Origin of the sequence: Paenibacillus planticolens (assembly GCF_013141725.1) — a bacterium.
Lineage (GTDB): Bacteria > Bacillota > Bacilli > Paenibacillales > NBRC-103111 > Paenibacillus_E > Paenibacillus_E planticolens.
Map to the genome: position 1 here is coordinate 115344 of NZ_WHNZ01000086.1, position 57671 is coordinate 173014.

A 57671-nucleotide genomic window follows, 5' to 3' on the forward strand; every position below is an offset into this window, starting at 1 on the left:
CTGTTAAGGTCGTCATTGTCGGTGCCGGTCATAGGAGTCTAATATACGCGTCTTACGCGGAGAAGCACCCCGAACACATGAGAATTGTCGGGGTCGTAGATCCGGATGGCGAGCGCAGAGATTTAACCAAGATGAGATTTGATTTACAAGATGAATGTTGTTTTGCCGATATTACAGAACTTGTCGCTAAGCCCAAAATCGCGGATGCCGTGATTAACGGTACCATGGATCACTTGCACGTATCTTCTTCGATCCCGTTGTTAAGGGCTGGTTATGACATCATGCTGGAGAAACCGATTGGCGTCAGCGCGGATGAAGTTTTGGAGTTATATGAAGTAGCAGAGCGGCTTGGCAGAAAAGTTATAATATGTCACGTACTTCGCTATGCACCCTTTTACGAATCGATTCGTCGAACCATAGCCGATGGCGTAATCGGTGATATTGTCAGTCTGACGACAGCGGAGAATGTCACTTATCACCATATGGCCATGGCTTATGTCAGAGGGAAGTGGGGACGTGTAGATCAAGGTGGTTCCTCCATGCTCATGGCGAAAAGTTGCCACGACTTGGACATAATAGCCTGGATGAAAGGAGACGTCCGTCCGGTGAAAGTAAGCAGCTTCGGGAGTCTGCTGCAATTCCGGCCTGAGAAAGCGCCTGCAGGAGCGGGTACGCGTTGTCTGGTCGATTGTTCCATTGAGACATCTTGCTCTTATTCTGCTCGGAAGCATTACATTGAGCAGCGTCTGTGGGAGGGCTATGTCACCTATAATACCCACTTAGGCGTTACAATGAGCGATGAGGAATTGGCGGAATCCTTGCGTAAGGACAGTCCGTACGGCCGTTGTGTCTGGCACTGCGATAACGATGTGGTCGATCATCAGACGGTCATCATAGAGTTCGCGGATGGCAGTACAGGAACGCATGTAATGACCGGGGGCACTTCTAGGCGAGGTCGAACCATCCATATTGTGGGGACGAAAGGTGAAATTCAAGGAGAAATGGAGACAGGTGCTTATGTCATCCGACACCCGGATGCCCGCAAAGGCCATCTCTATTCCGAGCAACTGATCGATGTCGAGGTGTCCGAGGATATGCATGGTGGAGGAGACTTGCGTCTTGTCGCCGACTTCGTCAAAGTATTGAAGGGTGCGGTACCATCAATCTCCTCCACATCTCTGGAGAAGTCGCTTCACGGTCACTTGATCGGATTTGCAGCCGATCAGTCGCGACTGGAACAAAGAACCGTTGAGATCAAGCGAGTGTAAAGGAGCTAGAAGATGCACAAGCGACCCAATGTACTGCTCATTATTACGGATCAGTAGTGCTGGGACACGCGTATTCATCAACGCCTTCCTGCATACCGGTAAGAGCTTCATTAATGAACGGGAATGGATCCGTGGAAAACCGGTATTCTTGGGATTGACAAATCACGAAGTCTACTCAGCTGAGCTGAATCGCTGGTGAGGCAAGCTAGTTGCGGTGTTGGCCGAACGGAATGTAGGCTTAACGGACAACGGTGCACGCGTCTGTCAGACGGGCACACCACCGATTATATCGCCGAAGTATCAGGAACGAATAACCCGATTAAGTGCCGTTGCTGATTAAAAGTCCACACTGCAAGTAAAAAACAAACTTTCCGCTCATGATGATCTTCAAGAAAGGCTGCCGATTTTAATGAATCGGCAGCCTTTACAATAAAGATTACATCATAGCCACATGAACGAAGGGATGGGGATATCGGTGAATAAGAAGGAAAAGCCTAATATAGTACTTATTACTACGGATACGCAACGTTGCGACACGCTTCGATGCATGGGTTCGCCATTTGCCATTTCACCTCATCTAGATAGATTGGCAAGTGAGGGGGTGTTGTTTACCAATGCGCATACGGCTTCTCCGGTCTGCTCTCCAGCACGCAGCAGCCTTATGACAGGTCTTCATGCTCCGATTCACGGCTGTATTGAGAATGGAATCGATCGAAAAAGCGGTCATTTGACCTTTCCAGATTTATTGCAAGAACAAGGATATGTGAATATCATGGTTGGCAAAACGCATTTCGGCGAGCACCCGGCTTCCTTCGATATTGTACGTGAAATCAAAGGTGAAAAGTCTGCTGCCTCGGTTGATGACAGTTACGCTAAGTTCATCAATTCGTATGGACTGCCAAGATCGAGTGCAGGTCCACGGTCAATGCCAGATCATTTGCATATGGACGCTTTTTTGATTAATGCCACTATCGAGGAAATTGAAGCTTGCCGACAAGCGGAAAATGGTCCGTTCTTTGCGTTTTGTTCCCTGCTGAGTCCCCATTCGCCATTGGACCCTCCCGGACATTGGGCCACTCTGTTCGACTCCACGCCTCTGCCACCCATCGATTACAAACCAGGCGATGTGGAGAACCTTCCGCTACATACACGAAGATTGCTTGGATTCATCGGCAATGAAGCCGAGCTTGAAGCCAGTCTGAATACCCCGGAAGCTCTACAAGCGATGGAGCATAAACGAAGGCTTTATTATGGGATGACCGCATTCATTGATGCTCAAATCGGAAGATTGCTTGAATATTTAGATCAGACCGGCTTGAGAGAAAACACACTCATCCTATTCACTTCAGATCACGGCACCCAACTGTTCGATCATGGCTTTGATGATAAGCATAATTACTTGGATGCTACCTGGCGCATCCCTTTTATCATGAGTATGCCTGGAACGCTGCCATGCGGAAAAGTCTGCGATTTTGCTACGTGGACAGACATAGCCGCAACAATTCTGGCAGCAGGAGGCACGTACTCCCGTTATGTCCAAGGCTTCGATTTGTTTACGCCGCTGATACAAGGCTTGGATTCGCCCCGTCGATGTGCTGTCGGAACCCTGTATAAATCGGCAGCTGTTGCGACGCAACGCTGGAAGTTGGAGTATTACTTTGAAGAACAAACCGGTATGATGTATGACCGATTGAACGATCCCTCGGAGAGAAGCAATCTTTACAACGATCCACAGTATGACAGTGTCAAGCAGGAGTTGCTTGTTGCGCTTCTGACATGGAGGGCTGACTTGAGTGATTTACAGCTTATGGAGGAGTCTCAGCAAGTTGGAGGTCCGGTAGCGCAACGTATTAAACCGTATTCTCTGGCCAAGAGTGGATGGGAAGTTGAGAGGAGACTGGGAGCGAAAGCCGAGGCTATCGATCTCTTATTCGAAGTATAGGACTCATACAAATGGAGGTCGATCCTATGACGATTGGGCAAATAAAGTACTACAGCTTCCGTACTTACAACAAGGGAATGCATCCCGTTCATATTGTAACTCCCGATGACGGATACTACATTCACAATTTCTTCGATGTGAAACCATGGAGCCCATCCGGTCGATATTTAGCCGTACTTAAACTGCCGTTCCAGGATAAATTGCCGGGACCGGATGATGAAGCAACCGTCTGTATGATTGATTTGCAGGAGCAGTCCATTGTTGAACTTTGCAAGACAACCGGATGGGGAATTCAAGTGGGTGCGCATCTGTGTTGGGGAGGGAGCGATGATGAGCTTTTCTTCAACGATAAAGAGGCGAACTGCGTCTTTGCCTACAAACTGAATCCGCATACGGGAGAGAAAGTGCGACTAGCCGGATCTGTATACCAAGCGTCGAAGGATGGCCGTTACATCTACAGTCCCAATCTTTCGGTTATTAATTATGCCCAGATGGGCTATGGGGCGACATTAGCACCCGAGTACAGCTCGCCGCCCCCGATCGGCGCATCCGAAGAAGATGGACTGTGGCGAACAGATGTTGAAACCAACCGTAGGGAACTATTGTTCAGTTACAAACAAGCACTTGATCTTCTCCCGGACAAGAGGGATGTAGAGGGGGCGCGATTTACCTTTTTCCATGTGAAGATCAATCCGCAGCAGACACGGCTCATGCAAGTCGTTCGATGCCTGTTTGATGATGAAAGAAAAGAGTTACGCTTTATTGTCACGATGAACATGGATGGGACGGACGCCAAGCTGTCGTTACCATACGAGTTCTGGCTGGATGGATCTCATCATCCGGATTGGCATACCAACGGAAAAGAGATTCTGATGAACATTCAATTAAAAAGGTTGCGCTTCTGTCTGTTTGCGGAAGATGGGCAATCTTTTAGGCTGGCAGCTCCGTTTGCTACAGGTGGCGGTCATCCAAGTTTCTCGAAGGACGGCCGTTACATTCTGACGGACGCTTATACAATGGAAAAAGAGTTTGTGAATGAGCATTTTGAAGTGCCCGTACGATTAATCGATACAATAGCTGGAACAGACCACCGATTAGTTGATATATGGACGCTTGGAGGTACAGAAATACACGCCAATTTACGCTGCGATCCCCATCCTGTATGGAGCGAAGACAACAAATACATTTGCTTTAACGGCACGCCGGAAGGTAGAAGACAGGTCTTGATAGCCGAAGTGGGCAAGTTATGAATCAAAAGTAATAAACGAAATGGAGGCATGTCCTATGGATAATAAACCTCATATTGTACTGATTACGACAGACCAGATGCGAGGAGACTTGATGGGGTGTGCGGGGAACACACGTATCCAAACGCCTCATATCGATTATTTGGCACGAAGCGGCGTACGATTTGATCAAGCCTACTCGTTGACGCCGGTTTGCATCCCGGCAAGGGCAACGATCATGACAGGACTGGAGGGTCATCGGCTTGGATTAACGACATACAAGGAAGGTTATGCGCTTCCTACTAACCTAACATTACCTAAGCTGCTAAATGATGCCGGCTATGAAACGAGAGTGGTAGGCAAAATGCACGTTTACCCGGAGCGATGTCACTATGGATTCGACAGCATGTTGCTATGTGAGGAAGGCCGAATGCTGGGAGTGGGATCCGGAAAACAGAGAGGGTATGATGATTACGAGCAATGGGTTGCGGAGCAGGGTTATCCGGGACAAGCCTTTGGCCATGGCATTGCCAACAATGAATATACCATGTCGCCCTGGCACTTGCCGGACAGCTTGCATCCGACGGAATGGATTGCAGACAACAGTTGCAGAACGATCAAACGGCGGGACTGGACCCGCCCGTTATTTCTGTGGGCTTCTTTTACGGCGCCCCACCCTCCCCTTACCCCATTGATGCGTGATCTATACACGTATGAAAAGGACGATATGCCGCAGCCTGTTTGGGGAGACTGGGCGGACAGACATTCGCTTTATCACCAAAGAATGGCCGTCACTTATCAAGGAAAGTTGAAAACACCCAAACAAATTGACAGCGCCTATCGTGGATTCTATGCTTCTATTACACAAGTAGACCGAGCTATCAACCGAATCATCGGTACCCTTCGGGAGGAAGGGATACTCGAGAATACTTGGTTTCTCTTTACATCAGATCATGGCGACAATATGGGGGATCACGGCCTCTGGTTCAAAGCCAACTTCACACGCGGAGCTTGCCAGATCCCGCTTATTGTGACACCGCCCGCCAAAAGAGATACGGGGTCCGTTCTTGAAGCGGGATGGGTTCCAGGACAGGTGAACCATTCACCGGTAGGACTACAAGATATTTTGCCGACATGTCTTGCCATTGCAGGAATATCTGTACCTGAAGATTTAGATGGAACGAGTTTATTAGGAGCAGTTCGTCAACCCAAGATGGATCGTGTGAGAGAGACGGTACTCGGCGAGTTCGGTCCTATGGGTAAGCGTTCCTTGATGGTAACAGACGGCATTTGGAAGTATATCTGGTTCGAAGAAGAAGGTGAGGAATTGCTCTTTCACATCAAGGATGATCCACAGGAGTTACACGATAGATCCAGGGATCCGTTAGCCCCCTTAGAGGAGTGGAGAAATCGGCTGGCGTTCAAGTTGGGGAAGCGGTTATCCGATTCAGCCGTCAGTAATGGCATGCTACGGCCCCGACAGCTTTTGCCAGAGTTATCCGAATTTGAACGCGCGCTTCTCATTTCGCACTATAACCCTCGAGGCTTGCACTGATCGGCGTAAATGTAGCTAAATAATTAAATTGTGAGTACTTTCTACGAAATATCAGCATCTTTTTCACTTTTATAAGTCGAGTTTGTGTTTTATCAGTATACGAAAAAACCAAATTTATCCGATAATGAAAGCGCATCACCAAATATACGATTGGACAGAAAGGGGAATAGAATGTGGTAAATAAGAAAAAGCTGTATTCAGCAACCAGCATTATAATTGGAACGGCTATGCTCGCAGCAGGATGTGTGTCCGAGCCTCAGGGGGAGAAACCTTCGGCTCCCGATAAGAGTCAAGCTCAGTCAGTAGCAAGCTACCCGCTCAAAGCAGGTTCTACGCTCACTTCATGGCAAACGCTGAACAACAATCTGTCATCAGTTAACATTCAGAACTTGGTAGATACCAGCTTCGGTAAGGCACTTGAGAAACAGACTGGCGTCAAGGTAACCTATACGCATCCTCCGACTGGGCAAATAGCGGAAAAGTTCAACTTGATGGTCGCATCCAACGAGTTGCCAGATGTCGTCGAGTACACTTGGACGTCTTATCCGGGAGGACCAGAGAAGGCAATTAAAGATAAGGTTATTCTTCCTTTGAATGACATCATCGATCACTATGCGCCCAATTTGAAAAAAACTATTGAGGCTGACCCTGAGCTGTCCAGACAGTTGAAGACGGACAGCGGGCAATACTATGTTTTTCCTATGCTGCGGGGGGCACCTTCACAGCTGGTATTCCAGGGACCTGTAATACGCAAGGACTGGCTGGATGAATTAGGTTTGCCAGTTCCTACAACGATCGACGAATGGTATGTAACACTCAAAGCTTTCAAAGAAAAGAAAAACGCAGCTGCGCCGTTTACCGCGAGATACGCCGGCGGCAGATGGGACGTGGCCGATGCTTTTATTGGGGCATTCAAAACTTCCAACGATTTCTATCTCGACGATCAAGGGAAGGTCCATTACGGTCCCTATGATTCGCAGTTTAAAGATGCGCTGACGCTGCTTCGCAAATGGTATCAGGAAGGGCTTATCGATAAAGATTTCGCCATTCCGGATGCCGAAGGGAAAATCCTTGATAATAAAATAACTTCCGGTATCTCTGGGGCTACAGTTGGTTTATTGGGAGGAGGCATCGGACGCTGGCTCGATACGATGAAGCAAAAGGACCCCAAATATGAAGTGGTGGGAGCGCCTTATCCGGTACTGAATAAAGGAGAGAAGGCATTTATCGGGCAGCGAGACTTTAAATATAACCCCGGAGGTTCGGCAGCTATCTCCGCTTCGTCCAAGAATGTAGAAACAGCAGCTCGTTGGCTTGATTATGCATATAGCGAGGAAGGAAAGATGCTCTTCAATTACGGAATTGAGGGCGAAAGCTACAAGATGGAGAATGGTGTGCCGAAATTTACGGATTTGATATTGAAAAATGAAAAATTTAATGTTCAACAGATATTGTCCCAATACACCAAGCAAAGCGGTCCGTACCTTACTGATAAGAACAGAAATACAAACACTTACAAGCAGCAGGATAATGCCGCTCAAGTCTGGTCGGATACGGAAGCAGCAAAGCACAGCCTTCCGAAGTTCATTTCACCGACACCTGAGGAAAGTGCTCAGTTGGCCAAGATTGCAACAGACCTGAGCAGCTATAAGGAAGAAATGTTCGTGAAATTCATCATGGGCAAAGAATCACTGGATAACTTTGAGAAGTATCAGAAGCAACTGAATGCTATCGGGGTGGAGAAGGTCATCTCCATATACCAAGGCGCGTATGACCGCTATATAAAGAGATAAGTTTAGGGAAGTCAACCTGGGTAGCTAGATTCCTTTATATGGGGAATCTGGCTATTCTCAAATGCAGGTTTAGAGATTGTTGACAAGTAAAGCTAATTCATGGACAATTTCACGTAATGCTACCATATCCAGTGTGTCTGCCAAGAGACGACAGAGGAGGATAACCGTGCTGTTGAAGAAAATCACGAGAACGAATTCCATTTGGACGAAGTGGCTGATTTCATATCTATTCATTTTCCTTGTCCCGGTTCTTCTGGGGATTGTTTTTTATTGGCAAACATTGAATATTGTAGAGCGGGAAATTGATTTGTCGAATGAGAAGCTGATTTCACAAATGAAGGAATTGACAGATAGTCGCATGAGAGATTTGGAGCGGCTTGGACTGGAATTATCGCTGAATAGCGAAATTATTGCCTTTGCCAGTAAAGAATATAAGGATCAGGGCTCCGATGATTATCATTATGATGCTCGTCAACTTACCCTTATTTTGAACAATTTTAAGCTTTCCAACGAATATATTGATCAGATCTTCCTCTATTATGATAAAAGTCAAACCGTAATTACCAATGACAGTCGAATATCGGTGGGACAGTTCGAGAAGATGTGTCAGCCTTTCTCTGTAGATCAATCATGGACCAAAATACTGGATAGTAGATTCATTAAAGGATTTTTTCTGGTGAAGGATACGTCCGATCCTAACGATGAAGTCCAGATCATGCACATAAGAACCCCGTATATGCGAGGATTAGGCAGCGATGGTGCTTACATCATGTTTACAGTGAAAAGTGACAAGCTGTTGCCACATGCAGAGCGAATCCAATTACACAAAGACAGCTATTATGTCATTCAAGATATGGACGGCAAGGTCATTGCATCTACAAGCAAAACTGCGGCTTACATGGTGCCTCATATGGGGCCATTAACATCAACGAATGGGATGCAAGATAGTGAGGCAGAAGGACAGAGACTGACCATTCGATACACGACCTCCAATGTGACGTGGTGGAAATACATTTCGGTGACCCCTTCGAGCGTTTATTTGGAAAGTGTCTGGAGTGTGAAGCGACTTATCGGGATTTACATGGTGCTCTGTTTGGTTGTGGGTGCACTGGTCACTGCGTTCGTGCTGCGTCGGAATTACAATCCTATTCAAGTACTTATTCGCAATCTTGCAACGAAATCCGGCACAATCATGGACGAATCGATTGATGAGTACCAGTTCATCGCTAAGACACTGTACCAGAGCTTGGAATCAACGGAGAAATCGATGGTGCAACTGAAGCAGCAGGGGAACGCCTTGCGTAATCAGTTTCTTGCTTCGCTGGTTAAGGGGAAGCTGGAAGCAAGTATCCCTTTGCATGAGAGGCTGACTGCTTACGAAATTCAATTTGTAGAAGCTAAGTTCGCTGTTGTCGTTGTTCAAACGGAGAATTGGGGGAAGCTGGTTACCAACGAGCCTGCGAAAAGTTATGATCATGAGAAGCTGCTCCAATTTTTTATTACCAACGTAATGGTTGAACTGGCTAAGGAAAAAAATCAAGCTTACATGTTCGAGGTAGATGATTTTCTTGTCTGCATTATCAATGGAAATTTCCTTACGGCGAAGGAACTCACTAGAGTTGCTCAAATAGCCAAGAAGTTTATATATGATAGCTTGGAAGTTAAGTTAACCGTATCTTTAAGTGATATTCATGAAGATGTTTGGAAACTTCCGCAAGCTTATCAAGAAGCGCTGGAAGCGATGGAGTACAAGCTGGTGATGGGCAGCGGAGAGATGATCAGCTATACAGATATTCCGAGCGAGGAAGTTAGCCATCGTGGATACTATTACCCCTTGCACGTGGAGCAGCAGTTAATCAATTTTGTTAAAGCCGGTGATTTCCACCAAGCTCAAACAGTCATCGACGAAATTCTTAAGCAGCACTTAGCTGCTGGTTCGGTCACAGTTATTTTGTCTAGGTGTCTCATGTTCGACATTATTAGCACAATCTTGAAGACGATTGATGAACTTAATCACTTTCAAGGGATCAATGAGATGAACAAGCCACTGGAGAAGCTGATGAATTGCAAGACCATTCAGGAAATGAAGGAACATGTGATGGTCATTTTACAAGAAGTAACAAATCACATACAGGGCCAGCGAGATTTGAACACGTATCACTTTTGCGAAAAGGTCAAGGACTATGTTCATCAAAATTATCACAACCCAGATTTAAACATTTCTGCCATTGGGCAATGGTTTGAGATGACACCCTCCTATTTGTCCAAACGGTTCCGAGACGAGACCGGGGAGTCGCTGCTTGAATACATAAACTTGTATCGCATCAGCCAAGCGAAGGGGTTGTTGCTGGGTGAATCTCTTTCCATCGCAGATATTGCTTTAAAGGTCGGTTATACCGAGTTCACTACATTTAATCGGATATTTAAAAAGTATCAAGGAATTACGGCAGGGAAGTACAGAGAAACCGAGTCAGGATAAATTAATAAATCCCTTGAAAGGGGGATTCGGAAAAACATCGACAGTGATTGCTGAACCGCTAATGTAACGAGCCAAATCAGAAGCTAAAAATAATGCTAAGTGTGCTGCTTCCTTAGGATCGCCTATTCTTCATTCGGAGTTAGCAACTTAGCATATTGTTGAATAATTTATTCAGGCGCATTCCCCAAAATTGCAGTCCTGATGCTTTGTATTTAAGAATTGCTTCGATTCCGAACTTCATACCTAGGAATACACCCTTTAGGTCAATAGACGTTAACTTATCAATTTCAGCAAGTGAATCTTCTCTTTTGCTGGATCTGTCTTAAAGAAAGATGCCTCTCCACCTGTTGATTTAATTTCTTTAGCTACGCAATGCCCCTTGTCTGCATCAATATTAGATACAATGACTTCATTCCATTTTTTGCATAGCACATGGCAATTTCCTTACCAAGGCCATCTGAAGCGCCAGTAACAATTGCGACTTTGTTTTTTTATACATGGCTAGATTGGGATTGAAATCTTATAGATTTTCAGTTGAGTGGGCCTCGAATCGTCAGAAATTGAGCATTTCTTGAAGTTCGACTTGCTTATAAAGAAAAGAATATAACTCCAGTTGTGACTCTCCATTAGAATTTGCACATTGGGCTATTCGATATTAATTTGTAAAAAGTACTTCAAAACCTATTTGTAATTCAGCTTTTTACACGAAAACACCACTTCAAAACTTAATTTGTAAATCGTTTTTATAAGAAAAGCCAGCAAACCCTTGCGTTTGCTGGCTTCTTGCGCTTCAAAACTTATTTGTCACCCAACAGATTGGCCGGAGTGTGGATATTGCAATTAATCATGATCCAGCAGCTATTGCGATGCATAAAGCCAATCATCCTGATACGGCGCATTATTGCGACTCAGTATGGGACGTTTCGCCAAGGGATGTAGTGAGTGGGCAGCCAGTAGCGCTTTGCTGGCTCAGCCCGGATTGTAAACATTTTAGTAAGGCAAAAGGCGGTAAACCGAAAGAAAAGACGATTCGTGGTCTTGCTTGGGTTGCTGTGAGATGGGCAGCGACAGTCCGGCCGAGAGTTATCATGCTTGAGAATGTCGAGGAGTTTAAGACGTGGGGACCACTACTTAAAGACGGTATGCCAGATCCAGATAAGAAAGGACGGACCTTTCAAGCATTCGTAAATGCTTTGAAACGGCAAGGATACCAAGTTGAATGGAGAGAGCTTCGTGCTTGTGACTACGGGGCTCCGACGATTCGCAAAAGATTTTTTCTTGTAGCTCGGTGTGATGGTCATCCCATTGCATGGCCGGAACCGACGCACGGCGACCCGAAAATCGAAGCAGTCAAGTCCGGTCGATTAAAGCCATGGCGGACAGCGGCGGAGATCATTGACTGGTCGATTCCCTGCCCGAGCATATTCGAACGAACGAAGCCGCTGGCGGAAAATACCCTACGCCGGATCGCGAGAGGAATACACAAATTTGTCCTGAACAACCCACAGCCGTTCATTGCGAGACTTGGTCAGACGGGTTTCGGTGGTGATCGACTTCAATACACGATTGACCAGCCGTTAACAACGATCACAACTAAGGCAGAGCATTTACTCATTACACCGCACATCACGAAGTTCCGCAGTGGAGCAACCGGTCATCCAATGGATGAACCGCTTCACACAATCACTTCAGGAGCAGGTAGCGCCCGGCCAGCTGGTGCGGCGCACGCTCTCGGCATGGTCACTGCTTTCCTTACTCAGTATCACAGCGAGACAGCCAGCCATGATGCGCGCGGTCAGCAGCTTGATCGCCCGATTCTCACTCTTGATACTTCAAATCGATATGGATTATTGGCTGCGCATCTGGCCCGGCATTTCGGAGAGTCGGTTGGAAGTTCGGCGGATGATCCAGTTGGTACAGTGACCGCCGGTGGAGGCGGGAAGACTTCACTCGTGACCAGTCATCTAATCAAGATGAAGGGAACGAATATCGGGCAACCGGTTGATGAGCCATTACAGACGATTACTGCCGGTGGGTTGCATTTCGGAGAAGTCAGGGCTTTCCTCATGAAGTATTACGGTACCGGAGAAGGTCAGGAAATTAGCGAACCACTACACACTATTCCAACAAAGGATCGCTTTGGACTAGTAACGCTACATGGTCAGGACTATGCAATCGTAGATATTGGAATGCGGATGCTTGAGCCCCATGAATTATTCGCGGCCCAAGGATTCCCAGCAGAATACATCATTGACCGGGATGCGGACGGCAAGAAGTATCCAAAGTCTGCTCAAGTGGCACGCTGCGGAAACTCAGTACCGCCGCCATTTGCAAAGGCGCTCGTTGAAGCAAATCTACCAGAACTCTGTACTGTCCAGCGCCCGTATCAATCTCAATATCAATACGAAATGCAGTTGATGTGAGGGAGGGGGACAGCATGGATGACATCATAAAGCGTAAATTCTGGCAGCGGATGAAGGGGCTAAACTTCGAACATTTCTGCGATGCGATGAACGAACTTCACACCCGAGCCTATGAGCTCGCGCAGCAGCACATGACGGAAGCGATGTCCTGTCAGCCTCGCATCAGCGCAAACATGATTGCGGCAGTTAAGGAAAAAGCCGTACAAATCCGTGAGGAGTGGGATGACTGCCGGGAGATCCTTACTGTAGAAAGCACGCTTGAAAAGTTGCTTGAAGAAATCATTGAAAGAAAATACGGGCCGGGGATGGTGAAGGAAGAATGAATTGGCGGCAAGCCACTCTTTCCCAGCTTTATGAAATCGGATACCACGATACCGGCTGCCATGTAATCCACAAGCAGGCTGCACTTGATGAAATAAAGCGACGCAAGCAATCACAGTCACATAAAGGCATCACTCAAACCAAGATAAGGAGGAAGCGAGCATGACGACAGCAATGTTTAAGACACCGACACTGTGCAAATACCCGGATTGCAGAGCAGTAGCGAGAAATACTTGGGCATTTGTACCTCTTTGCCCCGGTCATCATCAGACAATCCGCTTTGAAACCATGAATTATTATGCGAACAGATTTGGATATAGCCATCGGCAGCATTACCACCAAATAGAGCCTTTAGTTAAGGAGGCGTGGCAATCGTATGCCGAATATGTGAAGCGGCAGCGCGGGAAAGGCGGTGAGGAGAGTTGAGAATGATTGATCTGACGGGACAGAAATTTCATAGATGGACCGTCATTGAGAGGGCTGATTGCAAAAGCGGACAATCTTTGTGGTTGTGCGAATGTGAGTGCGGACAAAGGTCTAATGTTGGTGCAGGTAATTTGAAAAGAGGTATCAGTAAATCATGCGGTTGCTTGAAGCACGAGGTTACAGTTGAAAGAAATTACAGGCACGGACATTCAATACTCGCTCGCCGCTGTTGGGGCACTCCATTTAATGGCACTGCACCCTTACCCCAATATTCAAACCAAACTTGCCATGACCAGGCAAGTTTTATTTTTTATTTAAGAACCTTATAGGAGGAAAAATAGACCATTTTATCGAAACAAAGAACCTTATACAAGAAAATGCAGTAACCCTTGAAATAATTGGGGCATATCATGACCTCTTTGTATAATGTGGGTTTTACTGCACTATCGTTAAATCCTGATATGCTACATTGGGCACTTAGGAGCTCTAAAGAAAACTTGGATAGATAGTGCTTAACTGCAACAATCTTTGGAGGATTTATGAACAATCAAATTTCCATTGAAGTTGAAAAGCACAAATCGGAAATTAATAAATGGTATCAATTTAATGAAAGTACCACCCTACGGGGAGATCGTTAAGGGAGGCCGCGATGAACGAGACCGCATTTGACGAACCATTATTTGCAAGCTTGAAGCCGGGCTTAACCTCGTTCTGTTACCGAATGCTAGGCTCCATGGACGATGCGGACGATGCCGTTCAGGAAACGAGTATTCGGGTCTGGCAGAGCTGGAGCACGTTCAGACAGGATTCCTCGTTCAAAACTTGGGTCTATCGGATTGCCTCCAACCTGTGCTTGGACAAACTGAGACAATCCAAACGCCGCGCGCTTCCCGTTGACCTGTTCGACCCGGCCGTCACCATCGTCGAGCCGCGCGACACGCTGCCGGACTCTGCCTGGATCTGGCCATCTCCCGACTTTGGGGGCAATCCGGAGGATCGGCTCGTCCGCAGAGAAACCCTTCAACTGTGCTTCATCGCTCTCCTGCAGACCTTGCCTCCGCGGCAGCGCGCGGTACTCATTTTGAAGGATGTATTTGAATGGTCCTCCAAGCAGATCGCGGAAACGTTGGCGATGTCGCCGGCAGCGGTGAACAGCGCCTTGCAAAGAGCCCGAGAGACGATGGACCGGGCGCAGCTTCGCTCGGATGAGCTCAGCAGCATGGACGTTCAACCGGAGCAGCAGCTGCTGTCCCGGTATGTGGAGGCCTTCGAGCAATTCGATATTGCTGCGCTCGTCGCGTTGTTCCACGAGGAAGGCTGCATGTCGATGCCGCCCTTCGAGATGTGGATCCGCGGCAAGGAAGATTTGTCCGCCTTCTATTCGCTTACTCGCTGGCATTGCGAAGGTTCGCGATTTGTGCCCATTACGGTGAATGGCGGTTATCCGGCGTTGGCCCAGTATATGCCGGGCAAAGAGGGATCTGGCCTGGTACCCTGGGGCATCCACGTCATCGAAACCAAAGAAAATCAAATCCTGCACGTTCAAAACTTCATTCATACGCCATTATTTTCGCGATTTGGGCTGCCTGAGCGAATTGACCAATGAATTTCGTCATTGGCTTACGTCAATATCATTGAGAATAACCAAACGACGAATATTATGAGAGAGGTGTCTACTTAAAATTGAAACGTTCGACGCGGAAAGCTCCAATCCCGTCGAGTTCCAGCAAGCAGGCTGGCAAGCGATCATGGACAATTTCAAAGCCTATGCCGAACAAAACTAATCATCGCGAAGAAGACGCCGGGGAGGATCCCCCGGCGTCTTTCTTTTTGCACCCTAGTACGAGCGTGCTCTCCGTTAGCCTTAACCTTGTGCCGCATCCATGTTCATGTAGTTAATGGCCCACAGATGGCCGTCCAAGTCCACGAAGCCCCAATGATACATGAACCCATGATCTTCAGGTTCAGCGTGCAATTTCCCGCCCAAGGAGACCGCGGTATTCACGATTTCATCGACCTTTTTCCGGCTCTCGAAGGCCAATGCGATCGTCATCTGCGCATACTTGCTCGTATCGACGGACTCCTTCTCCGTGAGCGTATTAAAGAATGCTTGATTAATCAGCATGACCTGCAGGCTGTCGCCGATTACGATGGCTACCGAATTCTCGTTATCGGGGAATTGCGGATTGAGCTCGAATCCGAGTCCGGTGAAGAACGCTTTCGATTGTTCTACGTTTTTTACAGGCAGGTTGAAGCTCGTAAATGCGGACGTTAATGCCATTTTCAAAACACCTCTTCGTCAAATTAGTTTGTGTTCATTTATGCCTTCGTTTATATAGACGACAGCCGATCCGGGAATTCATCGGTCTCATGGATTCGGCAGAGTAAATTTTGAAAAATAACTTGGTATTGAATTCGGATACCCGCCATTCCCGTAAGGTTGCTTATTCTTATTGTGCAGGGATAAAGATTGAACTTCTCTAAAAAGGAATTCGTCTGAATATATGACAATTAAAGGTGGGTATCGAGTGACGGAACGAAAAGAGGCTGCCCCCAATCGTATGTGACGATTTGGGGATAGCCTCGTTTTGATTGATTATTTCGTAAATTGAAGCACTGCGAGCATTCTGCTTAAAATAACCGTGCTTTGAGCTCTCGTAGCCGCCGCTGCCGGATCGAATTTGCCTGAATCGGCGCCTTCGATAATCTTCATACCGGCAATCTCGGCAATAGGCGCCTGAGCCCATTGATCAAACAGGTGCTCATCCGTAAATTTCACTTTATTTCCTGCAGCGCTGCTATGATCGTAGCCAGCAAAATTCATTGCGCGTTGGATCATAACAGCCATTTCTTGCCGGGTAATAAGCGCATTCGGATGGAAGGAATGATCTTCGTATCCGGCAACGATGCCCGCTCCTGCGACAGCGTAAACCTGATCTTCAAACCAATCGCCTTGATGCACATCGATGAAAAGGTTCTTAGATGTTCCGCCCGGCTTCAGTCCGAGTGTCCGGGCAATCAATGCTGCAAATTCCGCCCGGGTTATCGCTTGCTCAGGAAGAAACTGATTCTGGGATACGCCTTGGACGATCATTTTATTTGCCATGCGTTCAATGTCGTTCTTTGCCCAATGATTGTTTAAATCAGCGAACGTTACTTTATTTTCCATCAGCATGTAGGTGCTGTTCGTTCTGCTATATATCGTCGCCTCTGTCCCCGATACAGTGAATGGAACCGGCTGGTATACCGTATTGCCTTGTTTGTCCGTCTCTACGCGAACCGCAGCTAAATTGCGGGCATTTAACGGGCTTTCCGCTTTGATTGTACGTGCCACATAAGTTGTAAAATTAGAAATTTCTATGCTCTTGCCTTCTGAAGAAGCTGCTCTCAAAGTAAACTCAACCGCGCCGAGAACGGTTTTCCCAGATGATTTTGCTTTTTCTACAGCAGCGTTGTCTTTACTTACGATGACTTCTACATTGACTTTTTCCTTGGCAACCCCTAACTTGGCAGCCAGATCTTGAAGATTAATCTCTTTTAGCGGCAGCTCATAACTTCCAAGCTGCGTGCCCAGATTCAGCGAAACGGCACTCTTTTGCGTGATTAATTTTTGCATCGCGCTGTTTGTAAAAATAATCATGATCTGATCGGCATTCACGCTCGAATCCACCGATAGCTTGATTTTGTCGTTTGTGCTGCTTTTCAGTATGTTGTCGATCGTTTTATCGTCGATATAGGTTTCAGCTGTCTGTTTTTCGTCAATGTGGTTAACAGTTGTACTTGAATCGCTTGGATCTGCTGAATCGGATGGCCCTGATGTATCTGGAGCTTTCTCACGATTCACCGTGATGGTGTAGGTTTTGGACGCTCCGCTCTGCGGAGTCACCTCGATTTTAATCTTGTTTGCTCCGACAGCCAGATTCAATGGTCCGTATGTTGCTCCGCTTACGCTCGTCGTACCGTTTACTCGGATCACAGCTCCCGCATCCGCTGCAGATGGCGTAACGCTGATGCTGCTCACATTGTTAGCCACGTTGACTGTATATCCGGTTGTATCCGCTGTAAATACCGGGGCTAACGATCCTGCGCTGACAGCCAGATTGCTTAAATCTGTGCTGGTTGGCAATACCACGTTCTCACGGTTCACCGTGATCGTGTAGGTTTTGGCCGCTCCGCTCTGCGGAGTCACCTCGATTTCAATCTTGTTTGCTCCGACAGCCAGATTCAATGGTCCGTATGTTGCTCCGCTTACGCTCGTCGTACCGTTTACTCGGATCACAGCTACCGCATCCGACGCAGATGGCGTAACGCTGATGCTGCTCACATTGTTAGCCACGTTGACTGTATATCCGGTTGTGTCCGCTTTAAATACCGGGGCTAACGATCCTGCGCTGACAGCCAGATTGCTTAAATCTGCGCTGGTTGGCAATACCACGTTCTCACGGTTCACCGTGATCGTGTAGGTTTTGGCCGCTCCGCCCTGCGGTGTCACCTCGATTTCAATTCTGTTCGCTCCGACAGTCAGATTGACTGGCCCGCATGTAGCACCGCTTACGCTCAGCGTACCGTTTACCCGGATCACGACTCCTGCATCCGCTGCGGTTGGCGTGATGCTAATATTGCTTACGCTGTTAGCTACATTAAAGTTGTATTCCCCTGCACCTTCCGTGCTCAACTTTGTGTCTTGTATGCAGCTTGCTACACCCGATCCCGTATCCGAACAGTCGAAATGAACGGTAACAGTAACCGCCGGCACAGTCTTATTAATTTGTACTGTAGCCGTATGTGCCACTTCGATGTTGCCTGCTTTGTCCACACTCCAATAGGTAAGCGTATGTGTGCCTTCGGCTGAAATCGTCACCGTTGTGCCAGTTTGTTGAGCCCCGCCATCCACTGTATAGTAGGTAGCGTGGACACCGGAACCGCTATCGGATGCTGTCAGCGTTACAGTTACGTCATTGTTTACCCAATTTGCAGGAGCATTATCCGTCGTAACCGGTGGTGTGTTATCTACTGTTGGAGCGTGATATACGTTTAAAGAATTAAACTGAACAACGGTGTAAGGAATATAATTTACATTGCCATTCATGGCAGTTTGATCGTAGTTGCCGGCTTTAAAGTAGTAAAGATGATTAGGCGGTATAACTTGGCTAGGGCTAGCTGTTTGCCCATTAAATATCAAGTTGCCGTTTAGATAAATGGACAGGACACCGTCATTAAGGGTCATTCTGTATGTGAAATACTGATTTAACGGAATTTTGATTGGGAGATACTGGTATCCCAACGAGTTTATGCCACTTGGTTCATAAAGTATGCGTATATTGCTATTGGGATAAGCAGGGTCATATCCATATTCAAATTCGCACAAGGTTGTTACATTTTGATCAAATACTTGTCCAATGGTAGTCCAACCTACACCGTTTAAAGTGCCAAGTTTTGTAACGGCAACGGTTCCAGTCATAGCGTTAGCCCCTACAGGCAACCAAGCAGCATCAGTTCCCGCTATAGGATCATATTCCCTTAGCTCACTGCGAGGATGGGCTGAGCCGGATGTGGTGCCCCCCACGGCGGTGTCCATAAACACTTGGCTTCCGTCAGCCCCAACGTAGAAATACGGATCAGCATAGCCTGCTTGTAAGGTTTGGGATGTTTGGCCTGCCCCGCCAGGGAGCGGCTCCTGTAAAGTCCAATAGCGGTAATCAATGCCCGCGACAGGGGGTTTGCCCGATATTGTAAGCATGAATGTTTGAGGATTCCCCTGATCAAAGTTAAAGATAAAAGAGTGGGTTCCCATACTAAGTGTGTCTAAGAAACTTTGATTAAAGGTAACGGTATTGCCTGAAACTGCATAAGCCGATGAAGGCAAGATCGTTGTACCCTCACTAATACTTGTAAAATGGTTGCCATTGAGATTCATTGTTGTTGATATTGTAGAAGGCAACATAGGAATATAAGCAGTACCTTGCGGCAAAAGGGAAGAATCGGCCGCCGCTGCTACAGTTAGAACATAAGGAAGGAAGGATGACCCTTGACTAGAAGAAAAATTAAACCTTAAATTATAGCTCCCATTAAGACTGCTTAGGTAGGTATTTGAAAATGTAACAACATTGTCAGCATCAACGGTATAATCCGTTCCTTCCACAAGCGTGTAGGAACCATTGGCAATGCCTGTAAAACTTGTAGCAGCGTCCAGATTAACTTGGGTGGATATTGTATTTTGCAACGTTTTATAGAAGCTTCCTGATGAAGATGAAAGAGTAACGGGAGGTGCTATTTTCAAGAGTCCGATACCCAATTGACCGGTAGCAGAAGGCTTTAAAGTATAGTTAATCAAAATATAGCGCGCTGTTATTGGAGCAGTAAAAGTTAAGTCTGATGTGTAGTATCCAGTATTAGGATCTAAGCTCCAACTGTAGGTTCCATTAGCAACAGTGCCTGTTGCAATATTGGTAGGTACAATTGCAGCGCTAGACCATCCGTTAGCTGTTGGTGAAAAATTAATCGCGTTATTGTTAGGAGTGGTAGAAAGTTTATTCCAAAGGGAACTATCATTTGAATAACTTAGTTCATACTGGGAACTGCGGTTTATGGTATTTACATCGGTGGCAGTAGTATGAAAGTTAAAACCTTCTATATTGCTTGGAGAACCAAGGTCGATGGCTACCCATAAATTTGAACCGCTTGCCGAGTAGACTGTATTAGCCCCTAGTGTCCAAGTGACCGAATTACCGATATTTACTGCTGTTCTAGTGCTTTGCTGCGAGCTTGCCTTAATGTTGCCGTTTAATGTCAAAGTAGAGGGCAGTAAGTTGGTTGCGGCTGCGTAAGCTACAGATGACGGCATGGTCGGAAACATAGAAAAAACAAGTGCAATGACAAGTATAAGACCAAAAAAAGATTTTGAATTTCGTTTTAACATGAAAGAATCACCCCATTAAAATTTCTCTGTAATCGCTTCAATTAGATTGAGCTAGCTCTTTCATAACTAACGAGCTACAGCCACTTTGAAAATTGAAAGCTTCATCCTTGCCATAAAATGTAATCGTTTACAAAATGCCGTACACGAACAATCGTTTCTTCAAATAAAGCCCCCCTTTTGCTTGCGAAAATCCAACATATATTTTATATGTAATGTCTTTGTACCATATTTAAACTGACAGGTTTGGTGCAATTTTTATTTGTACTTGTCAAATTTTTAGGACAAAGGAATGTTGGGAGCACTGCCGTACGAACCTAAAAAAATTACAAATAAATCTAAAAAACCGGCAGTTATCAAAAAACGGCAGATTCATTACAATGAAATTTCCAAATTAACGAAGAAAAAATAACAGCGGGAGGGGGAGGGATTAAACTATCTGGCAGGTTACTCAGTTAATTTAGTATGTTACCACGAGCGCATTCATCCCTTCGAGTGAGCTCTATTTGCATTTATTCAGAGGGGGTTATATAGAACCTTTTGAAAGTTTTTGTAAGAACATGCCAAATTCGTTTACCAAAGCTTATTATGCAGCTTATGCAGCCATAATAAAAGTTAATAGAATTATAGTAGCAATCGATTTTGGGAATATAAAGATGGTTAAATTCAGAAAGGATAAAAAAAATTGAAAAAAAGACTAATGAAGAAAAGTATCATTTGGGTGCTAATTATCATTTTAATTATGGCAGCGATAATCATAGGTATTCTAGCTGTAAACAAGAAGAACAATGAAAAAACATTATTATACCCTATACAAGTCGATGGAAAATGGGGCTATATAAATAAAATGGGGAAGATGGTCGTAGAACCAACTTATGCATGGGCCGATGATTTTCATGATGGCGTCGCCATCGTTCTATTAAATAATAATTCAGATGGCAGCAAAGATACGAAGGATCAAGATAGTGTAAAATATGGCGCCATCGATATGACAGGAAAAATGGTAGTAAAGCCGGATTTTTCATACATAACCAAGTATAACGAAGGTGTAGCCGGAGCGATTCAAGTAGATGCGATGACGTATGATCTTACATACTTCATCCTGGATAGAAAGGGTAAGATTTTATACACCTTACCTTCTGAGATGCAGATCGTTTCTATGCTGTTCAATGGAATGGGTTTGCAGACACAAAGTGAAGGTCTGGTATTAGTACAAGATGATAAAACTGAAATGTATGGGTATATAGATCGAAATGGGAAAATTATCATTCCAATTCAATATCATGAAGCTAGTAGTTTTTCAGATGGCTTAGCTTTAGTAAAGAATGATAAGCACTACCAGTATATTGACAAAACAGGAAAAGTACTGATTGACGCTAGTCAATATATTTCCGGTAAAAGCTTTTCGGAAGGATTAGCAGCCGTAGCAGTGCAGAACAAGGATCGGTCCACTGTTGAGTACGGATATATTGATACAAAGGGCAATATGAAAATAGAGCCTAAATATGCAAGGGCATATAGTTTTTCAGAAGGGCTTGCAAAGGTATGCGTGGGAGACAGCATCAACGAATATTCAATAGGATATATAGATGAAAACGGAGCATATAAAATTGGCCCTACTTTAAATGATAGCTATGATGAAACACTGATTTCAGAAGGATTAGTTCCAATTGCTAATGGGGCTGGCGGGTATATGAATAAGGACGGGAAAGTTAGTATTGCTCCGGTTGTTACGAAAGATAATGACAATTATTTAAAACACAATATGGCCGAAGAATTTAGAAATGGAATTGCAAAAGTAAGCTTGTCCGATGGAAGGATTGGGTATATCGATAGAACCGGGAGATATATCTGGACCCCTCGTAAATAATTGGACAGTGAAACTACCGATTTCTGCAGAACTAGAAACAGAAACAGTAAAGGAGGGCATATATGGCGGTTTGTCGATGGCGTTTCTTTCTTTCAATTTCTATGGCGTTGCTAGTGCTTTTGTCATTTGAAAATCGAGCGGATGCTCATGCCTACAGCGCGACTTATTCGACATTGGAGTTTTATAAATCCAAGACGGAGCTTACTTATGCACTCGATGACGTATCGGTCATAGAGCTTGTGGGGGGCGACACAAATCATGACGGAACGCTCGATGCAGGGGAATTCGCAAAAGTGGATCAGAAGCTGCTGGAGATTCTGAAAAGCAACCTCGTTTTGAAAATTAACGGAGAAAGCGCGGCGTGGCCCCAAATTGAGAGTCTCACTATGCACAGCAAGAGGGCGATTCTGAAGGCCTCCTTCCCAGCGGTAGCGGCATCCCAGTCGATCCAGCTGACCGATCAATTGTATTTAAACGACACAGCGAGCAATTACGTAAACCTGATGACGATTTATTACGGAGCCCAGAAAAGCACAGCGGCACTCTCGGGCAAAAACCGGACCTGGACGCTGCAAATGACGGAAAATGATGTTGCCGGATTGCAGCCGGGCGATGCGTTGCCTCAGCAGCAACAGCCTGAGGAGGCAGCTTCGTCAAGCACGACGGACGGTTGGCTGTCTTTTTTCGTGCTGGGGATGAATCATATTTTATCCGGATACGACCACCTTTTGTTCTTATTCTCCCTGCTCATCGCAAGACAAACGTTCAAGCAGTATGCGGGGACGATCACAGCGTTCACGATCGCGCATAGTATTACCTTGGCCTTGACAGTCACAGGTGTGATCCATATCTCCTCCCGTATAGTGGAGCCGGCCATTGCGCTGAGCATTTGTTATGTCGCTTTGGACAATTTGATTCGTAAGAAAGTCAGCTACCGGTGGGTATTGACCTTCATCTTCGGGCTGATCCATGGGATGGGTTTTGCGGACATCTTGACGGTAATGAACATTCCGAAGAGCGAATTGGCAGTGGATCTGATCAGTTTTAATGTCGGCATTGAAACCGTTCAGGTGATCATCGTTGCCATGGTGCTGCCCGCGTTAGCTCTTCTTTATCGCTGGAAGCACTCGAGACGCGTGGTTGTTGCCTGCTCCGCCGTGGCCCTGATGCTAGGCGGACTGTGGCTTGTCGAACGGTTATTTACGGATTTATGAATGTATTGGATCGTTTTCAATCTATTCTACCAAACCTTTGTTTCATTACAGACGATCCCTTCAGAGTGAAAATGATTGCGGCTCACTCCTTGGACAATGTAGAGATTTTCACGGAAACGAGAGGACAAGTCGGTCTAATAGGGTCATTTAATAATGTCCCCATCATTGTTTTATCTGCTGGTATTGGTAAAACATCAACAATGGCTTACTTAACCGAGCTTTGCTTGAAAAATCAAATAAAGCGTGTTGTTTACTTTGGGGATTGCATTACCAACGATCCAAGCTTACCGATTGGTTCGATAATGTTAATAAAGAAAGCCTATGAAAATGGAAAAAGCTATGATGCCTCAGAAAAAATGCTTCAATATACAGAAGCTATTCTGAGAGAAACGAATATAAAAGTGCACAACTGTGCAACTACTACTGACGATCATTATTTAATTGATAAAAAATATAGGATAAGCCAAGAATCTAAGGTTTTAGATTTTACGACAGCTCCAATTTATAAGTTGAACGAAAGCTATAATGTTCTAGAGGTTTTATCAGTACTTACTGTTTGTGAAAATATTAGCACAAATGACACAATCGGGGAGGCAGTGAGACAAAGCGGAGGTCATTCCGCCATCCTGCTGGCTCTTCAGATACTTTCATTTGATGCGAAGATTTTGCAATAAATAATTATACAAGGAGCGAGGACATGAAAGCATTAAAAAAAGCGCTGTGGCGTATAGGCATGTCATGTTTATTATTAGTGAACATGCTATTGCCTGCATTACCGGCAACACCTGCATTCGCAGCAACGGTAAATGATACCGTCAATGCGCCGATAGCAACAACAGGAAAAAGTGAAATCACGAGCTGGAATTTAGGCGCTTTACCGACAAGTCCCGATGGGGGCACTGCCAATGGGGATATCTTCGCCACAAGCGGTTATTACAAAGATGCCACAACTTTGTTACAACTGTATCAAGGAGCTGCGAAAATACCATTATCAGGTTTTACTTATTCTACCTCCTCGCTAAAAAGCTTGGGTTTTGCTAGTGCGAATACGAATTATTGGATGGTTAAAACATCAACAAAAGGATTTAACAACCTAGTTCTTAATTTTATGATGTATTCCGCAGCAACAGGTCCAAGAGATTTTGATACGCAATGGAGCCCGGATGGTAGTACATGGAATCGTTTCGGGAACCAGAATACTACGGGTTTTTCAGTAAAGAATCAGACCTCGAATTCAGTAAATTACGGAATGGCATTACCGACATCTGCTGAAAATCTAGATTCAATCTACATCAGAGTCGTCCAAAGTTCTAATATCCAAAATAACGGTTCGAATACTTCCAGCAGTTCTGGTGTTAATATCAACAACATTCAACTCTACGGAACCAAGGATCCAGCGTTTACTACGCCTGCGGTAACCGCAACACCAGATACAACGGGTGCAATATTGGATATTACACCTATCACTTTATCGAATACAGATTCGAACGCGCAAATTTTCTACACGACAGACGGTACGAACCCGGCTACAACAGTGGGCGATTCTACCAAATTATACACAGCGCCGATCACAGCTCTTTCCGAAGGCGGTTTTACAGGAACAAATCCGTTTGTCGTTAAAGCTGTAGCAAAATCTCCTACGCTTCTGAGGTCAGATATCGTTACATTATCCTTCAATCAGCAAACCATTACTTCGAATGCGGATGCCAAAACGCTTGCTGCTGGGCAATATGCCTGGGTCAAAGGCATCGGCACGTACTTGAATGGGAATACGACCTTGTACATTCAGGACGGGATGAATGCCGGCAGTGGTCTTGTTATCTATAAATCCGGCGCAGACTTCTCCTCCTACGTAGGGAAAGAAATCTATGTCTATGGTAAGACATCGCCGTATAACGGTTTGATGGAGATTGTTCCGGATGTTGTGGCAACGAATGTCGTCGTACGTAACAATAATCCAACTCTTCCAACTCCGATCAAAATTATGTTCGATCAGCTTGAGGGCAGAACCTATGAGGGAATGTTGGTTTCTTTTGATACGGTAAAGCTCGACAATGTCGCTGGAACAAATACTGGAAGTTATTATAATCACACGGTAAGCCAAGCAGGCGTATCGACAACCTTGCGCAGCAAGGGGATTGCAAGCGCAGTCGGCACTAACGGAACTTATGTAAACATTACAAAGGCTATTGCGAGTTATAACACCGCTGCCGGTTACAACGGAGTACATCTGTATTCCGCAAACACTGCCGAACTCGTCGCTGTTACAGCTCCGACCGTTGAGTTCATGACACCTAGTGTACCTACCGGAACGGCAATCCCGCTTAATTCCAAGGTGACGCTTGCCACAGCAACAACAGGCGCGAAAATAATTTATAGTTTAAATGGAGGCGCTCCTGTAATTATTACAACAAATTCAGTTGATATTACAGTTGATGCCTTCCAAAACGGAAAAGCAACGATTACAGCAACAGCGTCAGACGGCACCTATACAACGGCGACGCAAACTTTTACATATACACAAAGCCAGGTCGCAAAAGTAATCGCAAGCCCAGGGAGTTCTGCAATTAATCCTGCAACACCCATCGCATTATCATCAGCTACGGCGGATTCAACAATCATTTATTCGGTATACAGAAATTCCTTTTCTTCCACAGACGGTACTTTGGTGGGTACAGCTAATCAAATCTATACAGCTCCTATCACATTGGATGCCTCTTACTTCCCGGTAAGAATAGCTGCAAAGGCAACACTTCAAAACTATGTGGACAGTGCTCCTGAAAATTTCGCCTATACGGCCAAGAAAGCTATCGGTGGGGAAAAGAACTATTACGGATCACTTCACGCGCATACGATAAACTCGGACGGTCAAGGAACCTTGGCAGAGGCGTACACTTATGCAAGAGATCAGGGCAAATTTGATTTCTTTATCGTAACAGACCACTCAAACTCTTACGATTCCGCAACTTACGACGTCACCAAGGATCAAAATATTAATAATTACAACAAAACCAACGCCCCTTGGCTTGCCGGCAAACAGGCGGCGATGGACGCAGCTACTGATAAATACGTGACCGACTACGGTTATGAGATGACATGGTCCGGCGGCCCAGGACACATGAATACGTTTAACACAACAGGTTTTGTAAGCCGCAACAACGCGACTTTAAATAACAAAACAAATGATGCCGGTCTTCAAACCTATTATCAAATGCTTAAGGGTACGCCGGGCTCCATTTCACAGTTAAATCATCCCGGAGCTACATTCGGTAACTTTGCAAATTTTGGTTATTATGATAATGCGATTGACGATAAAGTTACTCTTGTTGAAGCAGGCAACGGCGAAGGCGCCGTCGGTTCCGGCGGATACTTCCGGTCTGTCGATCAGTTTATTTTGGCTTTAGATAAAGGTTGGCACGTGGCCCCGACAAATAACGCCGATAATCATAAAAAGGGCTGGGGAACATCGAATACCGCTGCGACGGTCGTCTATACGAACGATTTTACATTGAGCGGAATTTATACGGCGCTGCACGACCGTTCGGTATGGTCGACAGAAAACAGGGATTTGGATGTCACCTATCATCTGTCCGACGGTACGAACACCTACAGCATGGGCGCTATTTTGAATGCTCCCCCTGCGACCGCAAACATTACGGTAACAGCAACCAATAAAAACCCAGGCACAGCGACTAGTAATATTGCATCGGTTCAGCTGCTAAGCTACGGAGGAAAAATTGTAGATCAGAAGACCTACCCTAGCGGAACCAGCAATGTGAATTACACCTATTCGATGACGGCGCCTTCTGCCGGCTACTACTTCGCGATCGTCACGGACAACCAGGGCTTTGTAGCCGTCACCGCACCGATTTGGCTTGGTTCATCACCGAAGGTCGGAATCACCTCGGTAAGCAACAGCACGGTCATGCCTGTTACAAGTGAGGCGTTGAATTTAACAACAAATTTCTTCAATAATGAAAGTACACCCGTCACACTTAAGTCTATTTCTTATACCGTAGACGGAGATTCTGCGGCCAACAAAACGTATACGCTCGGCACAAGCATCGCGTCCTCCGGTGTCGCTGCGCATGTATTCAGCTATACACCGACGACTACCGGAACCAAAACAGTCACGATCAGCGCCGTGATTACGGTGAACGGTGAAGATAAAACTTATACGACGACCAGCACGATGAAGGTTGTAGATATCAACTCCGTATCGTATGTCGGGCTTGACGCTTCACACGGCAATGAGTACGTAAGCGGAGGAAGCTATCCGAATTCAATGGCCAATATGATGACTCTCGCGGGCGCAAACAGTGTGAGAGTTGTACAGTTGAATACGTCGGCGGAATTAATTGCCGCTACCAGCAATCCTAAATACAAAATGATCATTTTAAATGCTCCGTCAAGAAAAAGCGTTCCCGCATGGCCGATTCCGACAAATTACACGGCGGCGGAAATTGCGGCGTTGAAAGTATTTTCGGAAAACGGAAACACACTTGTCTTCGGAAATATCGCGGACTTCGGGGAAGCCACAAACGCTGATCCGTCTTCACCGAAGAAAGATATGTCTGAGCTGCAGAACGATGTCCTGGAAGCCATCGGCTCCACGCTGCGCGAAAGCGACGATGAGGTGATGGACGATGACAAAAATGGCGGACAACCATATCGATTGTATCCGACAGAGTTCAATATGGCTAATCCGTTACTGCAAGGCGTCATCGACGGACAGGTCTACAGCCAATACTCAGGCTCAACCATTTACGCTGTAGACCCGGCGACAGGAGAGAGAACCTCAACGCTGCCGACAACGGTCAGCCCGCTTGTTTTTGGCTTCCCAAGCACTTATTCGGCTGAAACCGATAATGACAACTTTGGATACGGGACGACCAAAGCTACTTTTCCCTACGTTACAGTCGGAACGAATAAAACCGATAAGGGAATAAGTAATTCACAAGGGCTTTATATACCGAAGTATGTAAATCCAAACAGCAAGGTTGCAACTAAGCCGGAAGAAAAACTGCTGGCGGCATCTGAAACTGTCACGCATACGAACGGTAAAACTTCTCTTGTCGTCGTTGCCGGCGGAGCATTTATGAGTAACTTTGAAATACAAGTAACTTTAGACAATGCAGGGACATTGCCTTATGCCAATTACAATTTAATGGATAACCTTTATAAAATGGTTAATCCAATGACGATTACAAGCATTGCCAACGCCAAGAATCTCCCGGATGGGACAGATGTCATCATTGAAGCAACAGCGACGAGTGAGGTAAATACCCAAAGCACAAATCCTGATACAAACAAAGGCTTTTTCGACTCTATTTATGCGCAGGACGCAACGGGCGGTATCAATCTATTCCCGGTTGCCTCAGGCATACAGGAAGGACAAAAAGCAAGGTTTGAAGGTAAGATCACGCATTATCAAGGCGAAGTAGAGTTGACGGTCAGCAAAATGACTGTTTTGGATCCAAGTATCCATAAATTCGCGCCTACTACACTTACGACAGCTGTTTCAGTGTCATCCGCGAATACCGGACTTTTGGTGAAAACACAGGGCGTCGTGTCAGATGTTTATAAAGACAATGACGGAACAATTAACCAATTTACGATTAATGATGGGTCCGGCCCGGCAATTGTATTTATTAACGGATACATTACAAAGGGAACGACGCTTCCGTTCGTTACAGACGGAGCAAGTGTTTCCGTAGTCGGTTTGGCTTCTTTCGGCGAGGTTTCCAGCGATTCGGATATGCACCCGAGAATCAGAGTCAGAGACCGTTCCGAGATCTTGAACGTTTCGTCAACTGTGGATAAATCCGCATTAAACACAGAAATTACCAATGCGCAGACGCTACTCGGAAGCAGAACGGTAGGTACCGCTAATGGCAATGTATCGCAAGCGGGTCACGATGCGCTCCAAAATGCAATTACAGCAGCCATAGCCGTACAATCGGATGCGAATGCATCGCAAGCTGAAGTAGATGCGCAAGTGCGTGCATTGGCGACAGCAACTCTAACATTTAACGATTCAATTGTTTCAGAAGTACAATTAACGATTAATGGTCTGTCGACGATGAACGTAGGCGAGAGCTCTGTTGCTGAAGCAACATACGGTACTACGAAGTTGGATGCGACATCGGGAGTTATCTTTACGAGCAGCATTACGGCGGTTGCGGAAATCAACAGCACAAGCGGGCAAATCACCGCGATCAGCAAAGGTCAGACTGTGATTACAGCAACATATGGCGTACTTGCCAAAGCATACATTCTAACAGTCAATGCTGTGGCCAGCACGAATGCTAACCTTGCAACGCTGAAGCTGGATAATACGACCATCAGCCTCACGTCGAACCAAACCGAGTATTCGGCTTACGTGAGCAATAGCGTAATCAGCGCTACAGTAAGTGCAGCAGCAGAAGATACCAATGCTGTTGTGAAAATCAATGGTGAAGCGGTAAGCAAGAAATTAGTTAATCTGTCTACGGGCTTGAACACCATCACTATAACCGTGACAGCTCAAGACGGAACGACAAAGAAGGAATACAAGCTTCAAATCACTAGAGCAGATGCCCCGACTAGCAACCCATCTGGCGGGGGTTCCGCTCCTAGCGGCACTCTGATCTCCTCTTCTAACGGAGGAACGGTGAAGGATAACGGTGTGACGATCGTGATTCCAGCCGGAGCGGCAAAAACGGATTTCCGGGTAACGGTTGAGAAAGTAACGAATACTGATGAAATGCTGAAAGGCGCTTCTGGCAAGCTAGTCAGCGATGTGTTTGAGATCAAGAAAGATTTTACAGATAATTTCACTGCTAATCTAACGATTAGCTTGCCGTTTGACCCGGCCAAGGTAGATCTGGCCAAGTCTGACGCAGCAGTCTATTGGTACGATGAGACAGCGAAGAAGTGGAATGCACTCAGCAACCCAAGCGTCGATAAAGACAAGGCGATGGTTAGCGGCATAGTCAACCACTTCACGAAATTCGCCGTATTCGCAACAGATAAGAAACCGACGGATCCAACGAATACCGGTTCTACAGGTAAAGCCACTCTGTCCGATATCGCCGGTCACTGGGCGGAAGCGAATATTCGCGAGCTCATTCAAGCCGGAGCGATCGAGGGCTATCCTAACGGCACCTTCGGACCGGATCGTACGATTACCCGTGCGGAATTTGCATCGATTCTCGTCAAAGCATTCAAGCTTCAAGAGAAGAGCGGCAAAGGTTTTGCCGACACGAACAATCACTGGGCTTGCAAAGCAATTGAAACAGCGGCAGCCTATGATATCATCTCCGGTTACAGCGACAGCTCTTTTGGACCGGATGATAAAATCACTCGCGAGCAAATGGCGGCGATGATCGCACGTGCAGCTAAGCTGCCTGCAGCAGCGGCAGGCAATACATTCACGGATCACACAGCGATCTCCGAATGGGCACAAAGCGCCGTTGCTTCTGCATCGGCTAGCCATGTGATCGACGGCTATAGCGACGGTTCATTTAAGCCGCAAGCGAACGCTACGCGTGCTGAAGCCGTTACTGTGATTATGAAATCGATCAAGAAGTAATAGGCAAGGTGAATAAATTCTTGGGTCGCGAGCCTGATGTTCCTTTATGGAGCGACAGGACGCGGTCCGGGACTTTTTTTATTCCAGTCCTATTGGCTCGCCGATCGGTTTTCACTAAAATTTGTTAATAAAATCTTAATTTGAAGTATATGACGAAATTCGGTAAAGTATATATTGGCTCCTTTTTCCATGGCAAAAAAAACCTGACAAAAGATGCCGCCAATAGCCGTTCTATCATTGCGCCTCGCCAAAAAGCCCATGATAGCGGCTTTCTATTTTTTATTGAGGAAATTCCCCTATATTCCCCTCTTAACTGCGTTAACACAAGAGGTTAATAGTGGTAAACTGGATAATTATACACAGAACTTTTTATTTAGCCCTTGATTAGAAATCAGATATAATGAGGAATAGATATAAACAGCCAAATCCGAGGTGCCGATCCATGATTCTAAGTACCAAACTCCATATCCCGCAAACGCGACGCGATGACCTTGTTGAGCGAGCGGCGATCACCGAGCTATTAAATAAAGGATTAAAGAGCAAACTTACATCCGTAACGGCTCCCGGGGGGTACGGCAAAACAACAGCTTTGAGTCAGTGGCTGCAGCAGTCCGACATACCTGCCGTATGGATTTCCTTGGGACCTCAAGATAATGATCTGATTGAGTTTTGGAGCTATACAATCGCTGCAGTCAATAGTAAGAACCCCAAATTTGCGGAAACGATCACCCCGTATTTGCCATCCCTAAAGTCTGGTGCGTTTGAGTCATTCATCTCAGTCATGATATGCGAGCTTGAGAGCTTCTCGGATGAATTGGTCATGGTTTGGGACGATTATCACACGATCGATCTTGCCCTCATTCACGCTTCTGTGGCTTATTTTCTTGGCTTTTTGCCCGCTCACATCCACCTCTATATAACGAGCCGGGCTGAAATGCCCTTTCCTACGGCAAGGCTGCAGACGACTGGCCAAATGGTGAAAATCACGATTCAGGAGCTGCGATTTCAACTTTCGGAGGGAATTCGTTACTTTCAGGATTGCATGGGATTGTCACTGTCGGGAGAAAAGATAGCAGTGCTGGTAGACCGCACGGAGGGATGGATCAGCGGACTGTATCTTGCGGCCATTTCGCTGCAAAGAAGTGGCAATTATTCGGAATTTATCCGTGCCTTTAGCGGGGAACACCGTAACATATCCGATTATCTGTTTCAGGAGGTTTTTAGTCTCCAGCCGAACGAGATTCAGTCCTTTCTATTGGAAACTTCGATTGTAGACAGGATAAACGGCCCGTTGTGCGAGGCGATTACGGGACAAGTGAATTGTCAGGAGCTGCTGGAAATGCTGGAACAGCATAATTTGTTCATTGTCTCTTTGGATGATCAGCGGAAATGGTATCGCTATCATCATTTGTTTTCCGAGTTTTTACGGAGGCTTTTCCGGCAGAGGTGTGCGGGACAATCGAAGGAATTGCATGTCAAGGCAGCTCATTGGTTAGAGGAGCACGGATTTTTGGAGGAAGCGGTAGAGCAACTGTTTGTGGACGGGCATCATCACGAAGCAAGCACTTTGATCGAAAAGCATCTGCAAAATCTTCATGCGAAGAGAGGGGTGCTTTATCGATGGCTGCGCGGTCTACCGGAGGACTGTTTTACTGGCAAGCCGGGAATTCAGTTTCTTTATGTCAAAGTGATGGTGGAAACCAATGAACTGGAGTTGGCACAAGCAAGGCTTCGCCTAATGGAGGACAAGCTATCCCATCCCGAATGGACACCTTACGCAGGAACCGTTCATTTTTTATCCGCGGCTGTTTCGTTCTACCGAAGAGACTTCCGACAAGCGAATGAATATTTCGAGGTGTTTGATCGGCATACGCCGGGGGGCAGCTACATCCAGATGATTGAAGCGAACTCGTATTCGATGTATTTCGACACATTATTGAGCTTTTTTCATAATTTGCATGATGCGGAGAGATTCTTTTATAAATGGATCAAAGTATGGGAAGAGAGAGACAATTACCCCTACGTCGGTTTTTTCTACAATACGTACAGTTTGTTGTTATATGAATGGAACCGCTTGGAAGAGGCTGAAGTTTATGCGGAGAGGGTACTGAGGTCAGCGTGCATGCAGCCCTATGCCCTTATTCTGTTAAGTGCTTCTATCAATGCAGCGCGGATCTGCCAGGCCAAAGGTGATTCGGCCAAAGCGTTTGAATGGTTGGAGGGGGTTAAACCTAAGATCGATTCCGTAGACAAAAGAATGTTTATGAGGAGAATAGAGGCGGAGAAGGCAAATTTATCACTTGCGAACGGTTCTTTCGATGAGGGTTGGCTGGAAACATGCGGCATTAAGCATACCGATACGATCCCGCCCGGTCCGATCAAAGAATACCTTATTTTGGCAAGTGTGCTTATGGAACGTCGGGAAATCGATGAAGCTTTGCAACTGCTAGAACAATTGTACCGGCTTGCCGATAAGGCTGATCGGACCTGGGATAAGGTTAAGGTGACCATCCTGCAAAGCATGGCGTTGTATCGAAAAGGTGATATGACGATCGCTGTCATGAAGCTGGAGGCGGCACTCCAATTGGCGGAACCGGGGAAATACATCCGCAGTTTCGTGGATGAAGGGGTCAAGATGGCTGAGCTGTTACGTGAATATATCCGGCAAAAGCAGATCAACCCTAGCCGCAAGTCTGCGAGCATACTCTACGCCAGGAAATTGCTTCTGCTGATGTCGGATCATGGGAATGAAACTGCAAGCTCGGGAGCACTTATCACAAAGCAGGAATTAAAAATATTACGGATGATTGATATGGGTCTATCGAATAAACAGATCGCCGAACAACTTCAAATCACAGCCGAAACGGTCAAGAGCCATCTGAAAAGCATATACAGAAAACTTCATGTGAACAACAGAGAACAGGCACTGAAGCAAGGAAAAGAATTCCGATGGTTGTAGCGAGCTATTTATCGCAATTGATCAAAATTATGATTATACAATACATATTGGTATGAGGTATATCCCCCATTTTTTTACCCTCCATCCCCCTTAGATGGGGGATTTTTTTATTAGGACGAAAGTCATAGAATTGGGGAGAAAGTGTCAATAATCGACAAGAATTGCGAGGAGATGCGGTTTCAGACGAATCACTCGTGCCTGCAAACGGTCTATTGATCTAGTCAAATAAAAATGAGAGGTGCCGAGGAAGATGAATAACGTAACTGCCAAGAAGAGAGTAGCAGCAATGCTGATGAGTTTCATACTGCTTGTTCTTCCGGTGATGCAGATTGTTCTGGGAGGAGGTGCTGCCTATGCTACACCTGAAACCAAGGTGTGGACGGACATCACGAAAGCAGGGGGATTTTGGAATCCATATGGTGTGGCCTTGGGTGGTGATGGCACGTTGTATGTAACGGATAGGGATAGTAATAAAATTAAAAAAATGCCTAGTGGAGGAAACGCTTGGCAGGATATCACCAATTCAGAAGGATTCGACAATCCTAACGGTATCGCGGTAGGCAGTGATGGTACGGTGTATGTCTCGGATGGCAGGAATAAAAAAATTAAGACGCTTTCTAGCGGTGGCAGCGCCTGGCAGGACATCCCCAATGAACAACTATACGAATTCAACATTCCGACGGGTATAGCAGTGGGCAATGACGGCACAGTTTATGTTGCGGACCCTGGCTATAACCAAATTAAAAAACGGACGAGCGGAGGCAGCGCCTGGGAGGGCGTCATCTATTCAGGGAGTCCGGTAGGCATAGCATTAGGCAGTGACGGCACGTTGTATGTGACGGATCGCTATTATCATCAAATTAGAAAACTGACGAGCGGAAGCAGCACCTGGGAGGACATCACCCATTCAGGAGGGTTCAACAATCCTGATGGTATCGCAGTAGGCAGTGACGGCACGTTGTATGTGTCGGACGGTACGACTGGGCAAATTAAAAAACTGCCGAGTGGGGGGAGCGTCTGGGAGGACATCACAGGCTCAGGGGCATTTAACACCCCGGGTGGTCTAGCAGCGGGCAGTGACGGCACATTGTATGTGGTGGATTCGCATAATTACAAAATTAAAAAATGGTCCTCCGGCTACCTGGTAACCTTTGACAGCAGGGGAGGGACAAACATTAACGCTCAGCCCGTAGCCAAAGACGGTTATGCAACAGAACCGGCTGCGAGCAAGGTATACAGCACGTTGGAAGGGTGGTACAGTGACATCGCGCTGACGCAACCCTTTAACTTTGCAACAACAGCAATTACGGCGAACATAACGCTATATGCGAAATGGGATACAAGAGTTTGGGTAGACATCACCAAATCAGGAGGATTTAACAACCCTAGTGGCGTGGCGGTAGGCAGTGACGGCACGGTGTATGTGACGGATAAAACTAATCACAAAATTAAAAAATTATCGAGCACCGGCAGCACCTCGGCCTGGGAGGACATTACCAATTTGCAGACGTTTTACGCCCCAAGCGGCATAGCCGTGGGCAGTGACGGATCGTTGTATGTCGCGGATGCTGGCATTGGTCAAATTAAAAAACTGCCCAGCGGAGAGAGCGCCTGGGAGGACATCACCCATTCAGGAGGATTCAACTTTCCTGGGGGGATAGCCGTAGGTAGTGATGGCACGCTGTATGTGGCGGATACGGTGAATAACAAAATTAAAAAACTCCCGAGTGGGGGGAGTACCTGGGAAGACATCACCTATTCAGGGAACTTTTTCTACCCATCGGGTGTAGCTGTAGGCAATGACGGCACGTTGTATGTGGCGGATACGTATCATAGCCAAATCAAAAAACTGTCCAGCGGAGCAAGTGCCTGGGAGGATATTACCAAATCAGGAACCTTTTCCTATCCGACGGGTATCGCCGCAGGAAGTAACGGCACCGTATACGTGGTAGACTCTGAAGATAACCGCCAAGTTAAAAAGTTATCGAGCGGAGGCATTTTCTGGAAGGATGTTACCAATTCAGGAGGATTCTACTATCCTACTTCCATAGCAGCAGGCAGTGACGGTACGTTGTATGTACCGGATACTAGTAATTTCATCAGAAAACAATCACATGCGTATATAGTAAACTTCGTTACCAACGATGCGTTGTGGACAACAGGGGAGCAAATTGTGATCGATCATGACCATGCAACAGAGCCAACTATGCCGACGAGAACAGGCTACTCGTTCGAGGGATGGTACAGCTCAAGTCAATTTAGCGGAGCTCCCTTTGATTTTACGACAACTGCCATTACTTCGGATCATGTGTTGTATGCGAAGTGGGTCATGACAGCAGCGGCGGTAGCCATCGATGCGCCGGTGCTAGGCGCAACTCCGCAGGATGCAGCAGCGGTAGAGGCAGCAACCGCCAATGTTGATTACACCGTTACCCGTGTAACCTGGAACGAAGCTCTAACAGCGGGTGGCACATTTAAGGGAGGCCAAAGCTATACGGCAACGGTTGAACTAACATCCAAGAATGCGAAGTTATTCCAGGCAGGGGCGTTCACTCCGACAGTAGAGGACGCATCCGAGGTGGGAACTACAACGACAACGGGTTCAAGCGTGGGCAACACCGTGACCTTTAAGGTAACTTTTCCAACAACTGAATTACCGATAGGAACAGCAGCAATAGCTGGCGTAACACCGCCAGTCACGGGAGCAACGCCGGTATCCGCCATAGCAGCAACAAGTGAATATACAGCAACGATAGCATGGTCGCCGTCTGACGCAATATTCGCTCCGAATACCAGCTACACAGCAAGTATAACAATCACACCTAATGATGGGTACACCTTAACAGGAGCTGGTGAAAACTTCTTTACAGTAGCCGGAGCAACCTCTGTAACCACGGATGCCGAATCGGGCGTCGTAACTGCCGTTTTTCCGGCAACTGCACCATTAAACGATAACGCGCTGCTCGCTAACTTAACCGTTGATCAAGGCGCATTGACATTTTCATCGTTGCAGGGTACGTATTCGGTGGATGTTCCGTACGCGATTACAAGTCTCAATGTGGCAGCAACCAAAGCGGAAGTGAGTCAAACTCTTGCAGTTACGGGTGCTGTGTACACGACGGCAACGGGTAATGTTTATAATTACCATGCATCGAATCTGACGGTAGGGGCCAATACGATTCGTATTGTGGTAACCGCCGAGAATCAAACACAAAATACGTATAACTTAACGGTTAACCGTTTAAGTAACAACGCCGACCTAAGCGGCTTGACATTGTCGGGCGTTGCGCTAACTCCAGCGTTCGTCTCCGGGACCACAGCATATACAGCTAATGTGGCCAATGGTGTTTCCAGCACGACCGTAACGCCAACCGTAACGGAGAGCCATGCAAGGGTAACTGTGAACGGAACTGCGGTTACGAGTGGCGGGGCAAGTGGTGTGATTTCTTTGAATGTTGGAAATAACCCTATCACCTTGGTAGTGACAGCGCAGGACGGTACACTGAAAATCTACACAGTTACGATAACGCGTGCAGAGGGACTATCCAACAACGCAGACCTAAGCGGATTGACACTGTCGGGCGTTGCGCTAACTCCAGCGTTCGTCTCCGACACTACGACGTACACAGCCAATGTGGTGAATGGTGTTTCCAGCACGACCGTAACGCCAACCGTGTTGGAGAGCCATGCAAGGGTGGTTGTGAACGGAACTACGGTTACAAGTGGCGTGGCAAGTGGAGCCATTCCTTTGAATGTTGGCAATAACACGATTACTCTGGTCGTGACAGCGCAGGATGAAACAGCGAAAACTTACACGGTTACGATAATGCGTGCAGATGCACCGTCCACTGGTGGCAGTGGCGGCGGGTCAACAGCACCAACGTCCCCAGGTACACCCACGGATGGTAACCTAACGCTTCCAGCGGGCGGTATGGGCGAAGTTAGTTTGAATAAAGAGGTCACAGTCTCGATTCCGGCAAGCGCTACGGATCGAGAACTAAAAGTAACGATTACCAAAGTATTAGAAACGCAAGCTCTTCTAACCAATCAAAAGGCTCTAGCTAGCCCGGTCTTTGAAATTTTGAAGAACTTCTCAGAGAACTTTAGTAAACCAATCACACTGACGTTTGTTTTTGATAAGTCAAAATTAAGCGGCGGCCAAACCGTATCCGTCTTTTATTTTGACGAAGTGAAAAAGGAATGGGTGAAGGTCCCCGGCGGTAAGATTAACGAAGGCAAGATTTCCGTAGAGGTCAATCATTTTACGAAGTATGCGGTATTCACTGAAGATAAAGCTGTAACCGTGCCAACACCAGGAACGCAACCAACCATTAACTTTAGCGACATCGCTGGGCACTGGGCTGAGGTGAGCATCAAGAAAGCGATCAGCATGGGTATCGTTGGCGGCTACCCAGACGGTACGTTCAAGCCTAACAAAACCGTAACGCGCGCGGAATTTGCGGTGATGCTGATGAATGCACTCAAACCGCAAGGAGAAGGAGCGGTGCTGGTGTTCACGGATAAGGCGGAGATTGGTGCGTGGGCGCAGAAAGCTGTCGCGCAAGCGGTACAAGCAGGCATTATTCATGGATATGAGGACGGCAGCTTCCGTCCAGATCATGTTATTACACGCGCCGAGATGGCAGCAATGATTGCATCGGCTCTAGGTAAATCTAGCCAAGCGGATGTCGCAACAGCCTTCTCAGACGACAAGGACATTCCAGCGTGGGCGAAAGCGAGCGTGGCGTTCGTAAAACAAGCGGGCATTGTGCAAGGCAAAAACGATAACCAATTTGCACCTAAAGACCATGCAATCAGAGCAGAGGCTGTAACGGTGCTGCTCAATATGCTGGAGCAGAAGAGCAATTAATGTGAATTTTGTACGGAAAAACGCAGCCCCAAACTCGATTGGGCTGCGTTTTTATTTTCCCGGTAGTGTCATACCTTCAGATTATAACGCTATTCACTTTTGATAGCATCCAATTCCCTTGTCCATAAGCAGTTTAATGAATAGCCCGCCCTGAACGGATCTGTTTTGGAAGCTTTCTATTTTTGCGGTGGTCGTTGAATAAAAATCTGTCATTGGAACACGGCTTTCCGACTCGTTATAAGCCATCCACAGGCGATCCACGAGGGTCGTGAAATCTTCCTTGTTGTCACAAAGCGCAGCGCTCCACACCAGCCAATCCGATTTGGTGTAGGTGTTGCGATTATCCAGCATGAGGCCGTAAGGGCCGGAATGCTTCTCGATATAGGCCTTCGTCTCTGCCTTGAAAGAATCTTTTGGGAATAAATTCAGACCGAAAATTTGATCCCATACAGCATTGTATTTCATACTAAAAGAACCGGGACGGTCAAATGCCAGACGGAAAGTACCATCCTCATTTGCGGCCATAATCAGCCATTTCTCAACCATGGAACCGGCAATTTTCATCATTTCCTCTGCTTTGTCCTCATTTCCGGCTAAGCGGTTCAGAATAGAGAAACTGGCGATCCCCATAATCGCTTTAATCGACAAATTGCAGTTATGGGCCAGATGTCCCGCGAAATCGTCCGTGCATAACTGGTTATCCGGATCTACGCCGTTATCGATGAGGTAATTGCACCATTTCTCGAGATGGCTCCAATTCTCCTGAGCGAACGAAACGTCATTCTCCGCAAGCGCGACTGCCGCACAACAAATCAGCATATTTCCGCATTCTTCTACTGGCATCTGCCAAGTCGGGCATGTCCCGCTGCTATAAACCTGTCCGTTAAGGAGAGGATAGGTCCCAACATCGTGGGGAGCAAAATCGTAATGCCAAACATCCATGGAGGCATATTTGAAAATCGGTCTTAGCATCCCTTTTACAAGCTCCGGGTTATAAATCAAAAATTGAGGGATGGAAGGGTAGGTCACGTCGACAGTGGCGGCGCAGCCGTTACTGAAATTCTCCTTGGAAATAAATAACACATCTCCATTGGTATCCACACAAACTTTATGCGCAGCAACAGCTTGCCGGTAGGCAAGGGATAACAGTTCCGCATATTTTTCATTGCCAGATTCTTTGGCATCCTGATACAGCTTGGATGAAAAAAGTTCGCATTTCTTGGAGAGATGATCATACTCGCTCAGCGCTTGCTGGATCGCTTCCTCGATGGTTTGGCCGTCTTTTTTCCAATAAGCATTCAGCGGCTCGTGAAAATATTCAATCGCCTTGATATCGTCATAAGCGACGGCAAATAGTCCATCTGCATTTTGTTCCGTATCTAATGTGATCGAGAGCGCCATCGTATGGTTTAAGGTGCCATATTTATTCGCCCCGGCTGAAGCCGCTAGCATGGCCTGATTGTGATTTGAAGCGAGGTAAATGTATCCCCAATTGATCCTAAGATCATCACCAGCTGCGCTTAACACTCTCTGGATCTTACTTCCAATCCTGCCGCAGGCAAAGCCCGGCTGGCTAAGATCGGCATATTCGGTCGGAAACTCGTATTTCAAATTTTGGCATAACTCGTCATCCACCGTAATGGTAATCGTCACATGATGATTTTCCCCGTCATTGGTCCAGGCTTTTGAATGAATATAAGATACGGGTCTGGACATCAGTTTCAAATCATCCATCAGAAGAGGAGTAGTGAATGTAACTTCTAAATGAATTTCATCACATACGAAACGGTAGATGGTTGAGAGTGCAGTTATGTCCAGACTCTTTTGTTCCATTTTCAGGCTGTTTGGCGTATCGCCCATAAAAAGATACTCTTTGCCATCTACCGAAGCAGTTCCGGTCATCCGATGAGGTTGACCCGTCCAATGCTTGGTGTCCGAATCATTCAGACGATTGGCCATCGACCAAACTGAAAAATAAGGATCTACAGTAATTAGTGGAGCGGCTGGAGCTCGCAAATTCATTTCAATTCCTCCTGTTTTCGCCATGGATAGAGTATTATGCAAAACAAATGTACTACTTGTGGTTTAATTTATCATTTTATTAGGGTTATAATAATAGGAAATATAATCACAAATGTGAGGATTATAATCATGCGTGAAGAAGTACATAATTTCTGGCATATGCGTGATGCCAAGTTTCCACTGAATGTTGTCATGTCGGGAATCTCTTATTGCGACAAAAATTACCGGATTGAGCGGCATGGACAGAACCTGTTTTCGTTCGAATACATCATCGATGGCAGCGGCGTTCTGGAGATTAACTCCCAAACCGTGTACCCTCAAAAAAATGACGTCTATATTTTGACTCGAGACAGCGATCACGTTTATTATGCCAGTGAAGATCATCCGTGGACGAAAATCTGGGTTGTTTTTTACGGGGAATTTGCCGAGTATTTGTTTAAGCAATATTTACCTGCAGATACGTATATCGTAAAGGACTGCAATATTCTTTCTTATATGAATGAAATCGTCAACATCTCGTCCGCCAGAAATAAGAGTTATTCCGAAATGATCGACGAAGTATCGGTTATGCTGCTGAAGATCGTTTTACATTTGAAAAACCATTTGGAGCATAAAGTGCTCTCCGCTGCGGCACAGATCAAATTATGCTTGGACGTAAACATTGAAAATAGGCTGAATATGGACGATGTTTGCATACAGCTCGGATATTCGAAAAATTATATCATTAAGCTGTTTCGGGAAACGTACGGGATCACTCCTTATGCTTATTTCCGCAAACACAAAATCGAACTTGCCAAGCACTATTTGCTAAATACTCATCTCACCATCAACGAAATTTCCGCCAAGCTGAACTTTGCGGACCAACATTATTTTTCTTCGACTTTTAGCGACATTGTCGGCATATCGCCGTCCAGTTACCGGAAAAGAAATCAAAGCGATAGAGTCGTTCTCGCCTTGCATGACCCCATATCATAAGCAGAAGCACGCCATCGTGGGTGCTTTTTTTATTACTTTGATAAGGTTTTCCCAAGTTTTAAATATAAATTTATTACAAAAATAATTTATAAAATTACATTTTAATAAAAATTCATGAGCGTATAATTCCTTACATGAGATCTCTTTATAAGATTTTTGCTCAAATTATTTCGTAGGAGGTTATTTTGTTAAAAATAGCAGGAGAGGGACGATACAAATGAAAGCGGTTTTAGAAAACTATAGAGAGAATATCAAAATAAAGAAAAAGAATAGCATTCTACATAGCTTAAAAAGAGATTCACTCTTATATCTACTCTTACTGTTGCCAATGGCGTATATCCTCATATTTCGATATGCACCCATCTATGGCGTGTTGATGGCCTTTCAGGACTATAACATTTTTGAGGGAATTAGCGGCAGTGAGTGGGTTGGGCTTGATGTCTTCAAATTCATTTTCGCACAAAATAGTTTTTACCGTGCGCTGACCAATACGCTTGTGTTGAACCTTCTGGATTTGGTAGCGGGTTTCCCTGCACCCATCATCCTGGCCATCTTGTTGAGTGAAATCCGGTATGTCCGATTTAAAAAGGTGACCCAAACCATTCTATATTTACCGCACTTCTTATCCTGGGTCATTATTGGCGGTATGGTCTATCTGCTATTTTCATCAGGTGGGATGGCGAATACGGTCTTATCCAGCATCGGGATTGGTAAAATTGAGTTTCTTTCTCAAAAGACAAATTGGTTGATCATGTATGTAGCTATTGGGATATGGCAAAGCGTTGGATGGGGTACCATTATCTATTTGGCTTCCATCATTGGGATTAATAAGGAGTTATATGAGGCGGCAGATATCGATGGATGCAGCAGGGTTCGTAAAATATGGCACATTACTTTGCCTGGGATTAAGCCTACGATTATTATTTTGCTAATTTTACAAATAGGCAGGATGCTCTCGATCGGGTTTGATCGGCCATTTGTGATGGGGAATTCACTGGTAAGTGAATACTCCGATGTCATCAGTACCTATGTGTATCGGATTGGAATTGGATCTGGCGATTTTTCGCAGGCAACAGCCGTTGGACTGTTTCAATCGGTTGTAGGGTTAATCTTTTTAGTGGCAGCCAATTACATTGCCAAAAGAATTGGCGAGCAGGGAATTTGGTAAGGAGTGTGAGTTTGTTGAGTAGAAAAAGAATCAATTTCACGGATATAAGTATTATTTTATTCATAACTGTTGTATCAATTACCTGTCTAGTTCCCTTTTTGTATATGATCGCGCTTTCTTTGAGCTCGAATGATGCAATTATCTCTCAGAAGGTTGCACTTTGGCCGGTAGACTTCACATTTGAAACATACAAAACGATTCTAAGCGATGTTGAAATGATTTATACACTTGGGTACACGATTGTGCTGACCATTGTCTATACACTAGTTTGTATGTTTTTAACGATATGTGCAGCGTATCCGCTTACAAAGAAAAGGTTAAAGGGAAGAAGCTTTTTTTTAACAATTCTGGTATTCACCATGTATTTTAGTGGAGGTTTAATACCTAGCTATATGCTTGTGAAAAATCTGGATTTGATGAATACGGTGTGGAGCTTAATTTTGCCAGGCGCTATGAGTGTTTTCAATTTAATCATTCTAAAAACCTTTTTTGCATCACTTCCGGAAAGCTTGGAGGAATCTGCCTCGATTGACGGTTGTAGTGAACTTGGGATCCTAGTACGAATTGTTCTACCGTTATCTTTGCCTTCTATAGCAACGTTAAGTCTCTTTTACGCGGTGGACAGATGGAACGGTTTTCAGGATGCGCTTTTTTATATCACAAATAAGAATTTGTATCCAATGCAATTAAAGCTGTACCAAATCATCACGGCGAACCAACAGCTAGATACCCAGCAAGGTGAAGGCAGTGTTGGGGCTTATATTGTTCCTGAGTCATTGAAAGCTGCAAGTGTTATGTTTGCAACCGTTCCAATCTTAGTTGTTTACCCGAAACTTCAAAAATATTTTGTGGATGGCGTCATGACGGGGGCAATTAAGGGATAAATGGGGCAGATTGAAGGGTGGTGGTTATTGAACCAATTAGGTAGGATTGATAGGAATGCTTTCGATTTTTTTGGTACTGCGAATATGTCAGATTTTTTGTCGAAAATGATAAAGGAGAGGTCATAAAAATGAAAATTAAAAAAATGTTGGCTGTACTACCGGTTTCGACACTATTGATAAGTGCTTTGGCAGGATGTGGAAGCGAAGGTAATAAAGTAAGCCAATCGGCATCACCAGCAGCTTCAACTGCAGCTGCAACACCTTCAAGTCCTCCGGTTACGCTAACGGTTGAAGTATTTGACAGAGGCATACAGGGACAGCCAGATCTGAACAATAATACGTGGACTAGGTATATCAATGATAATTTTGGTAAACAGAACAATGCGATTGTGAAATTTGTTGCGGTACCTAGATCTCAAGAAGTTGATAAGCTCAATATATTGATGGCAGCAGGTGAAGCACCCGATGTCTCATTTACTTATGACAGCCCAACCGTATCCAGATACGCTAAAGTGAATGGTATTGTTCAATTGAATGATTTATTGGCTAAGCATGGCAAAGAATTAACGAATTATTTGGGTAAGACCGTTCTTTCTTATGGACTGTTTGATGGAAAACAGATGGCAATTCCTGCCAAAAGAACTTCACTAGCATGGAATGGTATGTTTATTAGAAAGGATTGGCTCGATAAATTAGGGATGCCTGTTCCTACGACGAGGGATGAATTATATAATACTTTAATTGCATTCCGAGATAAAAATCCGGGAGGCGTGAGTGGCGTTATCCCTTGGGGATTAGCTGCAACTGGTTTGAATTATAACTATGGAAATTTAGGCGAATCTTTCTGGGGGAAACAGTCGGAGGAAGAATTTGTTACAGCTCCGTTCAGCTGGTTAAGACCTGGAAACAAGGATGCGCTGAAGTTTCTGAACAAGCTCTACAATGAAAAATTAATTAGCCCTGATTTCGCTTTAGACAAAACAGCCAAGCAAGCGGATGCTGATCTAACAAACGGAAAAATCGGATTCTTCAGTGCAAACTGGGATTATCCGTTAAGGCAAAATATCAGTCAGTCATTAAAAGCAAATGTGCCTACCGCAAACTTTGTACCCATTGACGTTTTCCAAAATTACGAAGGTAAATATAAGAAAATCGCATATAACGAAAATGGTGTCAATGTCATTATTCCGAAGTCCAGTAAAAATGCAGAGCTGGCTATTAAATATTTAAACTGGATGTCCGACCCGAAAAATTTATTCTTCCTTCAATATGGCCAAGAAGGAGTTAACCACAAGATGGTGAATGGGATTCCGCAGGTTATTAATCAAACAGGTGACAATATGCAGCCGAGTTATCTAAATCTTGACTATACACTGGTTGTAAATGGTGTGGAGCTTGGCGACCCTCAGAAAAATATTAAGGCTTTAGCTGCATCGGCACCTGGATATGAAGATGTTGCAGAAAAATCATACAAAATCAATACGACGGATACGTACACCAGTTTCTTCTTTGATACGCCGAATGAGTCCAATATTAAGTTTGGCAAAACACTTGGGGATATGAACAAGCTTATGACGGATAAACTGATTGTCTGTAAGCCTTCAGAATTTGATGCTTTGTATGATAAGTTGGTTGCAGAATACCTGGCAGCAGGCGGGCAGGCTGTTACGGATGAAAATGTGAAAATCTACAAGGCAATGCAAGCAAATAAGAAGTAATTAAGCTTTAAACCTAGGCCCTAGCCTAGGTTTTTTGCAAAATTTAGAGTACTATTATTTTGCAAAGATCAACAATCATGGAGGTACTTATGTATCGTGTAATTATTGTAGATGATGAACCTTGGGCGATAAAAGGAATACGGAATGCCTTTAACTGGCAGCAATACGGGTTCGAAATCATAGGTCAATTTACAAGTGCCCATAAGGCAATTGAGTTCATAGCCGAGGAATCTCCTGATCTCGTCTTTACAGATATTAGAATGCCTGAAATTTCCGGCCTTGACCTTATGAAAATGACGAAAGAAATGGGATTGGATACTGACTTCGTCGTTGTAAGCGGTTTCGCCGAGTTTGCTTATGCGCAAGAGGCCTTACGATATGGTGCGCTGGATTATTGTCTCAAGCCCCTAGATATGGAGTTGACAGATCCCTTAATTGAAAAGCTGGCCTTACATTTCTCCAAGAAGCGAAGCATTCGAAATAACCTTATTTTAGAGGCGCTTACCGCACCTGATAAAAGTGATTTAAAAAGTTTGACACCATTTTTTGATCGTACATCGGACGATTGTTTGCGTGTCGTTATCGTGTATTCCGATCGTGAGAAAAAGGATGGTCATGCCATTAAGTTTGGCGAGATAGAGCATACCTTAGAAGTTGAATTTGGCTCAAGAAAGACGCTGTACATTCTCAAAAGTGATAAGAGATCAGAGTTGGATGTTCAACTGGATGCTTCAATTTTCACAGATTCGAATATAAAATCAATAGGGATTAGCTCCATTTCTACGAATTACGATCAAATGGCCAAGCTAATCAAGGAATCCGATCTTGCAGCTTCACAAACATTTTTGAATGAAGAAAAAGGGATATTTGAATATGAGCCAAAGCTTAGTTTGGTTAATCCGTTTATTGATGGCATTACTTCTAGTATGAAAGAGAAAAAGTTTGAAGACATGGATGACATCATTCAGAAAATGATGCATTTCTTCTCCTTTCATCATTTAGGTATGGGAGAAGTCGTTTATTTATGGAATCAAGTGGTCAGCAGCTTGGTTGGCATCTATTACGAAGAGTTGAGGGACATGGAGCTTGATTTCCTCAATTACTCTGAACTGAAAGAGCGATTTGAAAACTTTGAGTCCTTATGCAGCTTTTTAAATGACATTTTCATATACTTAAAGCAACTAAACGACCAGTCCATCCATGAAAGCGATAAGAACGCTTATTTTACCCAGATGGTGAAATATATCGACAATCATTATCAGGACGAGTTATATCTGAAGGATTTATCTGTCAAATTTCTGATCAACCAAGTGTACTGCTGCCAACTGTTCAAAAAAGTTTTGGGCAAAACGTTTTCGGGATATGTAACCGATTTGAGAATCAAAAAAGCTTGTGAGCTATTGAAAAGCACCGAGTTGTCCATTGAAGAAATTGCAACCAAAGTAGGCTATTTTGATTATTATTATTTCAATAAAGTATTTAAGAAACATTGTGGGATAACGCCTACGAAATTCAGGAAGAGTTGACTGGAGTGGGGTAATTTGCAGATTAGCAGACTAAAACTGAAACATCAGATCTTACTGATTTTTTTATTTTCGATTTTCATATTTACCATCATGGAAGTCTATTCCTACTATAGCTTTTATAATTTAACCCAAAAGAGAGCTATCAATTATGGAAATACGATCATAGAACAAACTCGCCAAAAGATCGATTCCATTTTTAACGATATTAAAGTCAGTACAAACATAGCTGTTGATAATAAATGGGTACAGGAATTTACCATTGCAGATGATGATTATAAAAGGGGGTTTGAAATTGGCACTTATGTCATTGATCTCATAGAATATATGAGGTTCTTTAATTCTTATTTGAGTGGCATTGTCATTACTGATAATCAAGGAAGAAAAATTTCCAGTTTAGCGACTGCCAACGGTGATATTACGTTTTCAAATCAGTATATTCATTTTATTAATTCATTTAATAATGAGAGTGAGACAGATGTTAAAGGGAAATTTACAAATTTATTAAAGGACGAAAAAACAGGAAATGCATATTTCTTTTATATAGCACCCATTATTGAGGCGATTGGCGGGGTTCAATTTTCTAAAAAGACAGGCTATTGTTCCGTCATCGTGAATATGGAAAAGATACAAGATCTTGTGGAAAACACAGAATTGACGCCTAACTCAGCTTTGTATATTCTTAACAGCCAGAATGAGGTCATTGCGTCAAATCATGCAAAATTGCATGGCAATTTATTCAAGGAAATTCTTTCGATAGATAGTCAAAGTTTAACGAATGGGGTAAAAACCAAAATCAATGGGGAAGATGTCATCGTACAAGCAAAAGGCTTAAGGCAGGCGGACGAGTGGCGGATCGTAAGTATGATACCGGTGCATGAGCTGACAACGGACATGAATGCGATTAAGAATATTAGCATTATTGCAGGAATTGGTATCATTTTAAGTATGATGATTCTGGGGTACTTTTTCTTAAACAATCTGACTCGACCTGTGATGGGGCTTGTCTCAGATATGAAAAAAATCGGTAATCGCGACAGGGGCTTTCGTGTGAAGGTGCGTTCAACCAATGAAGTTGGCGTTCTGGCCTATGATATCAATAGGATGATTGACAATATGGAAGAGATGACGAGTCATGTTATTAGTACCCAGGCAAGATTATATGAGGCGGAATTGAGCAAAAAACAGGCGGAGTTTTCTGCCTTACAAAGTCAAATCAACCCGCATTTCCTTTATAATACTTTAAATTGCATTAGTAGTATCGGTCTGGAATACGGCAGTAAGGAAATCGCGCAGATGACTTCAAGTATGTCAAAGATTTTTCGATATAGTATTGAAAAAAGCGATCTCGTTTTGATAAGCGAAGAAATTCAATGTATTAAGGCATATCTCAATATTATTTCCATTCGATATGAAAACAAGTTCGCTTTGGAAGTTAAGGTTGATGACAAGCTATTAGGTATGAAAACACCTAAAATGATTTTGCAGCCCATTGTGGAAAATTCCGTCTATCATGGACTCGAAAGTATGGACGCAGGAGGACAACTTTGTGTAAGCGGCAATATGGACGAGAATGGAGATATCTGTTTTCAAGTAGCGGATACGGGGAAAGGGATAGGACAAGATGAACTGGAACGCATGAAAGCGAAACTGCATATGGCCTATTCGGAGAGGGTGAAGAACAGTTTAGAAGGGAAAAGTATAGGGCTTTCCAATATTAATAATAGGATAAAGCTGCTGTTTGGAGAGGGTTACGGGGTAGAGATAGAGAGTCAACTTGGTATTGGAACGACAGTGATTGTTAAGATTCCATCTATGTGAAATGAAAAATAAAACAAACAGAACCCGCCAAAGAGAAGCGGGTTCTGTTGCGTAAAAATCATTTAACACGCTCGGATCCGCACAGCGACCTGCGGCATGCAATCGGTAATGCACATTTCTACACCACCACAATTGTTAATCGTCCAGTGCACGGTACACCCTGTTCCCTCAACTTCATAGTGTACGCCTTCTGCCATGTTGACCACGATGCTGAAGGCTTGTTCGGCTCTACTTGCATAGTGAAATTCCGCCTGATACGCCGTATAGCTTTCGTTAAAGGACTGCTGCAGCATCCAAACATTAAAACCAGTGGAAACTTTGCCAAGTTGGTAATAAGCAGCAAACCAATTGATGACCGGAGCTGACAAACCGCCGAAATGATGCCATCCTGCCCCTCGACCTGTTTGCACGATAAAGTGCTCATAACAATTGTAGGTGGCCTCGGTCTCACGCTTCCACAAGTTTAAAGCGGTATCCGCGATGCGGAAAGCAAGATCGGAGTAACCCAAATCGAGCATGGTTTTCCAGAAAAACCATTGATGCGGCATCCAAACTGCACCGTTCCAGTAGCCATCCGCCCGATAATAAGGTGCGCTTTGGTCAACGGTGGATAGGCCGATTGATGTCCATAAACGTTTATCATCAAACAGCGCGGCAACTAGGCGATCCGCACGCGATTTGGTACAGATGCCGGCTACTAGCGGGTAAAGCCCATCCATTCCCATGTTGTAATTGGCCCCGGAACTGTGCCGGAGAAGGCCTTCTGGCTCACCCTGCTCGCTATGCACGATATAACCGTAATAACCGGCTTCTTCATCCCACGCATGCTTCTCCAAAGCATGACTCCATCGTTCTATATCCTGCTCGTATTCCCTTATGTCTTCCTGCCAATTGTCCGACATTGCGGCAGCCATTTTCAGGATTTTAGCAATACGAATGGCCTGGCTCGTTGTCACAATAGGGGCAACTGTTGCTTCCAGCGTTTGCTCGTGCACATATTTTTGCGGCGGATAGTCGTCCCACCCCCCGGAATTATAGAAGTAATCCCATGTCTTAAGTAGTCCAGAGCGCAGCAGGCCAGTAGTAGACCCGTTAATTTTCCCGGCCAGGAACAAGTAATATTGACGTAATCGCGGATAAAAATGATGCAAGAAGGCGAGGGACTGCCCTTGGTTCCACAGCTCAAGAAATACATAATGCTGCACGGGCACCGGGCTGCCATGATGAATGAAGGCAGCCTGGCGGTCACCAGGTTCTGTCATATACGCGTTCAAGCAATCTATGGAGCGCCCTGCATCCAAATCGGAGAACCCGAGTGCGATAAACCCTGAATCCCATGTATATAGGGAATCCCACCAGCGCCCTGGCGTACTGTGGCGAATATACCTGCGTTTGGTGTAGACAGGGAAGACTGTATTGGTTAGCAGCGTAGCTCGCATAAGCTGCTGGCTAAATGCATAGGTGCCACCGACAGCATAGGAGGGAGGCGGAGTTAACTTCGCACGTTCAGCATGATAAATGGCTTCGCATTTGTCGTAGTCTAGCGAAACCTCTGTTAGGGAGGCAAGCACTTCTTCGTACGTGCCAGAACAGACCATGCCATGAAGGATCTTCGATGAAGCTGGCACGACATGAATGGGACGCATGAACACATTCGTAAAGTGACCCTTACCATTACCCTGCAAGACGGCATCAACGTGATTATGCACCGTATGACGGGCATACCGATCCAGTTCGTCGTTTTTGTATTGTCGTATCTCGACATCGGGGTAGTTCCACAAAAGGCCGTAATGATACGGGCAATCTTTATATCGAAGGATCAGGCTGCCAGGAACAGGCCCTTCCAGTATTTCAGGCTCGATGTGCCAGGGCCGGTCGACAAAGACAACCTCCTCGATAGCGTTGTGCTCGAGCAGGGTAAAGCCGTCCAGCACCAAGGGGCCGGAGCCGCAAGCAGATAAGGAGAGCGTGAAGTCTCCTGCTGCAAGCGCCCCGATCGGTAGATGGGCAACCCTGAGGGAGTTGGAAGCCTCTACATTGAATCGGTATGTTTGATGTCCGATTTGAAGCTCAAGCTCCCCGCTTTTCTCCGTTTGGTAGCGCAGCAAAAACACGCCGTTAGTTAAAGGCTCTGCGAGGTTTATCTCATAACGCAGCAAGTCCCCTTGGTCGGCACCGAAGTTGCCTCCTATTGCGGACCCCCCCGTAAAATGCTGGCCTCGAATTTCACCCCTAAGAAAACCGTCATAGACCAAGCCTTCCGACGGTCGTGGGCGTGCGAAATTCAATTCGCTATAATCTAGCGCATCCACCCACACAGCGCCCTCGGGTAGCTGCGCATCTGCACATACCTGCACATCGCCGTGCCCGAGAAGGCGAGGTGGCTGAAGCGAAGCCATCCAGTGCAGTACCAAGTTTTGCGGATGCTCGGATTGGTTCACGAAGGATACTCGAATCAGACGGCACTGATCGGCGATACGGCCGAAGGAAATGTCGGTATAGACGCGATCTTTCCATTCAAGCTCATGGCGGTGGGAGAAGAAGCTGTAATCCGCCGTTGCCTCCCATGGATGATAGCCAGATTCCCACAGCACGCTGGGAATATCCATTTTCCTCCTGTAGAAGCCAGGCATTAAACTAAGATCAAAACGCAAGCCTCGCGCTTGATCGCTGATATGGGAGATACCCATGTATTGTTTGGTATAAGGTCCCCAAGCAGGCAGTCTAAGATCATGGTCATCGGGGAGTGTCTCGATCTCATGCATGGTCTATCGCTCCTTCGAAATGTAGGCTCTTCTCTTTATTTTAAAAGAGTACATACAAAAATGCCTCTTGATATAAGCTTTAATTATCTTGAAAACGGACATTCATGCTATGATGGGAATAACAATGAAGTGCAGGAGGATCCCCGTGCCCGTGAATCTGACAGCTTACGATAAAGAACATGTGGATTATGAAGATCCAAATTTCCGGATGAAAATATGGACCCTGCATCATCCTAGCCAACCATCCGCTCAATATGGGCCCTGGCACTATCATGAAGAGGTGGAGTTGATCGCTGTGCTGCAAGGTACCCTGACGATGGAAACAACACATCTCAGTTATCATCTGCAAGCCGGCAATGTGGTGATGCTCGGCTCCAATGAACTGCACAGATCCCATAAACATGGACATGACGATCTGCTGTATATCGTCTGCCATGTTGATATGGCAGCTTTTATGGATCCATCCTTACTTCCGTATTTCGCCGCATTTACCGGCCGCTCGGCCAATTTAACACAGTTCAATGAAACGATGTGCAAATATCCGGCAAGCATACAGGTCATTCACCAACTTATCCATCAGATGCTGCTCGATATGACGATACAACAGCGGGGCTACGAGCTCTCTATAAATGCTAGCTTGAAGAAGCTCATGTACACGTTAATTCAAATTGATGATGCCCACATCATAAAACCGATGGATCCACAGCTAGCGGAGAAATTGCGTCCTGCACTTGTCTATATCGAGCAACAGTTGGAAATTCCTCTCCAAATTGCCGATATAAGCAGCAAGCTGAACTATAATAGCAGCTATTTTGCCAAGCTGTTCAAAAAAGGAATGGGTATGACGTTTACGTCCTACGTCCAGATGCGCCGAATGAAACGAGCAGAGCAGCTCTTGCTGACAGAGGCGTGGTCTGTCACTGAAATTAGCGGCAAAGTAGGGTTTACCAGTCCAGCCCAGTTTTATCAATTATTCAAAAGGCATTTCGGCTGCTCGCCGAGGCAGTTTGTTGAGAAACGGACCCTCCCTAAACTTTAGTGAGGAGTGGCATTATTGAAGCAATAATTTACGGACAAGTGAAAGCACCTAGAAACGGTGGCGCTCACTCTGTCCGTTTTTTTCATGCCTATTGTATTGGAAATATCCAAGGCCCCACTTACTTAATATCTTATAAGAAATTCTTGAAATTACAGAAATTTATTCGATATTGGGATGCTATTATACAAATATAAATAAAGACGAGGTGATGAAATGCAAGCGAAATTGGCAGCAGACGCCATTCCCCTCCCCCATAAGCGGAATTCATGGATAAGAACGATACAAAAGTATAAAGTGATGTATGCTCTTTTATTCCCCGCATTAGTTTACTTTGCCGTATTCAAATACATTCCTATGGCGGGAATCATTATTGCTTTTAAAAACTACAACCTGGCTTTGGGACTATGGGATAGCCCGTGGGTGGGATTGAAAAATTTTAAAGATTTTATTAACGGCGTTTATTTCTGGGACATCATGAGAAATACGATTATCATCTCGCTGTATAAGCTATTGTTCGGGTTCTCCGCACCCATCGTACTTGCTTTGCTGCTCAATGAAGTTTATACCCAATGGTTTAAGAAAATCGTACAAACGATCACTTATTTGCCCCATTTTCTGTCTTGGGTCATTGTTTACGGACTGATGGTGGCATTATTAGCCCCAGGAGATGGCCTTTTTAATATGATTTTGAAGGAAAATGGTGTTGGGCCGATCTCCTTTCTAACGGAACCCGCTTGGGGAAGACTGCTGATCATCTTATCTGAAATTTGGAAGGATATTGGCTGGGGAGCGATATTGTACCTTGCCGCATTAGCAGGCATCGATCCAAGCTTATATGAAGCGGCTCGGATTGATGGCGCTTCCAAGGGGAGACAGATATGGCATGTCACATTACCAGGCATTCGTGGAGTCATTATTCTGATGCTGATTCTTAAATTAAGCCATATTCTGGACGCTGGCTTTGACCAAATATTCATGTTTGCCAACAGCTTTAACCAGGAAAAGATCGATATTATCGACACATGGGTTTACCGTGAAGGTTTGGAGCGTCTTAAGATTGGTTTGGCTACTGCTGTGGGATTGTTTAAAGCTGTCATCGGATTTATTTTAGTTTTGGCTGCGAACAAGCTCGCCAAAAAATTCGATGGGCAAATTTGGTGAGGTGGTTTTCGTATGTTTAATCTGACAATTGGGGAAAAAGTCTGGCAAACAACCGTTTATTGTATTCTTATCGTGTTATCCCTAGTTTGCTTACTTCCCTTTCTATATGTGGTTGCTGTTTCCGTGACGCCAGAATCGGAAGTGTTAAGAAGAGGAATTGTTATTATACCAGAATCCTTTACCTTTGTTGCCTATAAAGAAGTATTCATTTCTCATGGTATAGGGCAGGCGTATAAAATTACGTTGTTTCGAACGATTGTAGGCACAGCGCTAAATGTGTTTTTTACAATAATAGCGGCCTATCCGTTATCCAAAAAATACTTGCCGGGACGCAGCTCATTTTTAATATTCATTGTGTTTACGATGATGTTTGGGGGAGGATTAATTCCAACTTATTTGTTAATCCGCTCGCTGGGATTGCTGAACAGTCCGTGGGTATTGATAATTCCGCATCTCATTAGTGCATTTAATCTGGTGATCATTAAAGGCTTTTTCGAGCAATTGCCTGCTGAAATCGAGGAATCGGCGAGGGTAGACGGCGCAAGTGAACTTCAGTCGTTATGGAGGATCATTTTACCCCTCTCCTTGCCCGTCCTTGCAACGATTTCCTTATTTTACGCAGTGGGGCATTGGAACAGTTATTTCGATGCGATTGTTTATTTGAATGATTCGAACTTAATGCCGCTTCAAGTGGTTTTGCGCAACATTCTGCTTAACGTCGCAACACAAAGCGCTGATTCGATTGCCAATTCCGGAGCGGTTAGCAAGTTCGCTGTGCAAATGGCCGCTGTCGTCGTGACTACGGTTCCGATTTTGATCGTTTATCCATTTATGCAGAAGCATTTTACGAAGGGTGTGCTCATGGGATCGATTAAAGGTTAAAAGCAATTCCTACCTAGGTTGTTACGGGGAAACCGTGATAATATACAAGCAAAAGGAGAGGTCAATATGCAACGTAAAAAGGTTTCATTTACTGTTCTGGCTGCTATCATAGGGCTGGGAACGCTATTGTCAGGATGCGCGGACAAAGAAGAAGTTAAGCCTGCAGCTTCGAGCAGCTCTCAATCCGAGGCTAACAAGTTCGCAACAAAAATGAAAATCTCGATGTTTAACCAAGGTACTTTCAACGCTGCCGCTCCGATACCTCCGCGTGATGAAGATATTCAACGCCAAATGTTGGAAAAGGCGATGAACATCGACTTGGATATGATGATTCCTCAAGCTGGGCAAGCAACAACTAAATTGAATACGCTCATTGCAGGCGGGGATATTCCAGATTTGCTCTTCTTGAAAAGTCGGTCCGATCTCGCGCAATATTATGACCAAGGCGTTCTTGCGGATTTGACTCCGTACCTGGATCAATTTCCCGAATTGAAGAAGCGTTTTGGTCAAGACTCCTGGGATGCGACATCATATCTGGGAAAAACCATTGGAGTTCCAGGTTATGATAATGTAAACGGTATCAGTCGAAGCCTCTTCATCCGCAACGATTGGCTGAAAAAGTTGAATATGAAAGTGCCGACAACCCCTGACGAACTGTTCGAAGTGATGAAAGCCTTTACGGAGAAAGACCCGGACGGAAACGGCAAAAACGATACGTACGGATTCATAGGCGGTATGAATAAAGAAGGCAACCTGCAAACCTACGGCTTCGATAGCTTGATGTGGATGTTTGGCGTCAATCCTCCCTCAGCCATTGAAGTCAAAGACAATAAACCGGTGTTTCTATTTATCGATCCCAAAATGAAAGAAGCGCTCGCTTACATCAATAAAATGATGGCAGCCAAAGTTGTGGACCCTGACTGGGTGACGATGAATACGCCCGATTTGTTGGACCAAAAGTTATTTAAAGGTAAAGTTGGCTTCATGATCAGAGATGCCCGGAGACTGGAACCGGATGCCCAGCAGAAAATGAAAGAAATCGGCGGAGAGGTACCGGAATGGATCGTCATTCCTCCAATGAAAGGGCCTTACGGCGATCAAATCGTGGAGAGAAAATCGTTCCAAGGCAATTCATGGGCCATTTCCAAGAAAGCGGACAAGGACAAAATCATTCGGATCTTGTCTATGCTGGAATATCTCTTTACGGACAAAGAAGCATATCCGAACTTCGCATACGGCATTAAAGGGATTCATTGGGATGTAGTGGATGGTAAGGTCAAAAATAAAACCTCTGAATTATCGAAGGAAGTGAAAGAAAAGTATCTATGGGTCGATCATTATAGAATGCCGCGCCGTGGCGATGATGCCGAGTACTTCAGCTTCCAGAATCCGAAGACGGCAGAAGCTTTCACGAACAACCAGAAATATGTGGGGCCTACTTTACCCGGAAATTTATTGACTGCAGATCCGAGCGATACCTTGGCAACTGACCGCACACGTTTCATTAATGAAAGCTTAGTCAAATTTATGACAGGCAAAGACCCACTTTCCAATTGGGATAATTTTCTCCAAACCTTGGATACCAAGTTTGACATGCAGAAATATAAGGATATAGCAATCAAGCAATTTAAAGAAGCAGGCCTAATCAAGTAAATAAACGAAGAGAGTGGCGGTAAATAGCCCCTCTCTTTGTTGTCCTATGCTATTCTTAGTTTAATACAGATTTAAAAGGAAGATGACCCATGCGTAGAAGAATCAGCTTGCCTTTAAAACTATTTTTTATCGTGTTTACATTTGTATTAAGCTGCATCATCTTGATAAGCCAATTGTCCTATCGCTATGTCCAAAAGGAAATAAGAACCAACGACATTTATTACACAAACCAAATATTGGACAAAGTTGACCAGTATTTAACGGTTAATTTTTCCTCTTTCCAGACGATCTTGTTCTCAGTCGAAACATCGGTGAAAGCAAACATTAACAATACGGAAGTAATTAAAAAGCAATTAAGAGAGCTGTATGAGCTCAATAGCAATTACGTCAGCAACATTTACTTGATCAATAGCGATTTATCCATTCTAGGCGGAAGTACGCCTACGCGAATTTTCGATGAACCCTTATCTGACAGAAAGCCGTTGTTTGATGCGGCCGACAAGAACAGACGGACTACATTTGTCAGTGATCCTTATAAATCTAAGTATTCCGGCTGGACAGTTACGATGGTTCGATATCTGAACGGCTCTCCGTTTCCTATGGCCATTGCAGTAGATTTGGATCTAAATGCCATTGAAGAAACCTTGTTCAAGATTAATAAAAAAGAACAAATGAATCTGGCCCTGATCACCCCATCGGGTAAAATCATTGCCGGATTTTCGGAAAATAGAGGACCCCTGAATATTCAAGACCATACGTTTTCAATTGGGGAAACGTCGGCGGAACAAATTCTTGATACTACGGGAACAAGCCTTCAACTGCATACCAAGGATGGCATGCCGGTCTCCATTCTGAAGAAATCGACGGAGAAATTCAATTGGTCCATCATCTCGATCAACGATGAATCTCGGATGAAAGCTGCGTTGTCCAGATTGGAAACCTATTATATCGGGCTTCTGGTTGCAGGTCTTCTATTAAGTCTGTTCATTTCCTTTTTTATTGCCAAATATATAAGAAACCCGCTCTATGCGCTCAAAACAAAAATGAAAAGGGTGGAGCAAGGCGATCTGACAACGATAATGACGATGAACCGAAATGATGAATTCGGGGACCTTTCCCGAGCCTTAGACCGTATGCTGCAACAAATTGTGGAACTGATTCGGCGAGCAGAGCTTCATAATGAACTTGAGCGGAAGCTGGAAATCCAAGTGCTGCAATCGCAAAT

Annotated in this window: 34 protein-coding genes and 1 pseudogene (2 of these 35 cut by a window edge); 29 read left to right on the plus strand and 6 right to left on the minus strand. The window is 45.1% G+C overall.

Annotated elements, in window-relative coordinates; translation table 11 throughout:
• From GC097_RS33210 to GC097_RS33235, 7 genes are all read left to right on the plus strand, one after another.
• Positions 1-1268, plus strand: the 3' portion of a protein-coding gene (locus GC097_RS33210; protein WP_171687541.1) for a Gfo/Idh/MocA family protein. Its footprint begins 46 nt before the window's first position; 1268 of the gene's 1314 nt are visible here — the last part of the coding sequence; its start codon lies off the left edge, out of view; it ends in the stop codon at positions 1266-1268.
• 217 nt (positions 1269-1485) lie between these two features.
• A complete protein-coding gene (locus tag GC097_RS34865; RefSeq protein ID WP_281364434.1) occupies positions 1486-1608 on the plus strand; it encodes a hypothetical protein in 123 nt (40 codons plus the stop codon).
• Positions 1609-1719: 111 nt separating this feature from the next.
• The gene (locus GC097_RS33215) at positions 1720-3210 is read left to right on the plus strand and encodes a sulfatase family protein (RefSeq protein WP_171687542.1); all 1491 of its coding nucleotides are present in this window, start codon (positions 1720-1722) and stop codon (positions 3208-3210) included.
• A 26-nt stretch (positions 3211-3236) separates the two neighbouring features.
• Positions 3237-4460 (plus strand): TolB-like translocation protein, encoded by a 1224-nt coding sequence (locus tag GC097_RS33220; RefSeq protein WP_171687543.1) that lies wholly within the window; start codon positions 3237-3239, stop codon positions 4458-4460.
• 34 nt (positions 4461-4494) lie between these two features.
• Positions 4495-5991 carry a sulfatase-like hydrolase/transferase gene (locus GC097_RS33225; protein ID WP_171687544.1) on the plus strand — a complete coding sequence of 499 codons (1497 nt, stop codon included), beginning with the start codon at positions 4495-4497 and terminating at the stop codon, positions 5989-5991.
• Positions 5992-6164: 173 nt separating this feature from the next.
• A complete protein-coding gene (locus tag GC097_RS33230) occupies positions 6165-7784 on the plus strand; it encodes an extracellular solute-binding protein (RefSeq protein ID WP_312875760.1) in 1620 nt (539 codons plus the stop codon).
• 166 nt (positions 7785-7950) lie between these two features.
• Positions 7951-10263 (plus strand): helix-turn-helix domain-containing protein, encoded by a 2313-nt coding sequence (locus tag GC097_RS33235; protein WP_171687545.1) that lies wholly within the window; start codon positions 7951-7953, stop codon positions 10261-10263.
• Here GC097_RS33235 and GC097_RS34555 read toward each other — a convergent pair.
• Together GC097_RS34555 and GC097_RS35390 are read right to left on the minus strand one after the other, a co-directional pair.
• Positions 10255-10389, minus strand: coding sequence for an SDR family oxidoreductase (locus GC097_RS34555; protein WP_171687651.1), 135 nt, complete (start codon positions 10387-10389; stop codon positions 10255-10257). The genes GC097_RS33235 and GC097_RS34555 overlap by 9 nt on opposite strands.
• A gap of 239 nt (positions 10390-10628) precedes the next feature.
• Positions 10629-10739, minus strand: a complete 111-nt coding sequence (locus GC097_RS35390; protein WP_376768446.1) for a hypothetical protein — start codon at positions 10737-10739, stop codon at positions 10629-10631.
• Positions 10740-11129: 390 nt separating this feature from the next.
• Here GC097_RS35390 and GC097_RS33250 point away from each other — a divergent pair, with 390 nt between their 5' ends.
• From GC097_RS33250 to GC097_RS35395, 5 genes and pseudogenes are all read left to right on the plus strand, one after another.
• The gene (locus tag GC097_RS33250) at positions 11130-12686 is read left to right on the plus strand and encodes a DNA cytosine methyltransferase (RefSeq protein ID WP_171687652.1); all 1557 of its coding nucleotides are present in this window, start codon (positions 11130-11132) and stop codon (positions 12684-12686) included.
• 14 nt (positions 12687-12700) lie between these two features.
• The gene (locus GC097_RS33255) at positions 12701-13009 is read left to right on the plus strand and encodes a hypothetical protein (RefSeq protein WP_171687546.1); all 309 of its coding nucleotides are present in this window, start codon (positions 12701-12703) and stop codon (positions 13007-13009) included.
• Between the two features lie 160 nt (positions 13010-13169).
• On the plus strand, positions 13170-13433 hold the full coding sequence (locus GC097_RS33260; protein ID WP_171687547.1) for a hypothetical protein: 264 nt from the start codon (positions 13170-13172) through the stop codon (positions 13431-13433).
• Positions 13434-14082: 649 nt separating this feature from the next.
• Positions 14083-15039 carry a sigma-70 family RNA polymerase sigma factor gene (locus GC097_RS33265; protein WP_171687548.1) on the plus strand — a complete coding sequence of 319 codons (957 nt, stop codon included), beginning with the start codon at positions 14083-14085 and terminating at the stop codon, positions 15037-15039.
• A gap of 76 nt (positions 15040-15115) precedes the next feature.
• A pseudogene (locus GC097_RS35395) lies at positions 15116-15217 on the plus strand (polyketide cyclase); the annotation flags it as partial.
• An 80-nt stretch (positions 15218-15297) separates the two neighbouring features.
• Here the strand turns inward: GC097_RS35395 and GC097_RS33270 are convergent.
• The gene (locus GC097_RS33270) at positions 15298-15714 is read right to left on the minus strand and encodes a VOC family protein (protein WP_171687549.1); all 417 of its coding nucleotides are present in this window, start codon (positions 15712-15714) and stop codon (positions 15298-15300) included.
• A gap of 315 nt (positions 15715-16029) precedes the next feature.
• A complete protein-coding gene (locus GC097_RS33275; RefSeq protein ID WP_171687550.1) occupies positions 16030-20352 on the minus strand; it encodes a cadherin-like beta sandwich domain-containing protein in 4323 nt (1440 codons plus the stop codon).
• Positions 20353-21091: 739 nt separating this feature from the next.
• Between GC097_RS33275 and GC097_RS33280 the strand changes: the two genes are divergently transcribed.
• From GC097_RS33280 to GC097_RS33305, 6 genes are all read left to right on the plus strand, one after another.
• Positions 21092-22219: a WG repeat-containing protein gene (locus GC097_RS33280; RefSeq protein ID WP_171687551.1), complete on the plus strand. Its 1128-nt coding sequence runs from the start codon at positions 21092-21094 to the stop codon at positions 22217-22219.
• A 62-nt stretch (positions 22220-22281) separates the two neighbouring features.
• A complete protein-coding gene (locus GC097_RS33285) occupies positions 22282-23433 on the plus strand; it encodes a HupE/UreJ family protein (RefSeq protein WP_171687552.1) in 1152 nt (383 codons plus the stop codon).
• Entirely contained in the window at positions 23430-24107 is a 678-nt protein-coding gene (locus GC097_RS33290) for a phosphorylase family protein (protein WP_171687553.1), read from the plus strand. The genes GC097_RS33285 and GC097_RS33290 overlap by 4 nt, the downstream gene beginning before the upstream one ends.
• 23 nt (positions 24108-24130) lie before the next feature.
• Positions 24131-31006, plus strand: a complete 6876-nt coding sequence (locus GC097_RS33295; RefSeq protein ID WP_171687554.1) for an S-layer homology domain-containing protein — start codon at positions 24131-24133, stop codon at positions 31004-31006.
• Positions 31007-31448: 442 nt separating this feature from the next.
• Positions 31449-33965, plus strand: coding sequence for a winged helix-turn-helix domain-containing protein (locus GC097_RS33300; RefSeq protein WP_171687555.1), 2517 nt, complete (start codon positions 31449-31451; stop codon positions 33963-33965).
• Positions 33966-34215: 250 nt separating this feature from the next.
• Positions 34216-38835 (plus strand): S-layer homology domain-containing protein, encoded by a 4620-nt coding sequence (locus tag GC097_RS33305; RefSeq protein ID WP_171687556.1) that lies wholly within the window; start codon positions 34216-34218, stop codon positions 38833-38835.
• Between the two features lie 93 nt (positions 38836-38928).
• Here the strand turns inward: GC097_RS33305 and GC097_RS33310 are convergent, their stop codons facing one another.
• On the minus strand, positions 38929-40857 hold the full coding sequence (locus GC097_RS33310) for a glutaminase domain-containing protein (RefSeq protein ID WP_216625973.1): 1929 nt from the start codon (positions 40855-40857) through the stop codon (positions 38929-38931).
• Positions 40858-40986: 129 nt separating this feature from the next.
• On the opposite strand from GC097_RS33310, the gene GC097_RS33315 reads away from it, so the two are divergent.
• The 6 genes from GC097_RS33315 (at position 40987) to GC097_RS33340 (ending at position 48946) form a co-directional block, all read left to right on the plus strand.
• Complete coding sequence (locus GC097_RS33315; protein WP_171687557.1) at positions 40987-41832, plus strand: AraC family transcriptional regulator; 846 nt, start codon at positions 40987-40989, stop codon at positions 41830-41832.
• Between the two features lie 217 nt (positions 41833-42049).
• The gene (locus GC097_RS33320) at positions 42050-43000 is read left to right on the plus strand and encodes an ABC transporter permease (RefSeq protein WP_171687558.1); all 951 of its coding nucleotides are present in this window, start codon (positions 42050-42052) and stop codon (positions 42998-43000) included.
• Positions 43001-43014: 14 nt separating this feature from the next.
• Positions 43015-43884, plus strand: a complete 870-nt coding sequence (locus tag GC097_RS33325; protein ID WP_376768444.1) for a carbohydrate ABC transporter permease — start codon at positions 43015-43017, stop codon at positions 43882-43884.
• Between the two features lie 128 nt (positions 43885-44012).
• Positions 44013-45602 carry an extracellular solute-binding protein gene (locus tag GC097_RS33330; RefSeq protein WP_171687560.1) on the plus strand — a complete coding sequence of 530 codons (1590 nt, stop codon included), beginning with the start codon at positions 44013-44015 and terminating at the stop codon, positions 45600-45602.
• Between the two features lie 89 nt (positions 45603-45691).
• Positions 45692-47128 carry a response regulator transcription factor gene (locus GC097_RS33335; RefSeq protein WP_171687561.1) on the plus strand — a complete coding sequence of 479 codons (1437 nt, stop codon included), beginning with the start codon at positions 45692-45694 and terminating at the stop codon, positions 47126-47128.
• A gap of 15 nt (positions 47129-47143) precedes the next feature.
• A complete protein-coding gene (locus GC097_RS33340) occupies positions 47144-48946 on the plus strand; it encodes a sensor histidine kinase (RefSeq protein ID WP_171687562.1) in 1803 nt (600 codons plus the stop codon).
• 62 nt (positions 48947-49008) lie between these two features.
• Here the strand turns inward: GC097_RS33340 and GC097_RS33345 are convergent, their stop codons facing one another.
• On the minus strand, positions 49009-51711 hold the full coding sequence (locus GC097_RS33345; RefSeq protein WP_171687563.1) for an MGH1-like glycoside hydrolase domain-containing protein: 2703 nt from the start codon (positions 51709-51711) through the stop codon (positions 49009-49011).
• Positions 51712-51862: 151 nt separating this feature from the next.
• Between GC097_RS33345 and GC097_RS33350 the strand changes: the two genes are divergently transcribed.
• From GC097_RS33350 to GC097_RS33370, 5 genes are all read left to right on the plus strand, one after another.
• Positions 51863-52750: an AraC family transcriptional regulator gene (locus GC097_RS33350; RefSeq protein WP_171687564.1), complete on the plus strand. Its 888-nt coding sequence runs from the start codon at positions 51863-51865 to the stop codon at positions 52748-52750.
• Between the two features lie 213 nt (positions 52751-52963).
• Positions 52964-53911, plus strand: coding sequence for an ABC transporter permease (locus GC097_RS33355; RefSeq protein WP_171687565.1), 948 nt, complete (start codon positions 52964-52966; stop codon positions 53909-53911).
• A gap of 12 nt (positions 53912-53923) precedes the next feature.
• Positions 53924-54793: a carbohydrate ABC transporter permease gene (locus GC097_RS33360; protein WP_171687566.1), complete on the plus strand. Its 870-nt coding sequence runs from the start codon at positions 53924-53926 to the stop codon at positions 54791-54793.
• A 66-nt stretch (positions 54794-54859) separates the two neighbouring features.
• On the plus strand, positions 54860-56446 hold the full coding sequence (locus GC097_RS33365) for an extracellular solute-binding protein (protein ID WP_171687567.1): 1587 nt from the start codon (positions 54860-54862) through the stop codon (positions 56444-56446).
• Between the two features lie 89 nt (positions 56447-56535).
• Positions 56536-57671: the 5' portion of a sensor histidine kinase gene (locus GC097_RS33370; protein ID WP_171687568.1), read on the plus strand. Its footprint extends 604 nt past the window's final position; only the first 1136 of its 1740 coding nucleotides appear in the window; its start codon is at positions 56536-56538; its stop codon lies beyond the right edge, outside the window.

Bases quoted from the DNA above. Each gene is read 5' to 3' on its own strand.
- GC097_RS33215 (WP_171687542.1), top strand. From the start codon at position 1,720: ATGAACGAAGGGATGGGGATATCGGTGAATAAGAAGGAAAAGCCTAAT.
- GC097_RS33220 (WP_171687543.1), top strand. From the start codon at position 3,237: ATGACGATTGGGCAAATAAAGTACTACAGCTTCCGTACTTACAACAAG.
- GC097_RS33225 (WP_171687544.1), top strand. From the start codon at position 4,495: ATGGATAATAAACCTCATATTGTACTGATTACGACAGACCAGATGCGA.
- GC097_RS33250 (WP_171687652.1), top strand. From the start codon at position 11,130: ATGCATAAAGCCAATCATCCTGATACGGCGCATTATTGCGACTCAGTA.
- GC097_RS33255 (WP_171687546.1), top strand. From the start codon at position 12,701: ATGGATGACATCATAAAGCGTAAATTCTGGCAGCGGATGAAGGGGCTA.
- GC097_RS33260 (WP_171687547.1), top strand. From the start codon at position 13,170: ATGACGACAGCAATGTTTAAGACACCGACACTGTGCAAATACCCGGAT.
- GC097_RS33265 (WP_171687548.1), top strand. From the start codon at position 14,083: ATGAACGAGACCGCATTTGACGAACCATTATTTGCAAGCTTGAAGCCG.
- GC097_RS33270 (WP_171687549.1), bottom strand. From the start codon at position 15,714: ATGGCATTAACGTCCGCATTTACGAGCTTCAACCTGCCTGTAAAAAAC.
- GC097_RS33275 (WP_171687550.1), bottom strand. From the start codon at position 20,352: ATGTTAAAACGAAATTCAAAATCTTTTTTTGGTCTTATACTTGTCATT.
- GC097_RS33280 (WP_171687551.1), top strand. From the start codon at position 21,092: ATGGCAGCGATAATCATAGGTATTCTAGCTGTAAACAAGAAGAACAAT.
- GC097_RS33285 (WP_171687552.1), top strand. From the start codon at position 22,282: ATGGCGGTTTGTCGATGGCGTTTCTTTCTTTCAATTTCTATGGCGTTG.
- GC097_RS33290 (WP_171687553.1), top strand. From the start codon at position 23,430: ATGAATGTATTGGATCGTTTTCAATCTATTCTACCAAACCTTTGTTTC.
- GC097_RS33295 (WP_171687554.1), top strand. From the start codon at position 24,131: ATGAAAGCATTAAAAAAAGCGCTGTGGCGTATAGGCATGTCATGTTTA.
- GC097_RS33300 (WP_171687555.1), top strand. From the start codon at position 31,449: ATGATTCTAAGTACCAAACTCCATATCCCGCAAACGCGACGCGATGAC.
- GC097_RS33305 (WP_171687556.1), top strand. From the start codon at position 34,216: ATGAATAACGTAACTGCCAAGAAGAGAGTAGCAGCAATGCTGATGAGT.
- GC097_RS33310 (WP_216625973.1), bottom strand. From the start codon at position 40,857: ATGAATTTGCGAGCTCCAGCCGCTCCACTAATTACTGTAGATCCTTAT.
- GC097_RS33315 (WP_171687557.1), top strand. From the start codon at position 40,987: ATGCGTGAAGAAGTACATAATTTCTGGCATATGCGTGATGCCAAGTTT.
- GC097_RS33320 (WP_171687558.1), top strand. From the start codon at position 42,050: ATGAAAGCGGTTTTAGAAAACTATAGAGAGAATATCAAAATAAAGAAA.
- GC097_RS33330 (WP_171687560.1), top strand. From the start codon at position 44,013: ATGAAAATTAAAAAAATGTTGGCTGTACTACCGGTTTCGACACTATTG.
- GC097_RS33335 (WP_171687561.1), top strand. From the start codon at position 45,692: ATGTATCGTGTAATTATTGTAGATGATGAACCTTGGGCGATAAAAGGA.
- GC097_RS33345 (WP_171687563.1), bottom strand. From the start codon at position 51,711: ATGCATGAGATCGAGACACTCCCCGATGACCATGATCTTAGACTGCCT.
- GC097_RS33355 (WP_171687565.1), top strand. From the start codon at position 52,964: ATGCAAGCGAAATTGGCAGCAGACGCCATTCCCCTCCCCCATAAGCGG.
- GC097_RS33360 (WP_171687566.1), top strand. From the start codon at position 53,924: ATGTTTAATCTGACAATTGGGGAAAAAGTCTGGCAAACAACCGTTTAT.
- GC097_RS33365 (WP_171687567.1), top strand. From the start codon at position 54,860: ATGCAACGTAAAAAGGTTTCATTTACTGTTCTGGCTGCTATCATAGGG.